Below are 57,140 nucleotides of genomic sequence, written 5' to 3'. Positions count from 1 at the left end.
GGCGAGCCGTGGTCGAGGTCGGCGCGGCGGAACGTACGGGCCGGGGCCGGGGTGACCCGGGAGAGCGGGGCGTCCCAGGCCGGACTGTTGTCCATGCCCTGCTCCCACGGGTGCACGACGGACGCCAGACCGCCGCCGCCCAGGTCGCGGCGGTGCAGCAGATAGCGGTGCCAGGCGGCCAGCCGGGGGTACATCCGGGTGAGGAAGCCGCGCGCCCGGGACAGTCCGGGGTCGGCGCAGTGCACCAGCCAGGCCGCCAGGGCGTGCACCGGTGGTTGCACGATGCCGGAGGTCTGTACGGTGCGCGGGGCGCCCGTCGCGCGGCCCGCGGTGGAGGAGCGCCAGAAGTCGGGGCTCGGGAAGTACGCGTCGAGCGGGACGGAGGGGTTGAAGACGATGTGCGGGATCCGCCCGTCCCCCCACTGGGCGCCGAGCAGCGTCTCCAGCTCGGTCTGCGCCCGTAACGGCGAGACGTGCCGCAGACCGATCGCGATGAACGCCGAGTCCCAGGACCACTGGTGGGGATACAGGCTGCGGGCGGGCACCGTGGAGCCGCCGGTCCAGTTGTCCGCCAGCACACGGGCCGCCCTGACGTGCGGCGCGTCCGCGTCGGGCGGTGGATCGTATGCGATGTCAGCTGTCGTGCGACGGGCCGTGAGTTGGGCGGTGCGATCCACTCGGGACTCCCCGAAAGACGTCCGGCCGACCGTGTTCGGTCAGGGCCACCGTAGAGTTACGCCTATTTAACACGCAAAACTCAATATGTAATGCAAACTTGAGAAACACAAGGGGGTGTGCATGAGCGCACGGGGTCAGGTCAGCGCCGGGGAGCTGCTCCAGCTGGTGCGGAGCGGACGGGCCGTCACACGCGGTGCGCTCCAGCAGGCCACCGGGTTGTCCCGGGCCACCGTCGGACAGCGCCTCGACCGGCTGTTCCGGGCGGGCTGGCTGCGCGAGGGCGCCGGGGGAACGGTGGACTCCCCGCTCGGCGGGCGCCCTTCCATCACCCTGGAGTTCGACGACTCCCACGCCGTGGTGCTCGCCGCCGACCTGGAGACGCGGCACGCGCGCGCCGCCGTCCTGTCGCTGACCGGCGAGATCCTCGCCGAGCACAGCGGCACCGTGGCCGTCGAGGACGGGCCGGACGCGGTGCTGGGCGACCTCGGCCGGTGGTTCGGCGAACTGCTGGAGAAGGCCGGGCACCGCGCCGAGGAGGTCTGCGGCATCGGGCTCGCGGTCCCCGGGCCCGTCGACACCGCCTCCGGACGGGTGGCCCAGCCGCCGATCATGCCGGGCTGGGACGGCTACGACATACGAGGACGGCTGGCCCGGGCCTTCACCGAGGCCACGGGCGCCCCGCCGGTCCCGGTCCTGGTCGACAACGACGCCAACCTCATGGCGTACGGCGAACAGCGCTCCGGCTTCCCGGACTGCTCGGCGTTCGTGCTGGTCAAGGTCTCGACCGGCATCGGCGCCGGCGTCGTCGTGGACGGTTCGCTCTTCCGGGGCGTCGACGGGGGGGCCGGCGACATCGGGCACATCCGGGTCGGCGCCGAGGCGCGGTGCCGGTGCGGTTCGTACGGCTGTCTCGCCGCCGTCGCGAGCGGGGGCGCCGTGGCCCGGCGGCTGGCCGAGGACGGGGTGCCGGCCGCCTCCGGCTCGGACGTGCGGGACCTGCTCGCGGCCGGGCACCCGGCGGCGTCCGCGCTGGCCCGGGAGGCCGGGCGGCAGGTCGGGGACGTGCTGGCGACCGTGGTCACGCTGCTGAACCCCGGGGTGCTGATGATCGCCGGGGATCTGGCCGGGACGGCGTTCCTCACGGGGGTGCGGGAGCTGCTGTACCAGCGGGCGCTGCCGCGCTCCACCGCTCATCTGCACGTGGTGACCTCGCGGCTGGGGGAGCGGGCCGGTCTGGTGGGGGCCGGGGCGCTGGTCGTGGAGCATCTGTACGCGCCGGAGCGGGTGGAGGAACGGCTGGTGGCGCTGGGTGTGTGACCCCTGGTGGCGGTGGGTGTGCGACGTCCGTGTGTCGGCCGCGTGACACGTCCGCATGGTGAAATCCCCGTCTGTGTGGCAGCGTGATTCTCGCCACCCTTGATAAGGGTGTCGCTCAGATGAGCGGATCTTGAGCGGCTGCACTTCTCCAAGGGGTGGCACTGCGTGCCACCCCATGATCGTTCATCGATCGAACTCAGACGTGCGGTAAGTCAGCTCATCTGAGCGCGACGGTCCGCCTTCGGGCGGTAGTGCGTTCAAGAAGTGAAAACATTCGCCCGTCCTGGCTTGCCAAGCTTTGACTTTCGATCCACTGGCGGACGGGTGGTTACAGGCGCATGACGCGTCGGTGGACGTACCCAGAGGCCTTCGATCTGGGTATGTTCCTCGCCGTCAGGGCAGCCACCACGTCCTCGAGGGAGTCGAGCCGTGTCGGAAAACAAAGATCCTCACGTAACGAAGTTCGTTTACGACTTCACCGAGGGAAACAAAGACCTCAAGGACCTCCTGGGTGGCAAGGGCGCCAACCTCGCCGAGATGACCAACCTGGGACTTCCCGTGCCCCCCGGCTTCACCATCACCACCGAAGCCTGCAAGGTCTACCTCGACAGCGGCGAGGAGCCGGCGGCACTGCGTGACGAGGTGAGTGCGCACCTCGACGCCCTCGAGCAGAAGATGGGCAAGCAACTCGGCCAGGCCGACGACCCGCTGCTCGTCTCGGTCCGCTCCGGCGCGAAGTTCTCGATGCCCGGCATGATGGACACCGTCCTCAACATCGGTCTCTCCGACAAGTCCGTGCAGGGCCTCGCCAAGCAGGCCGGCGACGACCGCTTCGCGTGGGACTCCTACCGCCGCCTCATCCAGATGTTCGGCAAGACCGTCCTCGGCGTCGACGGCGACCTCTTCGAGGAGGCGCTGGAGAAGGCGAAGGAGGCCAAGCAGGTCACGGTCGACACCGACCTGGAGGCCGCCGACCTCAAGAAGCTGGTCACCGCCTTCAAGAAGATCGTCAAGAAGGAGGCCGGCCGGGACTTCCCGCAGGACCCGCGCGAGCAGATGGACCTCGCCATCAAGGCGGTCTTCGACTCGTGGAACGGCGACCGCGCGAAGCTGTACCGCCGCCAGGAGCGCATCCCGCACGACCTCGGCACCGCCGTCAACGTCTGCTCGATGGTCTTCGGCAACCTCGGCCCCGACTCCGGCACCGGCGTCGCCTTCACCCGCGACCCCGCCTCCGGCCACCAGGGCGTCTACGGCGACTACCTCCAGAACGCCCAGGGCGAGGACGTCGTCGCGGGCATCCGCAACACCGTGCCGCTCGCCGAGCTGGAGACGATCGACAAGAAGTCGTACGACCAGCTGATGCAGATCATGGAGACGCTGGAGAACCACTACAAGGACCTCTGCGACATCGAGTTCACGATCGAGCGCGGTCAGCTGTGGATGCTCCAGACCCGCGTCGGCAAGCGCACCGCGGGCGCCGCGTTCCGCATCGCCACGCAGCTCGTCGACCAGGGCCTGATCGACGAGGCCGAGGCGCTCCAGCGCGTCAACGGCGCCCAGCTCGCCCAGCTGATGTTCCCCCGCTTCGACGAGACCGCGAAGGTCGAGCAGGTCGGCCGCGGCATCGCGGCGTCGCCGGGCGCGGCGGTCGGCAAGGCGGTGTTCGACTCGTACACGGCCGTGAAGTGGTCCAGGTCCGGCGAGAAGGTCATCCTGGTCCGCCGCGAGACCAACCCCGACGACCTCGACGGCATGATCGCGGCCGAGGGCATCCTCACCTCCCGCGGCGGCAAGACCTCCCACGCGGCCGTCGTCGCGCGCGGCATGGGCAAGACCTGTGTCTGCGGCGCCGAGGAGCTGGAGGTCGACACCAAGCGCCGGCGGATGACGGTGCCGGGCGGCCATGTGGTGGAGGAGGGCGACGTCATCTCCATCGACGGCTCCTCGGGCAAGGTCTACCTCGGTGAGGTCCCGGTCGTCCCGTCCCCGGTCGTGGAGTACTTCGAGGGCCGGATGCACGCCGGCGCCGACGACGCCGACGAGCTCGTCCAGGCCGTGCACCGGATCATGGCGTTCGCCGACCGCAAGCGCAGCCTGCGGGTGCGCGCCAACGCCGACAACGCCGAGGACGCGCTGCGCGCCCGCCGCTTCGGCGCGCAGGGCATCGGCCTGTGCCGCACCGAGCACATGTTCCTCGGCGACCGCCGCGAGCTGGTCGAGCGCCTGATCCTCGCCGACACGCAGGAGGACCGCGAGGCCGCCCTCGCGGAGCTGCTGCCGCTGCAGAAGAAGGACTTCGTCGAGCTGTTCTCGGCGATGGACGGGCTCCCGGTGACGATCCGTCTCCTGGACCCGCCGCTCCACGAGTTCCTGCCGGACATCACCGAGCTGTCGGTCCGCGTGGCCCTGGCGGAGTCCCGGCAGGAGCCCCACGAGAACGAACTGCGCCTGCTCCAGGCCGTGCACCGCCTGCACGAGCAGAACCCGATGCTGGGCCTGCGCGGCGTACGCCTCGGCCTGGTCATCCCCGGTCTGTTCACCATGCAGGTCCGGGCGATCGCCGAGGCGGCCGCCGAGCGCAAGAACGCCAAGGGCGACCCGCGCGCCGAGATCATGATCCCGCTCGTCGGCACGGTCCAGGAGCTGGAGATCGTCCGCGACGAGGCCGACACGGTCATCGCCGAGGTCGAGGCGGCGACCGGCACGAAGCTGAAGCTGTCGATCGGCACGATGATCGAGCTGCCGCGCGCCGCGCTGACCGCCGGTCAGATCGCCGAGGCGGCGGAGTTCTTCTCCTTCGGCACGAACGACCTCACCCAGACGGTGTGGGGCTTCAGCCGCGACGACGTGGAGGCCTCCTTCTTCACGGCGTACCTGGAGAAGGGCATCTTCGGCGTCAGCCCGTTCGAGACGATCGACAAGGACGGCGTCGGCTCCCTGGTCGCCGCCGCCGCGAAGGCCGGCCGCGCCACCCGCCCCGACCTGAAGCTCGGCGTCTGCGGCGAGCACGGCGGCGACCCGGAGTCGGTCCACTTCTTCCACGAGGTGGGTCTGGACTACGTCTCCTGCTCCCCGTTCCGCATCCCGGTGGCCCGCCTGGAGGCCGGTCGCGCGGCGACCCAGTCGGAGGGCAGCGACCACCGCTGACCCACCCCCGATCCCGGAGCCGCCGTCCGTCCCCGACCCTCAGTACCGATGGGCGGCGGCTCCGGAGCACCAAGAAGGGCGGCACCCTGTGCGGGGGTGCCGCCCTTTTGTGTATCGGCTGCGGGGGCGGTCGAGCCGCGTTGCCGGCCACTGTAGAGCGGCCTTGGAGGGCCCAGGGGCGGCCCGCTCTCTGCCCGTCGGCTTGACCCCACGACCTACGCGCCGACGGGCAAGTCCCGTGCTCGCTGGCGCGCTTGGGCCCGCAGCTCCTTTAGACGGCTGTGGAACGCGTTGTGACGGTTCTGGTCTAGGTTCAGCGGTAGGTCGAGTCGAGAGATGAGCTTCGACTCCAGGGCCCACGGCTCATCCTGCTCGATCCAGCACACTCGGGCGTTGTCCGCCATCCATTGAGTCAAGGTGGCCTCGCCGGCCTTCCCGAAGGTCATCCGCTTGCCACTTCCCACGCGGCGCAACTCGAGCCCGAGCAGGCACCCGAGGGTGAGCCGAAGCGTTGAGCCGGCCGCATTGCCTCGGTAGTGGTACCGCACCCGTTGGGAAGCGACGGCGCTTGCGGGGGTGGATAGCGTCTGAGCTGCGCGTATGCGCTCCGGCGTGACCCCCCGGGGGAGGGGGATCGTACTGCCGTTGACCGTGGCTTTCCGGTCTGATGGGCACGCCTGGGCACGGGCCGTGCCCGCGTGTCCGCGCCTTCTGGCAACAACCGCCGATTGTCGGATCGGTGTGGAATGATCCGACGCCATGTTGTCCTTACCCGCACCGGCGTGGTGGTCAAGGGCCGGTCGCCGTCTGCTCGTTGTCCCGCTCGCCTTGCTCGTGGCGGCCGGCGCCACCAGTGCCGGTGCCGGTGCCGTCACGGCACGGGCACCGGCATCCAAGGCCGCGACGCCCGATCGGCTTCGCTACGACGTGTCCCTGCGCGGCGACGCCGACGGCTCCCACTGGACGGGCCGGCAGCGCGTGTCGTTCCGCAATGCCTCCGACCAGCCCCTGCGTGAGGTGTACGTACGCCTGTGGGGCAACGGCGACGACAAGTGCGGCACGCCGGACAAGCCGTCCCCCGTCAGCGTGTCCGAGGTGCTCGGTGGCACTGCGGGTCACCTCACCGTGGACTGCACCGCGCTGCGCATCGCCCTGCTGAAGCCGCTCGCACGCGGCCAGCGGACGGCCGTCTCCTTCGACGTGTCCATCACTGTGCCCCGGCACAACGCCCGCTTCGGCCGCGAGGGCGCGTTCCGCTTCCTGGGCAACGCGCTGCCGGTGCTCGCCGTGCACGACGCGAAGGGATGGCACCTCGATCCGTATGTGTCGACGGGCGAGAGCTTCTACACCCTGGCGAGCGACTTCCGCGTGCGTATCGACCACCCGTCGGCCCTCAAGATCCCCGCAACCGGCCGTACTTGGACCCGCCGTGGCGAGCCCGGGCGCACGGTCACGCACAGCGTCGCGCTCCGGGTACGGGACTTCGCATGGGCGGCGGGCCCGTTCCGCACTGCGAGGGACACCTCGCCCGGTGGCGTGCGCGTGAAGTCGTACTGGGCGCCGAACACGCCCGCGGCGGGAGTGCGGCTCAACCGGAAGGACGGCCTCGCCGCCGTCGACCGGTTCGGCAAGGAGTTCGGCCGTTATCCGTACGGCGAGATCGACTTCGTGATGACCAAGGAGTTCGGCGGCGGTATGGAGTACCCCGGCCTGGTCATCCTCGGCACCAGTGAAGAGGGCAGCGCCGTCGTCCACGAGGTGGCCCACCAGTGGTGGTACGGCATCGTGGGCAACGACCAATACGGCGCGCCCTGGCTGGACGAGAGCTTCGCCCAATACGCCAACGCACGCTTTTACGGCTGGGACACCCGCACGTGCTGGTCGGACGTGGAGTGGCCGAACGAGGGCACCGCGCTCACCAACTCGATGGCCTACTGGGCCAAGCACCGTGGCGAGTACCACCTCGTCTACTCGGCCGGATCCTGCGCCCTGGCGAGCCTGGAACGCACCGTCGGCGCCGACGCGATGGCACGACCCCTCAAGCGGTACGCGCACGACCACTGGTACGGCGTCTCCACCACCGCCGACTTCAAGAAGGCCGCACAGTCCGTAACGGACAACGACCTGGGCCCCTTCTGGAAGAAGCACCGCATCAGGTGAAGCCGCTTGGTGCAGTCACCGAGACCGCCCTTTCAGCGGCGTCCGTGATGAGCGTGTAGCGAAACAATCGACAGGCGCTGACAACCGGTCGCGGCAACGGCGCGGCTGACGAAACGGTCGCTACCCGGCGTCGGCCGAGCCCGCCGGTGTGGACAGCAGGACGTCGTACTCCCTGGGGAGTTGGGCGGTCGCGTCGCGGAACTCCTGGTCGCCGACCGCTTCCCTCAGGGTGGCCAGGACCGCGCGGATCCCGGCCTCCGCGAGCTCGCGGGGCACTTCCGCGCGGTCCGCCACACGCCGGACGAACGAGGACACCCCGTAGCCCTTCGCGATCTCCTCGTCCGTGCGCAGCCAACTCTTCAGCGGCTCCGGCAGCGGCTCCGCGAGGTCCTGGGCCTCTCCCCCGCTGATCCGGTCGGCGAGTACCTCAAAGGTGGCGCGTGTGAGGGCCTCCGCAACGTCGAGGGAGACGCCCGCCCGCTCGGCTGCCTTCGCCAGGAATGTGTCGTACTCCATGCGACCCTGCCCCAGTCGTCGTCAGGCCGTCCGCCGGCGTGGTCACCAACAGATCCAGTCAAACCCATACCTGTCGCCTCGGCCACTGGGGCAGGGCGTGCACCGATCCCGCCGCGTCGCGGACGGGTCATGAGTTTCCGCAGGTCAGCACATACGCCCCGGGGCATACCTGCCGGTTGCCGCCGCATGTCCGGCGAGATCCACGGGGGTCGCGGTACGGCCGAGGGAACCCCGTGCACGGGCCCAGCAGCTGGGACGTGACCGGTCAGCCGGTGAGTGCCTGGGGGGCGAAGTCCGCAGCCCGGTCCGGGGCTCGGATCGCCCGGTCAAGCTCAGCGGCCGTGACACGCGGACTGCGTCGGCCGAAGCGCGCCACTTCAGCACGTACCAGACGACGCGATGCTCGTCCGGCTGGACTGACGGACCGAGGCAGCCGTGTCCTGAGGGCGTGAGGTGCGGCTGACCTCCCGGGTGGGGAAGTCAGCCGTACACCCTGTACGGGGGCGCCGCCCCTCGTCGTGCGGACGGGGTCTCGCCGCGAGCGGGTCTACGCGCGGAACGGGCCCCTCACCTCGTACGTGATCCCGCCCGAGGAGCTGCCGCTGGTGCCCCGCTGGCTGGAGAAGTACAGGCGGGTGCCGTCCGGGGAGAAGGCGGGGCCGGTGATTTCCGACGCGGACTGGCCGTCGACGCGCAGGAACGGGGCGACCACGTCGTCAGGGGTGATCACGCAGATCTCCATGGTGCCGCCGTCCTCGGCGACGAACAGGTCTCCGGAGGCGGAGCCGGTGATGTTGTCGACGCCCGTGAGCGGGGCCGTGCCGCTGACCAGGGAGTCGTCGTAGGCCAGCTCGTACGTGTTGCTGAGGAGGTTGAGCTGCCAGACGCGGTTGTCGCCCTTGGTGGTGAACCAGACCGTGTCGTCCGCGTAGTGGCAGCCCTCGCCGCCGTCGAAGGACTTGGAGCCGGAGACCTGGGAGCGGGTCGCGGTGGGGGAGCCGTCCGGGTCCGGGACGTTCGCCCAGGTGAAGGAGCCGGACGTGCCGGTGCCCGCGACCATCACCTGGAGAGTGCCGGAGGACAGGTCGCCCCATGCCGTCGGGACGAAACGGTAGAAGCGGCCGTTCGTCTCGTCCTCGGTCAGGTAGATCACCTTGCGCACCGGGTCGGCGGCGGCCGCCTCGTGCTTGAAGCGGCCCATCGCGTCTCGCCGCACCGCCGCCTTCGTCCCCCAGGGGTCGGTCTCGTACACGTACCCCGACGACACCTCCTCGCAGGACAGCCAGGTGTTCCACGGCGTCTTCCCGCCCGCGCAGTTCTGCCGGGTGGAGGAGAGGATGCGGTACGCCGCCGTGATCGAGCCCGTCGCCGAGAAGCGCACCGCGCTCGCGCCGCCGGAGGGGTTGATCTCCGAGTTGGAGACGTAGATCCAGCCGCTGCCGTCGACGTAACACGCTCCGCCGTCGGGGGCGTTGTGCCAGGTGTACGACGTTCCCGGGACCGTCTGGCCGGAGCGGGCGACGACCCGGCTGGTGAAGCCGGCAGGGAGTCTGATGCCGTTGGTGTCGGGCGCGCTCAGCGGGCCGTAGGGTCCGGGGCCGGGCTGGGCCGGGGCCGCGTGGGCGGCGCCGCGCCACAGGGATCCGCCGAAGGCGGCGGTCGAACCGCCGAGTACGGCCGCACGCAGAAGGCTACGACGTTCCACTCTCACTCCAAGAGATGCCGTACCGCCCCGCCGCCGGTCGACGACGGGGGCCGTGCGAGGGAGCGGCACCGACCGTAGGGGGCGGGGATGGACGGGTGGTGGCCGTCGCGTGGCTGCCGGGCGGCGTGCCGGGGGCTTCGGCTCCGACGCCGAGTGGTTCTGCCGGACCTCGCGGCGTCGTCCGCGGAGGGCCTCGCCCACGCGGAGAGCTACCGTCCGGTCACGTCACGTTAGGGTCACGGGTGTTTCATTTCCCCCCGCCCCCTCCGCGGCTCCTGGCTAGGTTCGTCACCTCTTGAACCACCTCTCGGATGCGTTCGAACCACGCGCACCGCCCGGGTCACTCATGTCACGCGGGTCACCGCCGACCGAGCCGACCGAGCCGTCCGAGTCACCAGGGAAGGACCCGCCGTGAACCCGCTCCGCACCCCCGGCGCCCTCGTCGCCGCGCTGGCACTGGCCGCGCTGCCCGCCACCGCCGTCGCCCATGACGGGAGCCACCCGTTCGCGAACTGCGCCGAGGCGTACGCGAGCGGGTACTCCGACATCCCCCGGGGCGACCGGCACTACGGGGCCCACCTGGACCGGGACGGCGACGGCCTGGGCTGCGACAGCCCGCCCGCCGGCTTCGTCCCGGCCGACGACAAGGGGGAGTCCGGCGACACGAGGCCGGACGGCACGAAGTCCGAGGACAAGACGTCCGACGACCAGGAGACCGGGGTCGGTGCCGCCGCGGACGACGGCGGACGGGACGGCACCGACCTCGCCGAGACCGGCGGCTCCGACAGCACCCCGTACATCGCGGCGGGCGGCCTGGTCGCCGTCCTCGCCGGGGGCACGGTGATGCTGGCGGTGCAGCGGCGGCGCGGGAACCGCTGACGCGCGGCGGGCCGGCCCGGCCGCTCGTACGCTGGGAGCGGCGCCGCGCGGAAGGAGCCCCGCATGCCCGGCTGGAGCACCCGTGACATCCCCGCCCTCGACGGCCGGACCGCCGTCGTCACCGGGGGCAACGGCGGCATCGGCCTCGCCACGGCACGCGAGCTGGCGGCCCACGGGGCGCACGTGGTGCTCGCCTGCCGCAGCGAGGCGCGGGGCGCGGCGGCGCGCGACCGGCTGGCGGGGGAGGTCCCCGGAGCGCGGGTCGAGGTGCGGCGCCTGGACCTGGCCGACCTCGCCTCGGTGCGCGCGTTCGCCGGCGCGTTCCCGTACGACCGCCTCGACCTGCTGGTGAACAACGCCGGGGTGATGGCCCTGCCGTACGGGACGACGGCCGACGGGTTCGAGACGCAGTTCGGCGTCAACCACCTGGGGCACTTCGCGCTCACCGGCCTGTTGCTGCCCGCCCTGCTGGCGGCGCCCGGCGCCCGCGTCGTGACCGTCTCCAGCCCGGCGCACCTGATGGGCAACGTCGACATCCGCGACCTCAACAGCGAGCGCCGGTACCGGCGGTGGGCCGCCTACGCCCGGTCCAAGTCGGCCAACCTGCTCTTCGTCCATGAGCTGGCGCGCAGGCTGGCGGCGCGCGGCGCGCAGGTGGTGGCCGCCGCGGCCCACCCCGGGTACGCGGACACCGGGCTGCAGGCGGCCGGGCCGCGCATGGCGGGCAACCGGACCGGTGAACGGCTCGCGCACCTCGGCAACCGCCTGTTCGCCCAGCCCGCTCCGGCGGGCGCGTTGCCGGTTCTGTACGCGGCCACCGCCCCCGGCGTGCGCCCCGACTCCTTCACGGGCCCGGCACTCCTCAACTGGCGCGGCGCCCCCGCCCCCGCGTGGCGGGCACCCTGGACGACGGACGACCGCGCGAGCGCCCTGCTGTGGGAGCACTCGGCACGTCTGACCGGGGTCGACCACGAGGCCCTGCGATCCTGACGACGCTCCGTCAGGCCGCCCGGACCTCGTACGTCGCCACCCGCACCGCCTCGTCGTCCAGGCACCGGCCCGTCTCCAGGTCGAACCGCTGCTTCAGCAGGGGGGACGCGACGAAGGGGCGGCCCCGGTGGGTGCCGGTCAGGCCGCGGGAGAGGACCGCCGCGCCGCCGAACGGGTCACGGTTGTCGATGGCGTACAGGCGGCCGCCGCGGTCCCGGAACAGGGCCACCTGGCCGCCGTCCGACAGCAGGGCCGCCACGCCCCGGCCCGGCTGCAGCCGGGCCAGGTCGCAGACCGGCAGCCAGTGGCCGCCCACCCGGACGTGGACCTTCACCTCGGTGATCTCGGGAGCCAGGGTCATCGCTGGGCGCTTCCTTCCAGGACGTCTTCGGCGCGGGGACGCATGCCGATGGACAGCAGGGGCAGGTCGGGCTTGATCTGGCCGCGCTCCGGGACGAAGCCGACGACCGGGTCGGGGGTGTCGGGCGCGTTCACGAAGGAGACGAACCGGGCGAGCCTCTCGGGGTCCTCGATGGTCTCGGCCCACTCGTCGCGGTAGTGCGAGACATGCGCCGCCATCAGGGACTCCAGCTCCTCGCAGATGCCGAGGGAGTCCTCCACGACGACCTCCCGGACGTGGTCCAGGCCGCCCGGGACGCGCTCCAGCCATACGCTGGTGCGCTCCAGGCGGTCCGCGGTGCGGATGTAGAACATCAGGAACCGGTCGATCAGCCGGATCAGCTCGGCGTCCGACAGGTCCTGCGCCAGCAGGTCCGCGTGGCGCGGGGTGGCGCCGCCGTTGCCGCCGACGTACAGGTTCCAGCCGTTGGCGGTGGCGATCACGCCGAAGTCCTTCGACCGGGCCTCCGCGCACTCGCGCTGGCAGCCCGAGACCGCCGACTTCAGCTTGTGGGGGGAGCGCAGCCCCCGGTAGCGCAGCTCCAGGTCGATGGCCATGCGGACCGAGTCCTGGACGCCGTAGCGGCACCAGGTCTGGCCGACGCAGGACTTCACCGTGCGCAGCGACTTGCCGTAGGCGTGGCCGGACTCGAAGCCGGCGTCGACCAGCCGGGCCCAGATCAGCGGCAGCTGCTCGACGCGTGCGCCGAACATGTCGATCCGCTGACCACCGGTGATCTTCGTGTAGAGGCCGAAGTCCCGGGCGATCTCGCCGATCACGATCAGGCCCTCGGGGGTGACCTCGCCGCCGGGGATGCGGGGGACGACCGAATAGGAGCCGTTGTTCTGGAGATTGGCGAGGAAGTGGTCGTTGCTGTCCTGCAGGGCCGCCTGCTCGCCGTCCAGGACGTAGCCGCTCGCGCCGATCGTCGGGGCGAGGGACGCGATGATCGACGCGACCGCCGGCTTGCAGATCTCGCAGCCGTCGCCGCCGCGGGCGCCGTCCCGGCCGTAGCGGTCGAGCAGGTCCTGGTAGGTGGTGACGCGCAGGGCGAGGACGATCTCGTACAGCTCCTCGCGGGTCTGTCCGAAGCAGCCGCACAGGCCCTTGTCGACCGCGACGCCGGACGCCTCCAGTTCGGCGGTGACCAGCTGGCCGAGGACCTTCACACAACTGCCGCAGCCGGTACCGGCCTTGGTGCACTTCTTCACCTCGGGCACGGTGGTGCAGCTGTGCTCGGTGACCGCGCCGCGGATCGTGCCCTTGGTGACGTTGTGGCAGGAGCAGACGACCGCGTCGTCGGGCAGCGCGGCGGGACCGAGCTGCGCGGGCGCCCCGGCTCCGGCCGGCAGCACCAGCGACTCGGGGGAGACCGGCGGGACGGACCCGGTGAACGCCCGCAGCGTGCCGTACGCCTCCGCGTCCCCGACCAGGATGCCGCCGAGCAGGGTGCCGTCCCGGCCGACGACCAGCTTCTTGTACAGGCCCGCGCGGGAGTCGGAGTACACGACGTCCAGGCAGTCCTCGGTGGTGCCGTGCGCGTCCCCGAAGGAGGCCACGTCCACGCCGAGCAGCTTCAGCTTGGTCGACAGGTCGGCGCCGGTGAAGGACGCCTCGTCCCCGGCGATCGTCGCGGCGGCCGTCCCGGCCTGCTCGTAGCCGGGGGCGACCAGGCCGTACACCCGGCCGTCCACGGCCAGGGCGCACTCGCCGATCGCGAACACCCGCGGGTCGGACACCGTGCGGCACCGCTCGTCGACCGCGATGCCGCCGCGCTCGCCGACCGTGAGGCCGCAGTCGCGGGCCAGCTGGTCGCGGGGGCGGACACCGGCGCTGAACACCACCATGTCGGTGGAGAGTTCGGAGCCGTCGGACAGCCTCATGCCGGTGACGGCACCCGACCCGTCGACCAGGATCTCCTGGGTGCCGACCCCCGTGTGCACGCTCAGACCCATGTCCTCGACGGTGCGCAGCAGCGCGGCGCCGCCGCCCTCGTCGACCTGCACCGGCATCAGGCGCGGCGCGAACTCCACGATGTGCGCCTCCACCCCGAGGCCCTTGAGCGCGCCCGCGGCCTCCAGGCCCAGCAGACCGCCGCCGACCACGGCACCGGTCGTGGCCCGGGACTTCGCGTACTCCTCGATCGCGAGCAGGTCCTCGATCGTGCGGTAGACGAAGCAGCCGTCGGCGTCCCTGTTCGGCACCGGGGGCACGAACGGGTACGAGCCGGTGGCGAGGACGAGCGTGTCGTAGGCGAAGACCTCACCGGAGCGGGCGGTGACCTTGCGGGCCTCCCGGTCGACGTGGACCGCCGGGTCACCGACGTACAGCTCGATGCCGTGCGTCTCGATGAACTCCGCGTCCGTCAGCGACAGGTCCTCGGCGGTGCGGCCCGAGAAGTACGAGGTGAGCGCCACGCGGTCGTACGCCGGACGCGGTTCCTCGCACAGCACGACCACGCGGTGCGTGGCGGTCAGGCCGCGCTCGGCGAGCGCTTCGAGGAAGCGCTGGCCGACCATGCCGTGGCCGACGAGCACGATCGTGGGGGTCGCCCCGGGGGTGGCCGTCATCAGGAGCCTCCATCGTTGGTGAGCAGGTGCAGCAGGGGGGCGTCACCGGGGAGCGGCTCCGCGCCCTCCCAGGCGCGGGCGAGCGCGCCGACGGTGCCGAGTTCGCCGACGAGGACCCCGCCGACCAGGCGGTCGTCGCGGACGACGACCTTGCGATAGGTGCCCCGGGTCGCGTCGGCGAGCTGGACGACGTCGTCACCGGGCCGGGCCTGCGTCTCGCCGAACGCGGCGAGGTCGAGGAAGCCCTCGCCGGCCAGCGTCAGTCGGGTCAGCGCGCGGGTGCCGGTGTAGCGGGCGGTGCCCCCGCCGGTCAGCGAGGCGGCGAGCACGTCGGCCTGCTCCAGCGCGGGCGCGGCGAGCCCGTACACGGTCCCGGCGTGCTGCGCGCAGTCGCCGACGGCCCGGATGCGCGGGTCCGAGGTGCGCAGCTCGTCGTCGACGACGACGCCTTGGGCGACGTCCAGGCCCGCCGCCGTGGCGAGTCCCACCCGGGGGTGCGCACCGCAGGCCAGCACGACGAGGTCGGCGTCGAGCGCGTAGCCGTCGGCCATCTCCACCGAGCGGACCGCCCCGCCGACACAGCGCACGTCCCGGACGCGCAGCGCGGTGTGGACCTCGACGCCGAGGCCGGTCAGGTGCCGCCGGACCAGCGCGGAGGCGGCCGGGTCGAGCTGGCGTTCCATCAGCCGCTCGGACTGCTGGGCGAGCACGACCTGGGCGCCGCGCAGCGCCAGCGCGCGGGCGGCGGAGACCCCGAGGAGCCCGCCGCCGATCACGACGGCCCGCACGCCGGGCCGGACCGCCTCGGACAGGCCGAGGCAGTCGTCCAGGGTGCGGAAGGCGTGGACGCCCTCCGGCAGCACGTCGTCGGGGGTGAACAGGCCGCGCAGCGGCGGGAGCACCGGGTTGGAGCCGGTGGCCAGGACGAGGGTGCCGTATCCGATCGCCTGCCCGTCCGCGAGGTGCACGGTGCGCGCCGCGCGGTCGACGCCGGTGACCCGGCCGCGGACCAGTCCGGGGGGCTCCGGCAGCGCGATCACGTCCGGGCTGTAGCGGCCGGCCAGCACCTCGGCGAGCAGGACCCGGTTGTACGGGCGGTGCTCCTCGTCGCCGACGAGCGTCACGTCCGTGCCGAGCTCGCCGAGCCGCCGGGCGAGCCGTACGCCCGCGAGGCCGGCGCCGATCACCACCACACGCGTATCCGAGGTCATGCCGACGAGCCTGCGGGCCCGGTGTTTCCCGGCAGCATCCCCGCTGTTTCCCGTGCGGAACGCTGCCCTCAGCGGCGGCGGGGCACGGATGTGAGGCGTCGACGGGCCAGGCCGGGGGCGTGGTGAGGGGGCCGGGTGAGGGGAGCGGAAGCTCAGAAGACCCTCATGTGCGTGGACTGTGCAGACATCGGCTGTCTAGGGTCTCGATCATGCCCGACATATCGCTGACCATGGTCGCCGTCCTGTGCCTCGCGGCCCTCGCGGCAGGATGGATCGACGCCGTGGTCGGCGGCGGGGGCCTCCTGCTGCTGCCCGCCCTGCTGCTCGGCCTGCCCGCGGGCACCCCGGCCGCGTACGCGCTCGGCACCAACAAGGCGGTGGCGATCGTCGGCACGACAGGCGCCGCCGTGACCTACGTCCGCAAGGCCCCCGTCGACGTACGGCTCGCCGTGCGCATCGGCCTCGCGGCCCTCGCCGGCTCCAGCGGCGGGGCCTTCTTCGCGGCCGGCATGAGCACCGAGGTCCTCAAGCCCGTGATCATGGTGGTGCTGCTCGCGGTGGGCGCCTTCGTCATCCTGCGCCCCGCCTTCGGCACGGCCCCGGCGCCGGGCCCGGCCTCGCGCCGCCGCGTCCTCGCCGCGATCGGCCTCGCGGGCCTCGGCATCGGCTTCTACGACGGTCTCATCGGCCCCGGCACCGGCACGTTCCTGGTGCTCGCGCTCACCGCCGTGCTGCACCTGGACCTGGTCACGGCCTCCGCCACCGCCAAGATCGTCAACTGCTGCACCAACGCCGGGGCGCTGGCCACCTTCGCCTGGCAGGGCACGGTCTGGTGGCAACTCGCGGCCGTGATGGCCCTGTTCAACCTGGCGGGCGGCACGCTCGGGGCCCGCACCGCCCTGAAGAAGGGCAGCGGCTTCGTCCGGATCGTGCTGCTGACGGTGGTGTTCGCGCTGGTGGCGAAGCTGGCGTACGAGCAGTGGCTCGCCTGACCCGCCGGACCGCTCTCAGCGGCTGCCGGTGAGATGGGCGAAGACGACCACGTTGCCCCGGTAGCCGGTCGCCCGCGAGTAGCCGCCACCACAGGTGATCACCCGCAGCTCGGGTCGGGCCGCCGGGCCGTACACCTTCTCGTCCGGGAAGTTCCTGGCGTCGTACACCTCCACGGCGTCCACGGTGAACACGGCCGTCCCGCCGTCCCGCCGGTCCACCTCGATGGTGCCGCCCCGGCGCAGGGCGCCGAGCCGGTAGAACACGGCGGGCCCGTCGGCGTTGTCGACATGGCCGGCGACGATCGCGGTGCCCTTCTCACCGGGCGTGGTCCCCGACTCGTACCAGCCGGCGAGATCCGGGCGTTCGGCGGGCGGGACGTCGAGGCTGCCCGAGGACGTGAGCGCCAGGCCGGTCAGCGGCGCGTCGACGCGGATCGCGGGGATACGGATGCGGTCGGGCGGGGAGGGGGGCAGGGCCCGCGCGGCGGTCCCGGCGGCCCGCGCCAGGGTGCCCGGTCCGTCCGTGCGCGCGGCCTGCGCCGCCGACGGCTGCGGCGGCGGGTGCGCGGAGCCGTCGGCCAGCAGCAGCACGGCACAGCCGAGGGCCAGCACACTGAACGCGGCTATCGCGGCGTCGCCCATCCTGCGGTCACTGCTCACCTGTGCCTCCTGGGCCGTGCCTCGTCCGCCCTCATCCCCCTCCGGGCCGCGAGGGGCGTCGGACCCGGAGGGGGAGAGGACGTGCGGTACCGGCGGACGGACAGCGGAGGGTGTCCGTCAGATCCCGTCGCCTCTCGCCCGGCGATGCAGGAGCCAGGTACCGCCCGCGGCGGCGACGGCGAGAGCCGTCACACCGGCCGCGGTCCGCACGGGGTCAGGGCCGAACGCGCCGCCGACCCCCGTCTTCACACTTCCCCGTGGATGCGTCTGCCCGCGCGGCGCGGTCAGCGTGACCTCCAGATCGCCGGTGAGCCGCCTGCCGCCCTCCGTGCACGTCGCGACGATCTCGTACGTGCCCGGCTGCGCGCTCGGCGGCACCCGGAACCGCCCGGCCGCCTGCTCGTCGTGGGTGCTGGGCGCCAGCGTGAACGACCCGGCGCCCACCGCGCTGGCGTCACCGGCGGCGGCGCCCCGCGGGCAGAACTCCGTGTGCACGGTGACCTCCCCGCCCGGCTCGACCGAGGACGGGAACACCTCGAGGCCGCCGCTGTCCCCGCCGTGGGCGGGGGTGACGACGAGCCCCACGACGCCGGCGGCCAGCGCGGCCCCGGTCAGCAGACGGGCGGTACGTCGCATCGATGCTCCTCCGAGCGGGAACACGGCCCGCGGCATCCCCATGTGCCGCCGTCTCGGCCGAGCCCCTGCCCTTCCGAGGAAAGTCGCAGCGGCGCGCGAGCGCTTGTCGAGACCGGGCCGGGAGCGGGGTGAACGGGTGCCGCACGGACGGCCCGCGAGACCGGCGCGGATGCCGTTTCAGCAGGTCACCGGCGATTCGCCCGGATCACCCGAGGTGAATCCGTTGTCCGGGGGGACACGCGTGTGAACGGGTGACGCCCGCGCCCGCGCGGTCGTCGCCCGGGTCGGCGTCACCGGTCCGCCAGCACCTCGGCCACCGTCCGCCGGGCCACGGCCGCCAGGACCGGGTTGGTGCCGTTGCCGCAGACGTCGCCGTAGTAGTGCTCGGCCGTGAGCCCGAACCGCAGGGCCCAGCCCCGGCCCCGCTCCCAGGTGGCGTCGTCCGCGCCGGCCGCCGCGCGGAAGACCTCGCGGGTCCCGGCGCCGAGGACGGTCCAGGCCGGCATGAGGTCGGCGGCCGGGTCGCCGGTCCCGAAGCAGCCGAAGTCGATGACGGCGGTGAGACGGCCGGCGGAGGTCAGCAGGTTGCCCGGCAGGAGGTCGCCGTGCAGCCAGGCGGGGGCGCCGCCCCAGTCGGGCACCCGGAGCACGTCCTCCCAGACCTCGGTGGCCGCCCGCGCGTCCAGGGCGCCCGCCGCCCCCAGGTCACGGAGGGCGGCCCGCACGTCCGCGTCACCGAGGGAGACCGGGCCACCGCGGTACGACGGCGGGCCGCCGGAGGCGTCCGCGGACCGCAGCGCCACGACGAAACGCCCCAGTTCCCGGGCGGCCGCGGCGAGGTCGGCGGGCGGGGCGTCGAAGGCGTCCGTGCCGTCCAGCCACGCGTACACCGCCCACGGCAGCCCGTATCCGGCACCCGGCCGGCCCAGGGCGAGCGGCGCCGGGACCGTCAGCGGGAGGTGCGGGGCCAGCCGGGGCAGCCAGTGGTGCTCCGTGCCGACCTGCCGCGCCCCGCCGGGCAGCCGCGGCAGCCGTACGACGAGGTCGGGGCCGAGCCGGAACATCGCGTTGTCGGTCCCGGCGGACGCCACGCGCCGCACGCCGAGCCCGGCCCAGCGCGGGAACTGCTCGGCCACCAGCCGCTCCACCAGCGCCTCGTCGATGTCCAGTTCGTCGGCGTGCATCCGGACCGGGGGCGACTCGGGGCTGGACGGCATGCGGCTCCTCGGGACGGGCGGACGTCGACAGCCGCCAAGGTACGGGCGCGCGCAGCCGCGCGGCCAGCCGATTTCGCACCGGCCGGCCGCGCTCACCGCCCGTGCCGTCAGGCCACGTTCACGGCCTTCCAGGCGGCGCCCACCGCCGCGTACTCCGCGCCGCCGGCCCCGTACAGGTCCTTCGCCGCGTTCAGCGTGGCCGTGCGGGCGCCCACGTAGGTCGTGGAGGACGTCATGTAGACCGTCAGCGCCCGGTACCAGATCCTGCCGAGCTTGGCCCGGCCGATCCCGGTGACCGTCGAGCCGTCGCAGGTGGGGGAGTCGTACCGGACGCCGTTGAGCGTCTTCGCGCCGCTGCCCTCGGCCAGCAGGTACGCGAAGTGGTTGCCGACGCCGGACGAGTAGTGCACGTCGAGCTGTCCGGTGGACGAGCTCCAGCAGTCCGCCGACTTCCCGTCCCGCGACGGCTTGTCCATGTACCGCAGGGCGTCCCGGCCGAGCCCGGGCCGCACGATCCGCTCGCCGATCAGGTAGTCGCCCGGCTCGGCGGCGTTGTCCGCGTGGAACTCCACCAGCGTGCCGAAGATGTCGGAGGTCGCCTCGTTCAGCCCGCCCGACTCGCCCGAGTACGTCAGCGCCGCCGTCTTGGACGTGACGCCGTGCGACATCTCGTGCCCGGCGACGTCCAGCGACACCAGCGGGCCGAGCTGGGTGCCGTCACCGTCGCCGTAGGTCATGCAGAAGCAACTGTCGTCCCAGAACGCGTTGTTGTAGCCGTTGCCGTAGTGCACCCGGTTGAACGAGCCCTTGCCGTCGCCGGCGATGCCGTTGCGGCCGTGCACGTCCCGGTAGTAGTCCCAGGTGACGTCCGTGCCGTACTGCGCGTCCACCGCGGCCGTCGAACGGTCGGCCGTGGTGCCGTCGCCCCAGTGGTCGTCCGCGTCGGTGAACACCGTGGCGGGGGCGCGGTCCAGACAGATCGTCAGGATGCACAGGTCCGTCTTGTTCGCGGCGTCCCCCGTGTACGTGTTGCCGCGCGTCGGGTCCTTGAGCTGGTACGACGGCTGCGAGCCCGAGGTGTGCAGCGGGACCGTGCCCGAGTACAGCGACCTCCCGTCGCCGGTCGCGGTCTCGATGGCGTCCCACGTGTCGATCCGGGCGCCGGTGCGGGCGTCGGTGAGCACCGTGCGGGCGACCGGGTTGCCGAGGGAGTCCTGGGCGACGGCGTCGGTCCGCCAGGCCAGCCTCGGCGTGCCGTGCAGGGCGTCGACGACCAGCTCCGGCCGGGCGGTGAGCCGCCGCAGCGTCTGTCCGGCGTTGGCGGCGCGCAGGACGCCCGCCGCGAGGTCGGCCGCCTTCGGCGCGGCGATGCGGGGGGTGACGCCGGTCAGGGAGAGGGCGCTCCGGGTGGCGCGGGAGGCGCCCCGGTAGGTGCCGTCCTTCGCGAGGTGGACGACGAAGTCGCCGCCAAGGACGGGCAGTCCGCGGTAGCTGCGGTCGTAGCGGACGTGCTGGGTGCCGTCGGCGTCGACGATCACATCCCGCACGGAGGTGTCCTGGCGGGGCGTCAGGCCCAGGGCGCCCGGGTGGTCGGTGAGGACCGCCGCCGCGTTGCGCAGCGCGGTGGCCCTGGTGGGCGTCTCGTCGGCGCCGGCGGTGGGGGACAGGACGGTGGCCATCAGGGCGGCGACGGCGACGGCGACCCCCGCCGTGGCCGGACGGGAACCCTTGAAGTACGGCCGTATTCGGCTCATCGCTCTCCTCGATCTCGGCGGTGACCAAGATTCAAGAGGGCGTGCACATGCCATGGCCAGGGTGACGCCGTGGAGATGTGTGAGGGGAGAGAATCGTTTCCGTGACCCTCTCTCCCCGACTGCCGTTCTTCGTCTACGGAACCCTGCGCCCCGGCGAGCCCCACCACGACACCCTGCTGCGCGGCCGCACCCTCGCCGAGGAGCCGGGACGCCTGAGCGGCGCGCTGCTGTACGACGGTCCGGGCTACCCGTACGCCGTGGAGGAGCGGGGCGCCGGCACCGTCGCGGGCGACCTCGTCACCGTCCGGCCCGAGCACTACCCGGAACTGCTCACCGCGCTCGACCGGCTGGAGGAGTACGCCCCGGGCGACCCGCGCAACCTCTACGAGCGGGTCGCCCGCGAAGTGCTGCGCACCGGCGACGGCACAGCCGTCCGGGCCTGGGTGTACGTCGCCGCACCCGCCGTCGCCGCCCGCCTGCGCAGCCACGGCACACCGCTGGCGAGCGGCGACTGGAAGGCACGAGGCGGGTGATCTGCTAGCGCACCACCGTCTCCAGCCGCACCGCGCACGTCTTGAACTCCGGCATCCGGGACGTCGGGTCGAGCGCCGGATTGGTCAAGGTGTTGGCGCGGCCCTCGCCCGGCCAGTGGAAGGGCATGAAGACCGTGTCGGAGCGGATGCCGGACGTGACCCGGGCGGGGGCCACCGCCCGGCCCCGGCGCGAGACCACGGCCACCGGGTCGCCCTCGGCCACCCCGAGCCGCGCCGCCAGCCGCGGATGCAGCTCCACGAACGGCCCCGGAGCCGCGCTGTTCAGCTCCTCGACCCGGCGGGTCTGCGCGCCCGACTGGTACTGGGCCACGACCCGGCCCGTCGTCAGCAGCACCGGGTACTCCGCGTCGGGTTCCTCTGCCGCCGCCCGGTGCGCCACCGGCACGAACCGGGCCCGCCCGTCGGGCGTGGCGAACCGGTCCAGGAAAAGCCGGGGCGTGCCCGGGTGCGGGACGGCCCCCGCCTCGTCGCCCGCGGCGTCGTCCTCGCGGGCCGGGTCGTCGGCCCGCTCGGTGACGCCGTCGCCGTCCGGCGGCGCGGGACACGGCCAGAACACGCCGTTCTCCTCCGCCAGCCGCGCGTAGGTGATCCCCGAGTAGTCCGCGGGTCCACCGGCGCTCGCGCGCCGCAGCTCCTCGAAGACCTCCTCCGCGTCGACGGGGAAGCCCTTCTCCAGCCCCTCGTCCGCGCCGAGCCGCGCCGCCAGCTCGTGCAGGACCTCCAGGTCGCTGCGCACCCCCGGCGGCGGGTCGATCGCCCGGCGGCGCAGCAGGACCCGGCCCTCCAGGTTCGTCGTCGTCCCCGTCTCCTCCGCCCACTGCGTCACCGGCAGCACCACGTCCGCGAGTTCGGCCGTCTCCGACAGCACGACGTCACACACGGCGAGGAAGTCCAGCGACCTGATCCGCTCCTCGACATGGGCGGCGCGCGGGGCCGACACCACCGGGTTGGAGCCCATGAGCAGCAGGGACCTGATGTCCCCGCCCAGCGCGTCCAGCAGCTCGTACGCGCTGCGGCCGGGGCCCGGCAGCCGGTCCGGGTCGACGCCCCACACACCGGCGACGTGTCGCCGGGCGGCCGGGTCGTCCAGCTTGCGGTAGCCGGGCAACTGGTCGGCCTTCTGGCCGTGTTCGCGTCCGCCCTGCCCGTTGCCCTGCCCGGTCAGACAGCCGTAGCCGGACAGCGGCCGGCCCGCGCGGCCCGTCGCCAGGCACAGGTTGATCCAGGCGCCCACCGTGTCGGTGCCCTTGGACTGCTGCTCGGGCCCGCGCGCGGTCAGCACCATGGCGTGCTCCGGCGCGCAGAACATCCGCACCGCCTCACGCAGTTCCGGAACGGACACCCCCGTGATCCGCTCCACGTACTCCGGCCAGTGCGCCATCGCCGCGGCCCGCGCGTCCTCCCAGCCGGCCGTGCGCTCGCGCACGTACTCCTCGTCGACGCGGCCCTCGGCGACGACCAGGTGCAGCAGCCCGAGGGCCAGCGCGAGGTCCGTGCCGGGGCGCGGCGCGAGATGCAGGTCGGCCTGCTCGGCGGTCCGCGTGCGGCGCGGGTCGACGACGATCAGGGTGCCGCCGTTGTCCCGCAGCTCCTGGAAGAACCGCAGCGACGGCGGCATGGTCTCCGCGAGGTTGGAGCCGACGAGGATCACACAGCCGGTGCGCGCGACGTCCTCCAGCGGGAACGGCAGCCCCCGGTCCAGGCCGAACGCCCTGATCCCGGCCGCGGCCGCCGACGACATGCAGAAGCGGCCGTTGTAGTCGATCTGCGAGGTGCCGAGCACGATCCGCGCGAACTTGCCGAGGCCGTACGCCTTCTCGTTGGTCAGCCCGCCGCCGCCGAAGACGGCGCACGCGTCCGGGCCGTGCTCGGCCCGGGTGCGCGCCAGCCCCTCGGCGATCCGGTCGAGCGCCTCCGGCCAGCTCGCCGGCACGAGCGCGCCGTCCGACCGCACCAGCGGCGTGGCCAGCCGGACCCCGGAGGCCAGCACCGCGGGCGCCGTACGGCCCTTGCCGCACAGCGCGCCCCGGTTGACCGGGAAGTCCGGGCGCTCGACCACCGCGACGCCCCCGTCCCGCGTGGGCGTGAGGTTCATACCGCACTGCAGGGCGCAGTACGGGCAGTGCGTGGGCGTCGCGATGTTCGGCATGCCGTTCAGCGTGCGTCGGGCGTGTTACGGGTGCGCGGGCTCCCCGGTTACACGGGCGGCACGGCGACCTCCCCGCGCGCCCGTGGTCACCGTGAGGCCCGGCCCTGACGCCCGGTGGCCAGCGCGTCGGCGACCCCGGTCTCGCGCCGGCCGAGGAAGCGCGGGTCCGGTTCGACGACGGCGTCCAGCGCCGCCTTGCCGGCCGCGAACAGCTCCCGCACCCCGCCGTAGAACCAGGTGACGTCGTGCCGGGCGGCCACCCCGACGCCGTGGCTCGCGACCCCGGCCTCCTCGCAGAGCGCCACCACCCGCCGGATGTGGAAGTCCTGGCTGATCAGCACCGCCTCGTCGACACCGAAGATCTGCTTGGCCCGGACGCAGGAGTCCCAGGTGTCGAAGCCCGCGTAGTCGCTGACGATCCGCGCGTCGGGCACCCCGTGCCGGACCAGGTACGCGCGCATCGCGTCGGGCTCGTCGTAGTCCTCGCGGCTGTTGTCCCCGGTGACGAGGACGACCTCGATCCGTCCCGCCCGGTACAGACGGGCCGCCGTGTCCAGCCGGTGCGCGAGGTACGGCGACGGCTCGCCGTCCCACAGCCCGGCCCCGAAGACGACGGCGACGTCGGTGCGCGGCACGTCGGCCGCGGTGCGCAGCCGGCCGTCGGAGGCCAGCCGCGTCCAGGTGGCCGGCAGCAGCGCCAGCACGCTCGCGGCCATCACGGCCTGCGCGAGCCTCCGCCGCCCGGCGCGGGTGCGCGGCAGACGCGGCCTCCGCGGACGCATACCCGGCCCCCTCCCAGTACGGCTCCCCGTGAGCCCCCGGTTCCCAGGACGTCCGCACGGCGGGCGCGGTTCACCCGCCCCCACGTGACGGTCTTCACCCCGCTTCGGCGGAACCGCAGGTCAGGCCGCCTCACAGCAGCCCGGGACCGGACCGTGAACCGGGCGTAAGAACCCGTCATTCCCGTGAAACGGGACAGCAACCTCACCCCGCCACCATCGGTCCATGACGGCGTCGAACCCCTCGCACGACGAGTCCCCTACGGCCCACCTCGACAGTACGGCGCACCTCATGAACCGGATCAGCAGCCAGCTCGCCCGCCAGCTCAGCCTGGTCGGCCCCGACGGCCGGCGCCGCCCCGAGCCTCCCCCCGTGCCCGAACGGCCCGGGCGGCACCCCCGTGCGCTCGTGGTCGTCGCCCACGGCAGCCGCGATCCGCGCGCCCTGCGGACGGTGACCGCGCTGCTCGACGAGGTCCGCGCCCTGCGCCCCGGACTGCCGGTCCACCTCGGGCACATCGAACTGAACGAGCCCCTGCTCACCGACACCCTCGCCGCCCTCGGCGACCGTGAGGCGATCCTCGTCCCCCTGCTCCTCGGGCGCGGCTACCACATCAAGCGGGACATCCCCGGGACGGCCGCCGCCTCCCGGGTCCGCGCCCGGGTGGCCGGCGCGCTCGGCCCGCACCCGCTCCTCGCGGAGGCGCTGCACGCCCGCCTGACGGAGGCCGGCTGGCGCACCCCCGAGGACGACGCCACCCGCCGCAGGACCGCCGTCGTCCTGGCGGCGGCCGGCTCCCGCGACCCCGACTCCAAGGTGGACACCGCCCGCACGGCCCGCCTCCTCGCGGCCCGCCTGGGCGTCCCCGTCGTCCCGGCCTACGCCACGACGGCGTCCCCGTCCGTCCCCGACGCGCTCACGGCACTGGCCGCGCGGGGCCGCACCAGGGTGGCGGTGGCGTCGTACTTCACCGCCCCCGGCCGCTTCGCGACCCAGTGCGCCGAGCAGGCCCCATGGATCGCCTCGGCCCCCCTCGGCACCCACCCCGCGACGGCCCGCCTCCTCCTCCACCGCTACGACCGCGCGGCCGCCCCGGCGTCGGCCCCCGCCCTGGCCTCGGCCTGACCGTCCGGCGCACGGCCACGAGCCACCGCACCCACCCGCCGCTCCACCGCCACGACCGGACGCCGGCCCCGGCCCGAACCCCCCGGGACCGCGCCGCGCCCACCCGGCCACGGGCCACCCGCACCGCACCCGCCCGCCGCTCCACCGCCACGACCGGACGCCGGCCCCGGCCCGAACCCCCCGGGACCGCGCCGCGCGCACCCGTCGCGGGCCACCCGCACCCACGCGACGGCGGCTCGTCCGCGCCGCACCGCCACGACCACACGGCGGGGCCGGCCCCGCCCCTGGCCTCGGCGGAACTCCCGCGCCGGACCGCGAGGCCACCCGCCCCGCCCGTCTGGCCGTACTGTCGGTGCATGTACTACGACGAGTCGGCAGTCGAACGCTGGGCGTCGGAACCCGACAAGCGCCCCGGCCGTACGGCCTTCCAACGCGACCGCGCCCGCGTCCTGCACTCGGGCGCGCTGCGCAGGCTCGCCGGCAAGACCCAGGTCGTGACCCCCGGCACACACAGCAACGCCTGGGACCCCAGCCCCCGCACCCGCCTCACCCACTCCCTGGAGTGCGCCCAGGTCGGCCGGGAGCTCGGCGAGGCCCTCGGCTGCGACCCCGACCTGGTCGAGGCCGCCTGCCTCTCCCACGACCTCGGCCATCCCCCCTTCGGCCACAACGGCGAGGCCGCCCTCAACGAGTTCGCCGAGGACTGCGGCGGCTTCGAGGGCAACGCCCAGTCGCTGCGCCTGCTCACCCGGATCGAGCCCAAGCGGTTCACCCCGGAGGGCTCCGTGGGCCTCAACCTCACCCGGGCCACCCTCGACGCCGCCACCAAGTACCCGTGGCCCCGCGGCGCCCACCCCACCGACCCGCCCTCGCGGAAGTTCGGCGTCTACGAGGACGACCGGCCCGTCTTCGACTGGATCCGCAAGGAGGCCCCCGGCACCCGCACCACCTTCGAGGCCCAGGTGATGGACTGGGCCGACGACGTGGCGTACTCCGTGCACGACGTCGAGGACGGTCTGCACGCAGGCCACATCGACCCCAACTGCCTGCACGCCGAGCCGGAGCGCCGAGCGGTCTACGCCGTCGCCGTCGGCCGCTACGTGCCCGCGGACACCGACCCGGAGGAGCTGGCCGCCGCCCTCGACCGGCTCCAGGACCAACCCTGGTGGCCGCACGGCTACGACGGCTCGGCCGTCGCCCAGGCCCGCCTGAAGGACGCCACCAGCCAGCTCATCGGCCGGTTCTGCCTGGCCGCCGAGGGCGCGACCCGCGCCGCGTACGGCGGCGGGCGGCTCACCCGCTACGCCGCCGAACTCGTCGTGCCGCGCGCGACCCGCATGGAGTGCGCGGTCCTGAAGGCCGTCGCCGACCGGTACGTCATGCAGCGCGCCGAGCAGGAACGGCTGCGGGCCGACCAACGGGTCGTCGTCGCCGAACTGGCCGAGGCGCTGACCGCCCGCGCGCCCGACGGACTGGACCCGCAGTTCCGCGCGCTGTTCGACGCGGCCGGTGACGACCGCGCCCGCAAGCGCGTCGTCGTCGACCAGATCGCCAACCTGACGGACGCCTCGGCCGGCGCCCTGCACGCCCGGCTCAGGGGCCGGGCCTGACCCGCCCCGCCCGGGCACCCGAAAGTGACCCTGCGTGGCCTGATCGGGTCACCCCCCCTTCCCGCATCACGCTGCGTGCGGGAGGCTCGTGGGGCGGCACCTTACGAGGAGGCATGAAGTGGTCGACGCGGATCAGACATTCGTCATCGTCGGCGGCGGGCTGGCCGGCGCCAAGGCGGCCGAGACGCTCCGCGCGGAGGGCTTCACCGGGCGGGTGATACTGATCTGCGACGAACGCGACCACCCCTACGAGCGGCCGCCCCTGTCCAAGGGCTACGTCCTCGGCAAGGAGGAGCGCGAGACCGTCTTCGTGCACGAGCCCGCCTGGTACGCGCGCAACGACATCGAACTGCACCTCGGGCAGACCGTCGACGCCGTCGACCGCACCGCGAAGACGATCCGGTTCGGCGAGGACGGCACCGTCGTCCACTACGACAAGCTGCTGCTCGCGACCGGTGCCGAACCCCGCCGCCTGGACATCCCGGGCACCGACCTGGCCGGCGTGCACCACCTGCGGCGGCTCGCGCACGCCGAGCGGCTCAAGGGCGTGCTCACCTCCCTCGGCCGGGACAACGGGCACCTGGTGATCGCCGGCGCCGGCTGGATCGGCCTGGAGATCGCGGCGGCGGCCCGCGAGTACGGCGCCGAGGTCACCGTGGTCGAGCCCGGTCCGACCCCGCTGCACGGCGTGCTCGGCCCCGAGATCGGCGCCCTCTTCGCCGAGCTGCACCGCGAGCGCGGCGTGCGGTTCCACTTCGGGCGGCGGCTGACGGAGATCGTCGGGCAGGACGGCATGGTGCTCGCCGCCCGCACCGACGACGGCGAGGAGCACCCGGCGCACGACGTCCTCGCGGCCATCGGCGCCGCCCCGCGAACCGGCCTCGCCGAGGCCGCCGGACTGGAGATCGCGGACGCCGCGCACGGCCGCGGCGTCGTGGTCGACGAACGGCTGCGCACCTCCGACCCGGACATCTACGCGGCCGGTGACGTGGCCTCCTTCCCGCACGCCCTGTTCGACACCCGGCTGCGGGTGGAGCACTGGGCGAACGCGCTCAACGGCGGCCCGGCCGCGGCCCGCGCGATGCTCGGCCAGGACGTCGTCTACGACCGCGTGCCCTACTTCTTCTCCGACCAGTACGACCTGGGCATGGAGTACAGCGGTTGGGCGCCCGCGGGGTCGTACGACGAGGTCGTGATCCGCGGCGACGCCGGCAAGCGCGAGTTCATCGCCTTCTGGGTGAAGGAGGGCCGGGTGCTCGCCGGGATGAACGTCAACGTGTGGGACGTGACCGAACCGATCCAGAAACTGATCCGCTCCAGGGCCCAGGTGGACACCGAGAACCTCGCGAACCCCCACATTCCACTCGAAGACCTCATCCCATGAGTGTCCGTCCCGCCCCGTAGAATTCACGCGTGGCAGGACGGATCAACGACGAGGACGTGAAGGCGGTACGGGACGCGGTCCCGATCGACGCCGTCGTCTCCGAGTACCTCCAGCTGCGCAACGCCGGCGGCGGGAACCTGAAGGGGCTGTGCCCCTTCCACGACGAGAAGTCGCCGTCCTTCCAGGTCAGCCCCGCCAAGGGCCTCTTCCACTGCTTCGGCTGCCAGGAGGGCGGCGACACCATCACCTTCGTGATGAAGGTGGACCACCTCTCCTTCTCCGAGGCCGTCGAGCGCCTCGCCGCCCAGGCCGGCATCACCCTGCGCTACGAGGAGGGCGGCTACAACCCCTCCCACCAGCGCGGCGAGCGCATCCGCCTGGTCGAGGCCCACAAGATCGCCGCCGACTGGTACATGGAGCAGCTGGCGACCAGCCCGGAGGCCGACACCGGCCGCCAGTTCCTCGCCGAGCGCGGCTTCGACCAGGCCGCCGCCCAGCGCTTCTCCGTCGGCTACAGCCCGCAGGGCTGGGACCACCTCACCCGCTTCCTGCGCGGCAAGGGCTTCACCGACAAGGAGCTCGTCCTCTCCGGCCTGTCCCAGGAGGGCCGCCGCGGTCCCATCGACCGCTTCCGGGGCCGCCTGATGTGGCCCATCCGTGACATCGGCGGCGACGTCGTCGGCTTCGGCGCCCGCAAGCTCTACGAGGCGGACAACGGCCCGAAGTACCTCAACACCCCCGACACGGCGATCTACCGCAAGTCCCAGGTGCTGTACGGCATCGACCTCGCCAAGAAGGACATCGCCAAGGCGTCCCGCGCGGTCGTCGTCGAGGGCTACACCGACGTCATGGCCTGCCACCTCGCCGGGGTCACGACCGCGATCGCGACCTGCGGAACCGCCTTCGGCGGTGACCACATCAAGATCCTGCGCCGGCTGCTGATGGACAACGGCTCGGCCCGCGTGATCTTCACCTTCGACGGCGACGCCGCCGGCCAGAAGGCGGCCCTGCGCGCCTTCGAGGACGACCAGAAGTTCGCCGCCGAGACCTACATCGCGATCGCCCCGGACGGCATGGACCCCTGCGAGCTGCGGCTCGCCAAGGGCGACGACGCCGTCGCCGACCTGGTCGAACCCCGCACCCCGCTCTTCGAGTTCGCGCTGCGCCAGATCGTCGTCCGCTACGACCTGGACACCCCGGCGGGCCGCGCCGCCGCGCTGGACGAGGCCGCCCCGATCGTCGCCCGGATCAAGAACAGCGGCGCCCAGCACGAGGTCGCCGTCCAGCTCGCCGGCATGCTCGGCATCCTGGACACCCAGTTCGTGGTCAAGCGCGTCGCCCAGCTCGCCCGGTGGGCCCGCGAGCGCGGCGGCCGCGGCCCGGCCCCGGCGTCCCGCGGCCCGCAGCAGCCGTACGACGCCGCGCCCCGGCCCCGCGCCACCGGCCCGGCCCTCACCCTGCGCAACCCCGTCTACGCCACCGAACGCGAACTGCTCAAGCTCGCCCTGCAGCGCCCCGAGCTGGTCTCCCCGGCCTTCGACGCGTACGGCGTGGACGAGTTCACCGCCGCGCCCTACGCCGCCGTACGCCAGGCGATCATGGACGCGGGCGGCGCGGAGCACGGCATCCAGGACCCGCAGGAGTACCTGGTCCGCGTCCGGGACGCCGCCCCCGACGACCAGGTCCGCGCGATGGTCACCGAGCTCGCCGTCGAGGCGATCATGCGCAGGACCGTCGACGAGAACTACGCGGGCGATCAGCTCGTCACCGTCCGCCGCCGCGCCGTCGAGCGCCGGGTCCGCGACGTCCAGAGCCAGTTGACCCGCCTCGGCGCGGGCGGCGACCCGGCCCAGCTCGCCGCCGTGCAGAACGAGCTGTGGGTGCTCCAGCAGTACGACCAGGCGCTACGCGCCCACGGCGCCGCCGCCCTCTGACCGGCCCGCGAAGGTCGGCTCCACCGCCCGGACCAGCCGTTCCACGAACGCCTGCTCGTCGTCCGCGTACTGCGGGTACTCGGTGACGAAGTGCCGCCACTCGACGTACCGCAGCGCCTCCACCACGTTGTCGAAGGTCACGTACTCCTGGTACGGGTAGGGCCACTCGCCCGAGAGCCGGAAGACCTCGTGCAGCAGCTCGTACGGCAGCGGCTGCCGCTCGGCGAGCAGCACGGCGTCGTACAGGTCCTTGCCCTGCGCGTACGCGTCGTTGATCAGCCACATCATCTTCCAGGCCAGCGACAGCGCGGGCGAGGCCGCCCGCAGCACCGCTCCGCCCGGCAGCTCCACGGGCTCCGGCGGCTCGGGCAGCCGCTCCTCGAAGACGAAGTCGAGCTGGACGTGGCCCTCGGGCAGGCCCGGCGCGCTCCACGGCAGCACCATGCGGCGGCCGGGTACCCGCTCATAGGTCCAGATGTCCTCCACGGCGGCGCCCTCGGCCGAGACCCGCACGCCGTCCCCCGACGTCTCCTGCGCCGCCCGCGCGATCCCGTCGAGCATCCGCGCGGTGCGCGCCTCCTCCATCCGCCAGGTCTCCGGCACGACGACGAAGTCCAGGTCGCCGGGCTCCCGGGCGGCCTCCCCGAACCAGGCGGCCATCAGCACGCTGCCGCGCAGCACCAGCGCGTCGGCCCACTCCGACCCGGCGATCGCGGTGAGGACCAGGTCCAGCGCCCGGCGCCGGGCCGCCCGCCAGGCGTCCGTGCGGGCGGGGTCGGCGAACGCCGGGTCGGTGGCGCGGTAGGCGTTCGGGTACTGCTTCATGGCCGGGTCGAAGACCAGACGCTGCGAGACGTCCCCGCCGGGCACCGTGCGCAGGGTCCGCGGCAGCTGCCGGTCCAGCCGCGCGGCGTCGTCCAGCTCCTCCCGGGGCATCTCACGCCACAGGTTCCACTCCCGCCAGGACCCGCTCATCGCCCCACCTCCCGCGTCATGACGCCCCCGGACCGTCCGCCGGAGCCCTTCTCGATCCACCCGTCGATCCACCCGTCGTCCACCGACAGATCACTGTCGTACAGCACGAACTCCCGCTCCACGCCCACCACGTCGAGCCCCGCCAGTTCGGCCAGCAGCCCCTCCAGGGCGCGTCCGGCCCCCGCGGCGTCCACCCCGCGGCACCGCTGCGTCACGAACCGCTCGTGGAGGGCGCCGACGACCCGCCGCGCGTTCCACGACAGATGCGCGCCGTACGGCACCACCCGGGCGGCCAGGGCCCCGAGGTCCGTGTCCGCGGGCAGCCGCAGCTTCACATGGTGTTCGAAGTACTGCCCGCCGCCGCACGGCCCGGCCGGCACCTCCGGCGCCCAGGGCGCCGACTCGATCTTGACGCGTACCGGGCTGAACCCGCCCGCCCGCAGCCGCGCCGCCACCTCCTCGGCGCACGCCGCCGCCGCGGCCCGCGAGGGCGCGCCGGCCAGCGTCAGCATGGGCTGCGACGGCACACGGCCGCGGGCCAGTTCGATACAGGTGAGCTTCAGACCCGCGGCGGCCGCCCAGCGGCGCAGCCGCCCGGACTCGGACGCGTCGGCGCAGCGCACCGTCACATGGGTCTCGTACAAGGATCCGGACACCGCCGCATCGTGCCAGACCCCGCCCGGCACGGGCATCCGGGTTTCCCGTCCCACATCACCTCGTGGTCACGGCCCGAACGCAAAAAGTCACCGCACGCCCCTCGTGGCGACGATGTGTCGTACCCCACACTGGGGGGCGGTGCCTGAGTCCTCGGAGCGCGGCCGGTCCGTCCCCCACGGATCCCACACCCCCGCGGTTCCGCTCATCGCGTACGGGACGGACAGCGGCGAGGCCGCCGACTCCGCCCTCGAAGCAGCGCTGCCGTACGCCTCGGCAGCGATCACCCTGGAGGTCGCCCCCGTGCAGACCCAGACCCTCGTCGAGACCGACACCCGTCCGGACGGCGCGGCGCCGGACGCGGACGACGACGTGCTCGCCGCGGTCCCCCCGCAGAGCCGTGCCCCGCACCACCCGGAGTCGGAGCCGCAGGCCCCGCCCGAGCCGCCGGACCCGCCCGCCGAGGCGCTGGACGACGCCACCGAGCCGGTCGAGGCGCCCCTCCCGGCCCGGGTCCGCCCCGACACCGCGGGCCCCACCTCCGACCTCTTCCGCCAGTACCTGCGGGAGATCGGGCGTATCCCGCTGCTCACCGCGGCCGAGGAGGTCGAGCTCGCCCGCCGGGTCGAGGCCGGCCTGTTCGCGGAGGAGAAGCTCGCCCGCACCCCCGACCTGGAGAGCCGGCTCGCCCAGGACCTGGACCGGCTGGTCGTCATGGGCCGGATGGCCAAACGGCGGCTCATCGAGGCCAACCTGCGGCTCGTCGTGTCCGTCGCCAAACGGTACGTCGGACGCGGCCTGACCATGCTCGACCTCGTCCAGGAGGGCAACCTCGGACTGATCCGCGCCGTCGAGAAGTTCGACTACGCGCGCGGCTACAAGTTCTCCACGTACGCCACCTGGTGGATACGGCAGGCCATGTCCCGGGCCCTCGCCGACCAGGCCCGCACCATCCGCGTGCCCGTGCACGTGGTCGAACTGATCAACCGGGTCGTCCGCGTCCAGCGCCGCATGCTCCAGGAACGCGGCTACGAGCCGACGCCGGAGGAGGTCGCCGCCCACCTCGACCTGCCGCCCGAGCGGATCAGCGAGGTGCTGCGCCTCGCGCAGGAGCCCGTCTCGCTGCACGCCCCGGTGGGCGAGGAGGAGGACGTCGCCCTCGGCGACCTCATCGAGGACGGCGACGCCACCTCGCCGGTGGAGTCGGCGGCGTTCCTGCTGCTGCGCGAACACCTCGAGGCGGTGCTGTCGACCCTGGGGGAGCGCGAACGCAAGGTCGTCCAGCTGCGGTACGGGCTCGCGGACGGCCGCCCGCGCACCCTGGAGGAGATAGGCCGCATCTTCGGCGTGACCCGCGAACGCATCCGCCAGATCGAGTCCAAGACCCTCAACAAGCTGCGGGACCACGCGTTCGCGGATCAGCTCCGGGGCTACCTCGACTGACCCCGGCCACGGGCGCTCGGGGGGCCGGCCGCGCGGTTACCCGCGCCCTTCGGGCCGGCCGGCCCCCGCAGCGATCGATCAGTCGACCTCCGCGACCGCCTGCGCGAACTGCGCCTTGTACAGCCGCGCGTAGGCCCCGTCCGCCGCCAGCAGCTCGGCGTGCGCGCCCTGTTCGACGATCGCGCCGTTCTCCATGACGAGGATGGTGTCCGCGTCCCGGATCGTCGACAGCCGGTGCGCGATGACGAACGACGTCCGCCCGTGCGCCAGTTTGGCCATCGCCTTCTGGATCAGCACCTCGGTCCGGGTGTCGACGGACGACGTCGCCTCGTCCAGCACCAGGATGACCGGGTCCGACAGGAACGCCCGCGCGATGGTGATCAGCTGCTTCTCACCCGCGCTGACCCCCGACCCCTCGTCGTCGATCACCGTGTCGTACCCGTCGGGCAGCGTACGGATGAACCGGTCGGCGTGCGCGGCCCGCGCCGCCTCCTCGATCGCCCCCCGGGTGACGTCCCGGGCCGCCCCGTACGCGATGTTCTCCGCGATGGTGCCGCCGAACAGCCAGGTGTCCTGCAGCACCATGCCGATCCCGGCCCGCAGTTCGTCCCGGGACATCCGCGCGATGTCGACGCCGTCGAGCGTGATGCGCCCCGACGACACGTCGTAGAACCGCATCAGCAGGTTGACCAGCGTCGTCTTGCCGGCGCCGGTCGGGCCGACGATGGCGACCGTGTGCCCGGGCTCCACCGTCAGCGACAGGTCCTCGATCAGCGGCTTGTCCGGCTCGTACCGGAAGGACACCTTCTCCAGCGCCACCCGGCCGCGCAGCTCCTCCGGCCGCACCCCCGGCACCGGGTCCGCCGACTGCTCCTCGGCGTCCAGCAGTTCGAAGATCCGCTCGGCGGACGCCACACCGGACTGCACCAGGTTCGCCATCGACGCGACCTGCGTCAGCGGCATCGAGAACTGCCGCGAGTACTGGATGAACGCCTGCACGTCACCGATGGACAGCGCACCCGACGCGACCCGCAGCCCGCCGACCACCGCGACCAGCACATAGTTGAGGTTCGACACGAACAGCATCAGCGGCTGCATGATCCCGCTGTTGAACTGCGCCTTGAACCCGGCCTCGTACAGCGCCTCGTTCTGCTCGGCGAACTGCCGCGCCGACTCCTCCTGACGGCCGAACACCTTGACCAGGGTGTGCCCGGTGTACATCTCCTCGACGTGCGCGTTCAGCTTGCCGGTCGTGCGCCACTGCTGCACGAAGTGCGGCTGCGAGCGCTTGCCCACCCGGGTGGCCACGACGAACGACAGCGGCACGGTCACCAGCGCGACCAGCGCCAGCAGCCACGACACCCAGAACATCACGGCCAGCACCCCGATGATGGTGAGCACCGAGTTGATCAGCTGGCCCATCGACTGCTGCAGCGTCTGCCCGATGTTGTCGATGTCGTTGGTCGCCCGCGACAGCACCTCACCGCGCTGCCGCTTGTCGAAGTACGACAGCGGCAGCCGCGACAGCTTCGTCTGCACGTCCTCGCGCATCCGGTACATCGTCCGGTTCACGGCCCGGTTCACCAGCCGTGTCGCCACCGCCATCAGCAGACCCGCGGCGCCGAACACCGCGAGCGCGACCAGCAGGACGTCCCCCACGGCCGTGAAGTCGATGCCCTGACCCGGCGTGAAGTCGGTGCTGCGCAGCATGTCGGCGATCCTGCCGTCGCCGCGCTCCCGCATCGCCGCGAGGACCTGCTCCTTGGACATCCCGGGCGCGAACTGCCGCCCGACGATGCCCGCGAAGACCAGGTCGGTGGCGCGGCCGAGGATCTTCGGCCCGGCGACCGACAGACCCACGCTCACCACGACGCACACCAGCAGCGTCCAGATGGTCAGGCGCTCCGGCTTGAACCGCGCGACGAGCCTGCGGCCCGACACCTTGAAGTCCAGCGAACGCTGGTCGGGACCGCCGCCGGCCATCATCCGTCCCATGGGCCCGGCCATCAGGCGGCCTCCGCTTCCGTCAGCTGGGAGAGCACGATCTCCCGGTAGGTCTCGTTGTCGGCCATCAGCTCGTGGTGCCGGCCGGTGCCGACGACCCGCCCCTCGTCGAGCACGACGATCCGGTCCGCGTCCCGGATCGTCGCCACCCGCTGGGCGACGATGACGACGGTCGCCTCGGCGGTCTCCCGCGACAGCGCCGAGCGCAGCGCGGCGTCCGTGGCGTAGTCGAGGGCGGAGAAGGAGTCGTCGAACAGGTAGATCTCCGGGCGCTGCACCAGCGTCCGCGCGATCGCCAGCCGCTGCCGCTGCCCGCCCGAGACGTTGGTGCCGCCCTGGGCGATCGGCGCGTCGAGTCCGCCCTCCAGCCGCTCCACGAACTCCTTGGCCTGCGCCACCTCCAGCGCGTGCCACAGCTCGTCGTCCGTGGCGTCCGGATTGCCGTAGCGCAGGTTCGTGGCGACCGTGCCCGCGAACAGATACGGCTTCTGCGGGACCAGGCCGACGGTGCGGGCGAGCAGCCGCGGGTCGACGCCGCTCACGTCCTCGCCGTCGACGAGGATCCGGCCCTCGGTCGCGTCGAACAGGCGGGGCACCAGGCCCAGCAGGGTCGACTTGCCGCTGCCGGTCGAGCCGATCACCGCGGTCACCTCACCGGGCCGGGCGACCAGGTCGATCGACTTCAGCACCGGCTCCTCGGCACCGGGGTAGCGGAAACCCGCGCCCCGGATCTCCAGATGGCCGTGCCGGCGCAGCTCGGTCACCGGCGCGGTCGGCGGGACCACGCTGGAGGAGGTGTCCAGGACCTCCTGGATACGCTCGGCGCACACCTCGGCGCGCGGCACCATCATGAACATGAAGGTGGCCATCATCACGGACATCACGATCTGCATCAGATAGGCGAGGAACGCCGTCAGATCGCCGATCTGCATCCCGCCGCTGTCGATGCGGTGGGCGCCGAACCAGACGACCGCGATGGACGACAGGTTCACCACCGTCATGACGATCGGGAACATCAGCGCGAGCAGCCGGCCCGTGGCCAGGGCCATGTCGGTGAGCTCGGTGTTGGCCTTCCGGAACCGCTGCTGCTCGTACTCGTCGCGGACGAACGCGCGGATCACCCGGTTGCCGGTGATCTGCTCGCGCAGCACCCGGTTCACCGTGTCCAGCCGCACCTGCATGGCCCGGAACAGCGGCCGCAGCCGGCGCACGATCAGCGTCACGCAGATGCCGAGGACCGGCACCACCGCGACCAGCACCGCCGACAGCGGCACGTCCAGACCGAGCGCGAGGACGATCCCGCCGACGCACATGATGGGCGCCGAGACCATCAGCGTGAACGTCATCAGCGCCAGCATCTGCACCTGCTGGACGTCGTTGGTGGTCCGCGTGATCAGCGAGGGCGCCCCGAACTGGCCCACCTCGCGCGCCGAGAACGACTGCACCCGGTCGAAGACGGCGGCTCGCACGTCCCGCCCGAGTGCCGAGGCGGTGCGGGCGCCGTAGTACACGGCACCGACGTTGCACACGACCTGCGCCAGCGAGATGCCGATCATCAGAGCGCCGTAGGACATGATGTAGCCGGTGTCGCCGGTCACGACGCCCTTGTCGATGATGTCGGCGTTCAGGGTGGGCAGGTAGAGCGTGGCGCAGGTCTGCAGGAACTGCAGCAGCACCAGCCAGCCGATGGGTTTTCGGTAGGGCCTGAGATAGGTCCGCAGGAGTCGTATGAGCACGAGGCTTCTCTCGGAGTGATCGGGTCGGCGACGGGGCGGTGGCTTGGTTGCCCCTGGCCCCTATCGTGCGACACTCCCGCGGCGTTACCTCAACCGATTAAGCCGTCAGCGGCGCTCCGTACGGCCTTCCGGGTGCCGCTTCCTACCGGTCTCTTACCTTCCGCTCCCGCCCGGCCCTCCCCGGCGCCCTACCGGAACGCCCCGGGGTGCGTCTGCTCCCGCACCGACACGAACTGCTGCCGCACCGCCTGGCCCACCGCCAGCTCGTCGCCGGGCTCCAGCACCTGCGCCGCCGGGCCCTGCCAGAGCGGCGGGGTCCGCGGGTCGAGGGTGCCCTGCGTGGCACCCAGCGCCCACGCCGCCTGCCGGGCCGCGCCGATCGCCGCGTAGTCGGCGGGCTGCGGGACGACGACCTGCGCCCCGAACAGCGACGGGGCCGCCGCCTGCACGGCCGGCAGCTCGGCGGCCGCCCCCAGCAGGAAGACCCGCCGCACCTCCACGCCCCGGCCGCGCAGCACGTCCAGCGCGTCCGCGAGCCCGCACAGCATGCCCTCGAAGGCCGCCCGCGCCAGGTGCTCCGGCTTCATCGACTCCCGGCGCAGCCCCGACAGCGTGCCCGCGGTGTGCGGCAGGTTCGGCGTCCGCTCACCCTCCAGATAGGGCAGCAGCACCAGCCCGTGGGCGCCCGGCGTCGACTTCATCGCGAGGTCGGACAGGCTCTCCAGGTCGGGCAGCGAGAGGAGTTCGGCGGTGCCGCGCAGCGTGCGCACCGCGTTGAGCGTGGTGACGACGGGCAGATGCATACCGGTCGCGTCGGCCAGGGAGGTGATGATCCCGGAGCCGTCCACGAGCGCCTCGGGGTGCACGGCCATCACGGACCCGGACGCGCCGAGCGAGACGACCGCGTCGCCCAGCCCGATGCCGAGCCCGAACGCGGCGGCCATGGTCTCGCCCGTCCCCGCGGAGATCAGCAGTCCCTCCGGGGTCGTACCGGCCGCCTGGGAGGGGCCGATCACTTCGGGCAGCATGGCCGGGTGGCCCAGCGCCAACTCCACCAGGTCGGAACGGTAGGCGCCGCCCGCCGCCGACCAGTAGCCGGTGCTGGACGCCCCGCCCCGGTCCGTGGTCCGCCGCACCGGCCGGCCGAGCAGTTGCCACACCAGCCAGTCGTGCGCCTGCAGCAGGACGGCGGTGCGCGCCGCGTGCTCCGGCTCGGTCTTGGCGAGCCAGCGCAGCTTGGTGACCGGCTGCGCCGCCTGCGGCACGCACCCCACCGCCTGCGCCCAGGCCTCGCGCCCGCCGAGCGCGTCGATCAGATCGGCCGCCGCGACCTGGGCCCGTTTGTCGCCGCCGACCATCGCGGGGCGCACGGTGTTGCCCTGCGCGTCCACGGGCACCAGGGCGTTCTGCTGCGCGGACACGCCGATGGCCTGCACGCCCTCCAGCAGTCCGCCGCCGGCGGCCTCACCGAGGGAGAGCAGCCACGCCTGCGGGTCGACGTCGGAGGGGCGCCCACCGTCCGGCGACTCCACCGGGTGCGGGGCATACCCCTGCCTGAGCACGGCACCCGAGTCCGTGTCACAGACGACGATGCGAGTGAAATCGGGCGAACTGTCCAGCCCGGCGACTATCCCCATGGCCCAGATTGTGCCGCAGTACCGCGCCTGTCCGGGCCACGGGCCGCTCAGGTGTTGCTGGTACCCCAGTCGTCCCCGGCGCCTCCGTTGTGCGCACTGCGGTCGCGGAGGCCGCGGACGCGATCGGCGACGGCCGCGGGAACGCGGTCCCCGACCTTGTCGCTGACCGTGTGGTACGCCTTGCCCGCGAAGACACGGCCCTGCTGGGCCGCCGTCTCGGCGGTGTTGCGCACCGCGGGGTTGTGGGAGATCTCCCGGGCCGTCTTCTTCAACTGCTCGTAACGCTCGCGTCCGGCGCGAGTGCCGAGCACGTAACCGACGGCGAGTCCGATGACGAACGTGAGCCGGTATCGCATGGCGGCCACCCTTCCCTTGCGTAGGTCCCTGATGCGGCGTCGGCGCCCCGGGGGGAACCGATTGGCGGAGCACCCCCCTGCTTGCGCTAATGTATGTGTCGCAGCGAGCGCACGCCCCCTGGCGAATACCCAGGTAGGCACGTTCGATGCAACGAGGCATTCCTCCGTAGCTCAATTGGCAGAGCAGCCGGCTGTTAACCGGCAGGTTACTGGTTCGAGTCCAGTCGGGGGAGCTCGGTCCTCCGTAGCTCAATTGGCAGAGCAGCCGGCTGTTAACCGGCAGGTTACTGGTTCGAGTCCAGTCGGGGGAGCATGCTGAACGAGGACCCCCGAAGGGGTCCTTTTTCATGCCTTCCCACCTGCGGCGGGAACCGTGCAGGTCGCGGCGGTGTCCTTCAGGGCATGCGAAGTCGACCATACGAAGCAGGAGATCGTATGAGCGGCTATGCTGCGGCAGACGGCGCGCACACATGTACGCGACACGCCGCTATGGGGCGGTAGCTCAGCCGGTTAGAGCAGCGGACTCATAATCCGTCGGCCGTGGGTTCGAGTCCCACCCGCCCCACCAGGCGCCACCCGTGCAGAAACGATGCGACCAGGCCGTTGCCGGGGAATCACTCGCAGATGATCTCGTCCCGCGGGTCGTAGTGCGTACGGAACGGCTCCCGCTTCACCACCCGCCCGTCCTGGACGAAGACCCGCTGCACGGTGACGTCGAATCCCTCCAGTGGAGTCTGCGGGACGCACCGCTCGCCGCTCAGGACCTTCCGCTCCGGCTGCTTCACGTTGGTGCGCGGGCCCTTCACCGAGCCGATCTCGTCGTACTTGCGGGTGCCGAGGAACGACACCGTCACCGAGTGGTCGGTGGACTCGGCCCGGATGTAGAGGGCGTGGCCGGAGTCGTTGGTGAAGCGCAGGTCCAGGCTGCCCCAGGCGACCGTGGCCTCCCGGCCCTCCGGGTAGCGCTCGATGTAGAACGAGTGGGCGCCGTGCTCGACCGGCTTGACGCCCGCGAACCACAGCGCGTTGAAGACGGTCGTGGCGACGGCGGAGACACCGCCGCCGGGCGCCTTCCTGAACTCGTCGTCGAAGATCATGATGCCGTCGACGAACCCGTTCTCCGGGGTGCGTTCGCCGACCCTGCGGTTGAAGCTCCACGTCTCGCCGGGCATCACGACGGAGCCGTTGATCAGCTCCACCGCGCGGCCGATGTTCCGGGTGCGGTAGGGCGCCGGCTCGAAGTCGACCGTGAACGACGACATCCGCTCGCGCAGGCCCAGCCGCTCCACGTTGGCCCGGCTCACCTGAGGCTCGCTCACCCGTGTGGCGATCTCGCCGCTGCGCGCGGCGCCCCGCCTCGTCAGCAGCGGCAGCACGGCCTTGCCCAGCGCCTTGTCGGTGACCACATGGCCCGCGTGGCCGTCCTCGGCGACCCCGACCCGGTCGCCGACCAGGCGCAGCTCGGCGTTGGCGGCCCGGGTGGGCAGGGCGGACAGCGGCCTCGCCACCGCCGGGTCGGCGCGCAGCCCCGCCGCGTCCAGCTTCGGCGTGAGCCGGCCCGCGGCGTCCGGGCGCATCGTCAGGTACCGGCCGAGGACGGGCTGCTCGACGGTGAAGCGGTGCCCGGCGGCGGTGAGCGTGACGGGCGCCGACATGGCGGGACGGGCGAACTCGCGCACCGCCCGGTCGAGCTCGCGTCCGGTCACCTTCGGTGCGACCGCGCGGGCCGGCAGCGTGGTGACGGCACGGGCGTCGCCGCGCTGGAAGGCGTCGCGCAGCGGGGCGACCGCCGCGTCCGTGTCCAGGGCGTACCCCGGGTGCGGGGCGACCGTGCGGACCTCGCCGTCCCCGAACACGACGGCGCCCTCGCGGACCTTCTGGTCGGCGTCCCGCGCGACCTTCTTCAGTTCGGCGCGGGCCTTGTCCTCGTCGACGCTCACCGAGGGCTCGACGGGGCCGCCCGAGCGGAACAGGCCGCCGATCACGGTGAACGGGTCGAGGGCGCCGCTGCGGCTGGCCCGGTCGACGGTCCGCTCGTGGTCGAAGGCGATGCCCAGCCGGCGGGGGTCGACGGTGCCCTCGCGGTCGCCGACCGTCACACGGAACTTGCGGGCGGCGGCCGGCGCGAGGCGGTCGTCCAGCCTGTGCACGGCGTCGGCGCGGCTCAGCCCGCCGATGTCCACGCCCCGCACGGTCGTCCCGTCCTCTATGTCCCCGCCCGCCGCGAGGAGCCCCGCGAGATACAGGCCGCCGAGGCCCACGGCCAGGGTGCCGCCGGCCAGGACGTACGGACGGACGGAGGCCACGCGGGACGACGGGCCCTTTCGCGGCGATGAGGGGGCGCGCAGACGCATGGGTCTCCCGGGCGGACGAGTGCTGGACGGAGCGCAGCGCGATGCGGCGCTGCGCTCGAAGGCAAACACATCCAGCTAGCCACAAGGGGATGAAAACGCCTATGCCGAACACCACGTATGGTCCGGATCACGCCTGCGCCGTAGCCGCCCGGACGCCGGACGGCCCCGGGGACACGCCCCGGGGCCGTCCACACCCCACTCGGTGCGTGAGGGTTCTCACCTGTCCGTCCGGGCCTCCTCGCCTCCGGCCGCCGCGAGCGCCCTGTTGCGGCGGACGGACGCCAGGAAGGACGAGACGATCAGCACCACGCCGACCAGGCCGGTGATGATCTCGCTGATCTGGTACTGGATGGTGACCAGCAGGATCACGGCGAGGGCGCCGATGGCGTAGTGGGCGCCGTGCTCCAGGTACACGTAGTCGTCGAGGGTGCCCTGGCGGACCAGGTAGACCGTGAGCGACCGGACGTAGAGGGCGCCGATGCCCAGGCCGAGCGCCATCCAGAAGATGTGGTTGGTGATGGCGAAGGCGCCGATCACGCCGTCGAAGGAGAACGACGCGTCCAGCACCTCCAGATAGAGGAAGAGGAAGAACGCCGCCTTGCCGGCGAGCGCGGCCACCGGCCGTCCGCCCTCGGCCCGGGCCCGCCGCTCCTCCTCGTGCTCGCGTTCCTCCTCCGCCTCCAGGCGGTGCTCGAAGTACGAGGACAGACCGCCCACGGCGAGATAGGTGATCAGTCCCGCGACCCCGGCGAGCAGGACCGTGGCCGCCTTGTCCGCGTGGCCCCCGCTGACGTGCGCGTGCCCGGCGACCGTCATGGCCGCGACCAGCAGCACGATCAGCGCCGCACAGGGCGCCAGCCGGTCGATCCGCCCGAGCCGCGCCAGGGGGCGCTCCAGCCGGGTCAGCCAGGTGATCTCCCGCTCCTCCAGGACGAAGTCCAGGAAGATCATCAGCAGGAACATGCCGCCGAACGCGGCGATCGCCGGGTGCGCGTCGGTGACGAGGGCCTCGTAGCGGTCCGGATCGTCCACCGCCAGCCGCACGGCCTCGGCGGGCCCGACCCGGGCACTGATGGCGACGATCACGACCGGGAACACCAGCCGCATGCCGAACACGGCGATCAGCACGCCGACGGTCAGGAAGATCCGCTGCCAGAAGGCGTTCATCCGCTTCAGGATCCCGGCGTTGACGACCGCGTTGTCGAAGGACAGCGAGATCTCCAGCACGGACAGGATCAGCACGACCCCGAGCGCCTCCCAGCCCCACAGCCACGCCGCGAGGACGAGGCCGACCACGGTGACGCCCATCGACCAGCCGAAGGTCCTCAGCAGCATCGGCGGACCGCCGCGTTCGCTGCGGGGGCGAGCGGGGCGCGTGCCGCGCCGGGGGAGGGCGGGCGAGGGCCGGCCACGAGGGGCATCACGGTCTCCAGGGGGTCGGGCGGCGCTGGGCGCGCGCGGCGGACGGACGACGAGCCGGACTGCCGACGGCCCCACCAGTACCAGGCGGATCACGGTGTAAACCGGGTGCGACACGGGACCGCCCCGGCCCGGCGGCCCTCACCCGTGAGGCCCGTCGCCGGTTCAGGGACGTTCCCAGGCGCCTCCCGTCGTGCGTTCGGCCGGGCCGACCAGCGCGACGATGTCGTCGGAGGCCACGTCGTGCAGCCGGAGCGCCAGGTCCTTCAGGGCGCGGCAGGCGGCCAGCTCGTCGCCGATCTCGGGGATGCTGCGGTCGTCGGGGTTGCGGTGGGCCGTGCCCCGGCCGGTGACGGTCGACGTGTCCGGGGTGGTCAGCAGGGCTTCGGCGAGGGTGTCGTCACCGTCCTCGGTGATGTGGATACGGACGGTCCAGTTCTTGTCGTCCATCGCGATCACTTCCGTGGGAGGAGGTCCCTACGCACGAGCGTGCGCCTGTTCCCCCGGCCGGGTCCACCCCACCCCCTCTCGGGGGGCCGTCTCCTCCCACGGGAGCACGTCCGCTCCCAACCGCTCCCACCGCGCAGGCATGACAACTGCCTGCGTGGGCACGATGTGCCGAAAGGTTGCGAAGAGAAGGCTGGTCGCAACGGACCCGACGGACCAGGAGGGCGCCATGAAGGGCCAGACGTACGTACGCGTTCGGGTCACCCGCCGGCCGGCCGCTCCCCGTGACACCCGGGGCGAGATCGACCGGCGCACTCCCTCGGGCCGGATCCTTCCGTACTGACCGGCTCAGGTCGCCGGGTCCAGCTCCAGCGGCTCGATCATGCCCTCCAGCATGGTGCCGAGGCCCTGCACGGCGCAGATGTCGGGCCGTTCGGCGATGTGCACCGGCATGCTGGTGGCCTGCCGCAGCATCTCGTCGAAGCCGGGGAGCAGGGCGCTGCCGCCGACCATCATGATCCCGCGGTCGGCGAGGTCGGCGACCAGGTCCGGCGGGCAGTCCCGCAGCACCTTGCCGATGCTGTCCAGGACGGCGGTGAGCGGAGTCTGGATGGCGTCCCGCACGGCCGCGGTGTCGACCTTCACGGACCGGGCGAGCCCGGTGCAGACGTCCCGGCCGTGGATCTCCGTGGAGGTGGGGCCCTGCGAGGTGAGCCCGTTGCCGGACAGCGCGAGCTGGAGCGGCCGCACGTTCTGGCTGGGCAGCATCAGTTCGTGCTCGTGCCGCAGGTGCTGCACGATCGCGTGGTCCACGGCCTCGCCGCCGACCCGGATCCGCTCGGCCGTCACGATGTTGCCCAGCGACAGCACGGCCACCTCGGTCGCGGCGGCCCCGCACACCATGATCATGCTGGCCTCGGGCTGCTCCACGGGCAGTCCGCAGCCGACGGCGGCGGCGATCAGGGTGTCCACCAGCTCCACCCGGCGGGCGCCGAGGCCGACCAGCGTCTCGATGGCGGCGCGCTGGGCGAGCGGATCGGCGTCGTGCGGGGTGCAGACGGCGGCCCGCAGGAAGGGCCTGCGGCGCAGACTGCGGCGCATCTTGTCGCCCAGCAGATGCCGCAGCATGCGCTGCGCCATCTCGATGTCGACGACGGTGCCCCCGGAGACGGGCCGCACGACGCGGATGTAGTCCGGGGTGCGGCCGGTCATCCGCTCCGCGAACTCGCCGACCGCGATGAGCGCGCCGGTGCGGGTGTTGACGGCGGCGGCGGAGGGCTGGTCGACGACGAGCCCGGCGCCCTTCACATAGACGCGGGTCCTGGCCGCCCCCAGGTCGACGGCGAAGTGGCAGCGTCGCAGCTGCTCCAGCGTGGCGGTCATGGCGGTCCTCCCGAGAGCGCAGACCATGGGTCCGCCGGGTGGGTGGCGGGCCTCGCGTGGGGTGCGTGGTCGTGGTGTCGCAAGGCCGTACGTGTGGCGGCCTCCCTCGCATCGTGCGTGCCGCCGGGTGCCGGGCGCACTCCGGAGGGGGCCGGGCGGGGTGCCGCTGAATGGGGGGTTCTGTCCCTGAGGGAGCGTCAGGAGGCGTGTCGGAGCGCGGGGAGCGGGACCGGTTCGGGTACGGCCGCCCCGTCCCCCTGGGGTGCTCCCAGGGGGAGTCCGCCTACCCTTCGACGACGCCCCGGACCAGCCCCGCCTCGACGAGGTCCTGCGGCCGCAGGCGGAGCTGGTCCGCCGTCGCGTCCACCTCGTCCGGGCCGCGCTTGAGGATGGCCGCCGCGAGCTCCGGCGCGATCACCGAGAAGTAGCTGTCCGGTGTGGCCCAGGTGTTGCCCGGGGCCGCGAGGGCGAGCGCGCCCCCGGAGCCGCCCTCGCCGATCAGCAGGGTCGTCACCGGGGTGCGGACCGACGCCAGCACCGTGAAGAGGTCCGCGACGGCCGCGCCGACGCCCTCGCGCTCCGCCTCCGCGTCGTTCGCGGCGCCCGGCGTGTCGACCAGGGTGAGCACCGGGATGCCGAGCCGGTCGGCGAGCCGGATCAGCCGGGCGGCGGTGCGGTATCCGGCGGGCCGGGTGGCCGTCCCGGTCTGCGCGGCGTACGCGACCGTCCGGCCCTCGTGTTCGCCGAAGCCGCACAGCACGCCCTCGGGATCCGCGCCGCCGCAGCGGTCGCCGGTGAGGGGGACGCGGTGCGTGAAGTAGGCGTCCAGATAGCGTGCCGCACGCGGGCGTTCGGGGGCACGGGCGCGCCGCACGGCGTCCCGGCCCGAGCCCGGCGCCCCGGTGTCGCCGCCGAGCGCGCGCGGCGGGGGAGCCGCCTCGCCGGAGGGCGCCGTCAGCAGCCGCAGCCAGCGGCCCAGTTCATGGCGCAGCCGGCCCGGCCGGACCAGCGCGTCCACCGCGCCGGACGCCAGCTGGGCCTCGGCCGTGTACGCGGCCGGGTCCGCGTCCGGCGGGCGGACCCGGGAGCCCGCGAAGCCGATCTGGGCGCCGGGCAGCGCGAGCGTCACGTCGGCGCCCGCGCCGAGCGTCGCCCAGCCGCCGCCGGTCGTCGGGTCCCGCAGCACCGCGATCTGCGCCAGCCCGGCCTCCCGGGTGAGCGCCGACTGCCGTGCCACCCGCTGGAGTTGGGTGAGGGCGGCCATGCCCTCCTGCATCCGGCTGCCGCCCGTCGCCACCAGCGGCACCACCGGGAGCCGGTGGGCGCGGGCGTGCCGGTACGCCGCCTCCAGCCGGTCGCCGGTGCGTACGCCGAGCGAGCCGCCGAGATAGCCGAACTCGAAGGCGATCAGCATCGCGCGGGTGCCTTCGACGACGCCGGTGCCGCACACCACGGACTCCTGCTCGCCGGTGCGGGCGGCGGCGCGGGCGCGGGCCTCGCCGTAGCCCTCCCAGTCCAGTGGGCCGTCGGGGCGGTCGCCGGGGGGCGGGCCGCCGTCCTCGGGGCGCAGTTCGGTGAAGTCCTCGGCCACCAGGGCGATGACCTGGCGTGCCGTCAGGCGTTCCGTCATGCGCCCAGCGCCCGCTTCATGATCTTCCCCATGTCGTTGCGGGGCAGGACGTCGAGGTGGTGCACGCGGCGCGGGCGCTTGTGCGGGGCGAGCCGCCCGGCGACGTGGTCCGCCAGTTCCTCGGCCGACGGGGGCGCCTCGGGGTCCGCCGGGACCACCCAGGCCACGATCCGCTCGCCGAGGTCCGGGTCCGGCTCCCCGGTGACGGCCGCCTCCCGCACCCCGGGGTGCTCCAGCAGGGCGTTCTCGATCTCCCCGGCGCCGATCTTGTACCCGCCGCTCTTGATCAGGTCGGTGGCCTTGCGGCCGACGATGCGGACGTAGCCGTCGGGGTCGCGCACCGCCATGTCACCGGTGCGGAACCAGCCGTCCGCCGTGAAGGCGTCCCGCGTGGCGTCGGGCCGGTTCAGGTACCCGGTGAACAGGTTGGGGCCGCGCACCTGGATCTCGCCGACGCTCTCGCCGTCGTACGACGTCAGGGGGGTGCCGTCCTCCTCGACCAGCCGCAGCTCCACCCCGGGCAGCGGCACACCGACCGTGCCGGCACGGCGTTCGCCGTCGGCGCGGACGCTGGTGTTCATCAGCGTCTCCGTCATGCCGTACCGCTCGACGACCCGCTGCCCGGTCGCGGCGGTGATCCGCTCGTGGTCGTGGACGGGGAGCGCCGCGGAGCCCGAGACGAGCAGCCTGGCCCTGCCCAGCGCCTGTGCCAGGCCGGGCTCACCCGGCAGCGCCTGCGCGATCCGGTGGTACATCGTCGGCACGCCGAACAGCATGGTCGCGCCGTCGTCCAGTTCCCGGGCCACCCCCTCGGTGCCGAACCGGCCGAGGTGGCGCAGCGATCCGCCGCGGCGCAGCGGGCCGAGCACGCCGAGGACGAGACCGTGCACATGGAACAGCGGCAGGCCGTGAACGAGGACGTCCTCGCCGGTCCACCCCCAGGCGTCCGCGAGCGCGTCCAGGGTGTGCGCGACGGCCCGGCGCGGGATCACGGCGCCCTTGGGCGGGCCGGTGGTGCCGGAGGTGTAGACGACCAGCGCAGCCTCCCCGTCGGGCACCTCGGTGCCGGGCAGTACGCCCGAGGCGCGCACGTCGACGTCGACGCGTTCCAGACCGGCCAGCGGGGCGGGCAGTTCGTCGCCCGGGGCGGCGAGCACCGCCGAGGGCGCGCTGTCGGACAGGATGTGCCCGAGCTCCCGGTCGCCGGAGCTCGGGTTGAGCGGGACGGCGGCGACCCCCGCCTCCAGCGCCGCCACCACCGCCACGGCGGTCTCCAGCGCGGGCGTCGCCCACACCGCGACGCGGCCCGCGCCGCCGATCCGCGCGGCGAGGGCACCGGCGGCGGCGCCGAGCTCGCCGTAGGCCAGGGCGCGGTCGCCGAACCGCAGGGCGGCCCGCCCCGCCGGGGCGTCCACGAGGGCCGGGAAGAGAGAGGACACGCGTCGTACTCCTTGACTGCTCGACGGGGACGGCCGGCTGACCGCCCGACGGACACCGTGCACCGGGACGCCGGGCTACGCCCAGCCCGGTACGACCATCGCCAGCCACACCACCGCGGGCACCACGGCCACCACGATCCCTCCGTACACCATCAACTGCCGGAAGAAACGCTCCCGGTCCCCGATCCGCCGCCAGTCGCCGTGCAGGATCTCCACCTCCGGACGGCCGGCGAAGACCTCGGCGGCGAGGCGGGCCCGCTCCGCGTCGCGCTCCGCACTGACCAGCCGCACCCCCGGCCGGGCGCCCTCCGCGAGCCAGGCCAGGCCCACCCCGCAGCCCGTGCCCGTCTCACCGATGAGCCGCTCGGCGCCGCCCGCGAGGGCGTACAGCAGCCGGCCCTGCTCCGGGCGGCAGGAGTGGGCGAACCCGTGGGCGCGGGCCGCGGCGAGGGCGCGCGCGACCAGCGGCGGGAGCTCGACTTCCGTGCCGTAGGCGTCCGTTCCGGCGAGCGACATGGCACCGATCCTGCCGTACGGGACGCCCGCCCGGGGCGCGGTCAGGCCGCGCGGTCCACCACGTCCGCCACCACACAGCTGACGTTGTCCGGGCCGCCGGCATCGTTCGCCGCCCCGATGAGGGCCCGTACGGCGTCGTCGGGGCCGTCGGCGGAGGCGAGCAGCCCGCGCGGCCGCAGCAGCCGCAGTTCGTCGTAGAGCCGCAGGGCCTTCGGCGACAGCCGGCAGGCCCGGGCGAAGGCCCCGATCGTCAGCTCGTCCTCGCGCATCCGGTTCCCCCTCGGTCGTTCGCACCGATGCTGCGGCTTCCCCGAAGGGGAAGGTCAAGCAGCCCGCCCCGGTTCCCTCCCGCGCGCTTGTTAGCCTGCGCAGCGCCCCGTCCGCCCCCCCGCCCGGAGGAGCCCGCCGTGCCCCGCATAGCCCTGGTCACCTGCCGTCCCCGGCCCGACGTCAGCGAGGACCGGGACCTGCCGGTGCTGGTGCGCGCCCTGCACGAGGCGGGCGCCGGCGCCGACGCCGTGTTCTGGGACGACGACGGCGTCGACTGGGGCGCGTACGACCTCGCGGTGATCCGCTCCACGTGGGACTACAGCTGGCGGGCCGCCGAGTTCCTCGACTGGGCCGCGCGGTGCGGCGCCGCGACCCGGCTCGCCAACCCGGCGGCCGTGGTGCGCTGGAACGCCGACAAGCGCTACCTCGGCGACCTCGCGGCGGCCGGCCTCCCCGTCGTACCCACCCGCTACGTCGCCCCCGGCGACAGCCCCGGCCTGCCCGACGGGCACGAGTTCGTCGTGAAGCCCACGTCCGGCGCGGGCGCCCGGTTCGCCGCCCGCTACGCGCCGCACGAGCACGGCACCGCGCTGCGGCAGCTGGCCCGGATGCACGCCGACGGCCTCACCGCGATGGTCCAGCCCTATGCGCGGGCCATCGACACCGGCGGCGAGCGGGCGCTGCAGTACTACGGCGGGCGCCTGCTGCACGCCAGCCGCAAAGGCGCCGTCCTCACCGCCGGCACGCCCTACGACCAGCGCAAGGTGGCCCATCCGGGCCTGGAGCCCTGGGCGCCCACCCCGGCCGAACGGGACGTCGCCGACCGTGCCCTGGCAGCCGTACCGGACGCGGCCGGGCTGCTCTACGCGCGCGTGGACCTCGTCGACGGGGACGACGGGCGGCCGCAGGTGATGGAACTCGAACTCGTCGAGCCGAACCTGTTCCTGTCCGTGCACCCGGGCTCGGTGCCCCGCGTCACCGAGGCGATCCTGGCCGCCGCACGCTAGTCGGCGACCGCCACCCGCTGCAGCAGGCCCCAGGTGAACTCGGCGGTCACCTCCCGCGGCACCCCCGAACCGTCCGGTGCCGTGAACGCCAGACCCCAGCGGGTCGGGGCGCTGCCCTCCAGCGGGCGGGCCGGCGGGAAGGCGCGGGCCACCTCGTCGACCGTGCACGACCAGGGCGTGAGGTCGTCCAGGGTGCGCAGCACCGGCGCCGGGGCGTCCGGGGCGCGCACCAGCCACTCGTTCCACACCGCCCCGCCCGGCGCCAGCAGCACCTCGAACCGCAGCGTCGGCCACAGCGGCACCGGCCACCGCCACGCCTCGCAGTCCAGATCGCCGACCCTGCGGGACAGCACCGACTCGGGCGCGCCCAGCACCGAGCGGTAGCGGGCGGCGGAGCCGCGCGCCCGGGGCGAGCGGACCATCGCCTGCCAGCGCTTGTTCGCCTCTCGCATCTCGGCCAACGACACCCCCAGCTCACGGCGTGCGTCCTCGACCGGACCGGGGTTGTAGTCGGCCATCCGGCGCAGCAGGACGAGCTGGAAGTGCAGCGGGGTGAACGGACCGGCGGCATGCGGTCCGCCGGCGGGGCGCTTCGCTGAGGACATGGGACCCATGCTCGCGCACCGGCCCGCCAGGACGGCGGCCGTCGGGCAGGAACAGCACCGAGTTGACGTAGCGGGGCCCGCGGAACGGCAGCACCCGGCGCAGCAGGCCCAGCGCGACGACGTGCGACGTCGCCGCCTGGTGCGCCTCCAGCGGGAACGACGCCAGCGGCACCCAGGAACGGCCCGGCAGCACCCAGCCCTCGTAGCCGAGCATCGACAGATAGGTCAGGACCGGGCCGGTCGGCTGGATACGCGACTCCAGCTCCACGAACACGGCGGGCCGGTCCCGGGCGAGGATGCCGGTCGCGCCGCGCAGGACGGCCAGTTCGGCGCCGTCCACGTCGATCTTGACGAAGCCGACGTCCCGCAGCCCCAGATCGTCCAGGGCGACACAGGGCACCCACAGCGCCTGCCCGTGGATGTCCCGGCGCACCAGCGACGACACGCCCCGGTCGCCCTGGTCGTCCGGCGGCAGCCACAGCCGTGCCGTGCCGGGGCGGTCGGCCGCGGCGGCCCGCACCACGCGCAGGTTCGCCGGGGCGCCCGCGGCGAGCAGCCGCGCCAGCCGGGGGACCGGTTCGACGGCCACCACCTGCCGGGCCCGGCCGCACAGCCGGCGGGTCCAGGGGCCGTACCAGCCGCCGACGTCCACCGCCGTGCCGCAGTCCGGCGGGCACAGCTCGCCCAGCCGGGCCAGCTCCGGTTCGAAGCGCGGGTAGACGGCCCGCGCTGTCGCGGCGACCAGCCGCGCGGGCAGCAACGGCGCCAGCCGGGCCGTGAGGGTGGGGGTCATGGGTCCGTCCGGGTCGTCGTCGGGGCGGTCAGGGGGCGAGCCGTCTCAGCAGGGCCTCGTGCTCGTCGTCGGTGACCTGCTCACCGGAGTCCGGCAGCAGCTGCGGGACGCCGTCCACGATCGGATAGCGCCGCCGCAGCCGCGGGTTGTAGAGGGCCTCGTCCGGCGGTACGAGACGCAAGGGGCCTTTGTCCAGCGGGCAGGCCAGGATCTGGAGCAGCGGGTCGTCGGGTCTCATGGGGGTGTCAACTCCTTGGCACCGATGGGGGGTTGAGGAGCCGGGTCGTGCCTGGGCATGGCCAGCAGTACGGCGACGGCGAGCACCGTGCCCGCGAGACGCAGCGCGAGCCGCGCCGGGTCGTGGGGCAGGGACTCGCCGAACGAGAGCGTGCCGAGCACCGCCGTGTACAGGCAGGTCACCGTCGTGCACACCGGCACGATCAGCGAGGCCCGGCAGCGCTGCAACGCCGCCTGTGACATGACCAGCCCGAACGCCCCGGTGAACAGCAGCAGATACGGGTACGGGGAGCGCAGCAGGTCGAGCAGCGCGGCGCCGGGACCGCTCCAGGACAGCCGGCTCGACACGCCCTTGATGGCCAGCGAGCTGACCCCGTACAGCAGCCCCACCGCCACGCCGTACTCGACACCGGTCGTCGGCATGCGGTGCCGGTGCCGGCTGCGCCGCTCGGCGGAGCCGTACAGCCACACGCCCGCCGCCAGGGAGGGCACGCACACCAGCAGGATGAGCGGGTACGGGGCATCCCGGCCGACCCGGTCCGAGCCCTCCTTCAGGGACAGCACGACCATGAGCAGGGCGAGCAGGATCGCGGCCAGCGCGTACCGCTCCCGCGCGGTCGTCTCCTCGCCCAGCAGCCGCGCCGACAGCAGGACCAGCAGCACCAGACCGGAGACGAAGATGCCCTGCGCGGCCGCGACCGGAAGCGTCCGGTACACCGCGAGCTGCGCTCCGAACCCGGCGGCCAGCGAGAGCGACCCGCCGACCCATAGCGGACTGCGCAGCACCAGCCCCAGCAGTCTGGCCGGCTGCCGGATCGTCACCTCCGGCAGGGAGCCCAGCGCCCGCTTCTCCAGCACGAACCCGACGCTGTACAGGGTGTTCGCCAACAGGGCCGCCGCCACTCCCCACCACATGGTCCACGCCCCTACGTCCGGCGCGCGTGCAGCAGCAGGATCGACGCGAGGGACGGTCGGGCACAGGCCAGCCGGTCCAGCGCCCGCAGCGGACGCGGCACCCCGTGGAAGGGCGCGCCCGCGAGCCGTACGACCTCGAAGCCGGACGCGGCCACGAACTCCCTGAGCGCACGCGCCGTGTACAGCCGCAGATGCCCCACGACCTCGCGCCCCGGCCGCCCGTGGATCGCCCGCAGACTCACCTCGGAGAACACCGGCTGGACCCCGGCGAGCAGCAGTCCGCGGTTGTACCAGGCGGCCAGGTTCGGTGTGGACAGCATGAGATGGCCTCCGGGGCGCAGGACGCGGCGGATCTCGTCCAGTGCCGAGTCCGGGTCGACGAGATGCTCGACGACCTCGCTGAACAGCACGGCGTCCACGGACCCGTCCCGGAACGGCAGCCCGGCACCGGTCAGTTCACCCCGGACCGCGTACGGCAGCCGGGCGCGGGCCCGCTTGAGGGCGTCCTGGGACCAGTCGACGCCGACGATCCGGTGACCGGTCAGGAGCGGGGCGGCGGTGGCGGCCGCGGTGCCGTCGCCGCAGCCGAGGTCGAGGATGGTGCGCGGTGCCGTACCGGCCGTTCCGAGGGCCGTGGCCAGCATGCGGGCCTGGCGCAGGGAGCGGGGAGCGCCGGAGGCGACCGGGACGGCGGGGTCCTCGTAGAAGTCCCGGAGGCCGCCGTGGCGCGGGGGCGCGCTGGTGTTCACGGGGCCACCTCCGTGGTGTGCAGATAGTGCTCGAAGAGGTCCCGCAGGTGGGCGCCGTCGCCGTGGCCGAGCAGGGCCCGGGACCAGCGCAGGGCGAGATGGAGCCGGCCCGCGGTGGAGGCGGTGGTGACGGTGAGGCCGCGCGGCATCCGGGCGGGCGCCGAGAACCACACGGCGTGCGCGCGTCCCGCCTCCTCGCCGAAGTCCAGGGCGTACGGGATCCGGCCGATGTTGCTGAGCAGCGTCGTCGACGTCCAGGGCGCGGCGGCCCGGCGCAGCCCCCGGGTGAGGGCGGCCCGCCAGGCGACCGGCGTCACCGGGGCGGTCAGCAGGGCCGCCCCGCGCCCGAGCTGGGGCCGGGGCCGGGCCTTGAGGGCCCGGGTCCGGGCGGCCGTGCGCTGCAGCAGGGCGGGCATCCGGTCCGGGTTCGCCGTCAACTCCTCGTGCGCGAAGGCGACGTCGACCAGACGGGTGCCGTTGCCGATGGGCATGCCGGCGTCGCGGGGGCGGTCGTCCACCGGCATGGTGATGCGCAGATGGCGGGGGCGGGCGCCGTGCTCGCGGTTCCAGTGGGCGAGGGTCAGGGCCGTGGTGACCATGAGCTGGTCGTTGACGGTGTAGGGGGCGCCCCGGGGGCGGCGGGGCAGCCGCAGTTCGGTGACGAGCAGACCGTTGCCGGGGGAGGGCTCGGGGGTGCCGGGGGCGACCCGGGCGGGACGCCGCCAGGAGGACGGGGCGGCGTCGGCGGGCGGAGGTGTCCCGGGTCCGCCGCGCACGGGGGGCGCGGCGGGGGAGTTGTCCCGGCCGCCGTACAGCTCGGCGGCGGTGGCCAGCACCCGCAGACAGGCCGGGCCGTCGAGGGCGGTGTGGTTGATGGTCAGGAACAGTACGGAGCCGGCCCCCGCGTCCGGCGCGGGACGGCCCGCGCCCCGCGGCGGCACCCCGACCGCGTCACCCGCCTCGCTGCCCTCGACCGGCCCCGTCGCCCGGACCACCTCCAGCCTGACCGGCGGTGACGACGACAGCGCGGGCGCCTCGGCCAGCGCCCGGGTCCGCGCGTCCCGCAGGTCGTTCCGCCCCGGCGCCGGGAAGCGCACCACCTCCACGTCCGGCTCCGCCGTCAGCTCCCACGCGTAGCGGAGCCGGTACCACCGCCCCGGCGCCTCGCGCATCAGGACGCGCGGATGCCGGCGCAGCGCCTCGGCGAAGGCGGTGCGCAGCCGTGCCTCGTCCAGCCGGCCCGGCAGATGCACCTCGATGTGCACGGTCTCAGGCTCCTCCTCCTGGAGGCAGTGCCGGGCCACCTCGTCGACGACGGGGAACGGCACCCGTACCGGTGCGGCGGCCCGCGCGGGGCGCTGGAGTGCGGTCATGTGCCCTGGCCCTTCGCGGAGTCGTCCGTCGCCGTGCGCGGGGCCGGAAGGTCCGGGCCGGGGGCGCCGGGGCCGCGCGCGGACAGGGTCGGGCCCGCGGCGGGGCGCGGCGGCGCACCCAGTGGGCTTTGTCCCCGCTCCCGGTGGGGCAGGTCCGGCAGCGGGCCGTCCGGTGGCGCACCGGCCGGTGTCCGGGTCTCCTCCGGCCGCTCGCGGACGCTCACGAGCGCCGCGAACAGCCCTACGAGTGCCAGCAGTTGGGCCGTGTGCCCGAACGCGCCCCGCCCGGCCGCCACCGGCTCCCCGCCGCCCACGGCGGCGACGACCCCCGCCCCCGCGAGGGCCACGAACGCGAGCGGCACGAGCAGCGTGTGCCGGCGCCACGCGAGCAGCGCCAGCGCGGGGACCAGCAGCGCGAGCCACCCGGCGACGAGCACGGCCACCACCGTCAGCGCCACGGTGCCCGGCCACAGCCCCGGCAGCGGCGGCGCGGGCCGCGGCCCGTCCGGGTCCGGCTCCCGGCGCCGCCACAGCACCAGCCCCACGAGCAGCGCGAGCCCGACCGCGCTGCCGATCAGCCCGGCCTCGTACGTCACCGCCGGCTCGTACGACAGCCGGACCGTGCCCCCGGCGCCCGCCGGGATCCGCCAGCCCTGCTGCCACCCGTCCAGCCGGACCGGCGTCAGCTCCTCGCCGTCCAGTGTGGCGCGCCAGCCGTCGTTGAAGTTCTCGTACATGGTCAGATAGCTCGCCGCCCCGGAGCCCACCGACAGGGTGCGCCGGTCGCCCAGCCAGTCCCGGACCGCCAGCTCCCGCGCGGACGCGGGGGCCCCGGCGACCGTGCCGCGGGTCAGCGTCACCCCGGTGAGCGCGAGCGGACCGGCGTCACCGCCCTCGACCCGGTGCTCCCCGGCGGACAGCCGCACCCCGGCCTCGCCCCGGCCCCCCTGGCACAGCGTCACCTCGATCCGCCGGCGCTCCACGAGATCCCGTACGGTTCCGCGCGCGCCCGTCTCGTACAGCTCACCGTCCACCGCGACCACCGGGCCCTTGCCGCACGGAAGGGTGAACGGCCGGCCGGTGTCCGGCCGCGGGGTCCGGTATGCGTCGAGCGCCGGGACGTACGCCTCCGTCAGGCCCACCGGGAGCCGCAGGTCCTCGTCGACGACCGGGTTGTGCAGGGTCAGCGGCGCCGTCCCGGTGATCGTGACGTCCAGCCGGTCGGTGGTGATCGGAGGGAAGCGGACCACGCCGTTCTTGTCGACGCCCGCGATCGCCGCCCCGTCGGGCGAGGAGAGGTGCACCTCGGTGGCCCGGGTGGACAGGCCGCCGGCCGGGGCCAGCACGATCTCGCCGACCGCCTGCTTCCCCGGCCAGGTCAGATGGATCGTGGGCCGGTCGCCCGCGATCCACGCCGTCGTCAGGTCGCCGTCGGTGAGGTTGCGCGCGGACAGTCCCGCCCCGAGCCGGGCCGTGGAGTCGGCGGTGGCGACGATCCGCTCCCGCTGCTCGGGCGCCACCGAGTACAGCAGCCGGTCCAGGGCCTCGCCGGGCACCGGCACCGCCTGCGCCCGCAGCTCGTAGGTCCCGGCCGCGGTGGTCGTGAAGCGCCGGTGCAGGCCCGCCTCGGTGCCCGTCGCGGACAGGCCGGTGGGGTCGGCGGCCCGGGACAGGGAGACGATCTCCGCGTCGGCGGAGGAGTCCCCGGCGTCGGTGGGCAGCCGCAGCATCCGGGTCACCCGCACGTCCGGCAGGGCGATCTCCGAGAACCCCGCGCCGGTCAGTCCGGCCCGCCGGGACACGGAGTCCGTGACCGTCAGCTTCATCCAGCGGGTCGCGCCCGCGGCCGCCTTCACCGCCTGCACGGACCCGTCGGGGCGCAGGACGCTGCTGCGCTCCCCCTTCTCCGTCTCCACCCGCACCCGCGTCGGCGCGGCCCGCACCCCGTCCTGCGGCAGCGGCGCCACCTCGAACGACGACGGCATGTCGTACGGCCCGGCCGCGAAGCCGATCCGCAGCCATTCGCCGTCCGGGGAGCCCGCCGAGCCCTCGGCCCAGGCCGTCGCCGGATCGCCGTCGAAGGCGTTCACCGGGTCGAACTGCGGCAGATGGAACAGCCAGTTGCCGTACGAGGACGCCGTCACCGACCGGGCGCCGCGCAGCTGGGCCACGGTCTGGTGGGCGAGCCCGGTCACCGGCAGGATCTGGTGCGGCTCCTCGCCCGCGTCCTGCGCGGCGCCCGGCGCGTTGTGCTCCCCGGCGGTGTACGTGTAGGACGTGTTCGCGTTGACCAGCCCGAACCGGGTGTCCGCGCGCCGCATCCCGTCACCGGTCACCCGCACCTGCGGCGCACCGAGACCGGGATGACGGTCGCCGGCCAGCACCGCGGCACGGCCCCGCAACTCCGGTGCCAGGGGCAGCAGCGCCTCCGGCCCGCCGGAGACCACGGCCGTGCCGGCCACCGGCAGCAGCCCGGCCTGGTGCGGGCGCGTCACGTCCGCGCCGGTGGGACGGTAGATCTCCACCGCGCGCTGCCGCGGATACAGCCCCTCCACCTGGAGCGGGGTGTCCGGGGCGATCCGCCCGCCGGTCATGACCGGCCCGAAGCCCGTCACCCGCTCGTACCCGGACTGCTCCAGGGTCCGCTTCACCGTGGTGGTGGGGACGGCACCGATCTGGTCGGGGTCGAGGTCGTTGCGGACGACGACGTAGTGGATGCCCGCCCGGCCCAGGAAGCCGGCCAGCCCCGGCACCTGGCTCCCGGTCATCAGGGCCTGCTCGACCGCGTCCATCGCGCGCCGGTTGCCGGGTGTGCCGAAGGGCACGT

General features: G+C 73.7%; 47 protein-coding genes and 3 tRNA genes (2 of these 50 only partly in view). 16 read left to right on the top strand and 34 right to left on the bottom strand.

Annotated elements, in window-relative coordinates; translation table 11 throughout:
• Positions 1-677: the start of a hypothetical protein gene (locus tag ABZ899_RS12270; RefSeq protein WP_361344594.1), read on the bottom strand. It extends 769 nt beyond the left edge of the window; 677 of the gene's 1,446 nt are visible here — the first part of the coding sequence; it begins with the start codon at positions 675-677; the stop codon falls past the left edge of the window.
• 121 nt (positions 678-798) lie between these two features.
• Here ABZ899_RS12270 and ABZ899_RS12265 point away from each other — a divergent pair, with 121 nt between their 5' ends.
• Complete coding sequence (locus tag ABZ899_RS12265) at positions 799-1,995, top strand: ROK family protein (protein WP_361344592.1); 1,197 nt, start codon at positions 799-801, stop codon at positions 1,993-1,995.
• 429 nt (positions 1,996-2,424) lie between these two features.
• Positions 2,425-5,145 (top strand): pyruvate, phosphate dikinase, encoded by a 2,721-nt coding sequence (gene ppdK, locus ABZ899_RS12260; protein ID WP_361344590.1) that lies wholly within the window; start codon positions 2,425-2,427, stop codon positions 5,143-5,145.
• Positions 5,146-5,360: 215 nt separating this feature from the next.
• Here the strand turns inward: ppdK and ABZ899_RS12255 are convergent, their stop codons facing one another.
• The gene (locus ABZ899_RS12255) at positions 5,361-5,906 is read right to left on the bottom strand and encodes a GIY-YIG nuclease family protein (protein WP_361344588.1); all 546 of its coding nucleotides are present in this window, start codon (positions 5,904-5,906) and stop codon (positions 5,361-5,363) included.
• On the opposite strand from ABZ899_RS12255, the gene ABZ899_RS12250 reads away from it, so the two are divergent.
• Positions 5,905-7,305 (top strand): M1 family metallopeptidase, encoded by a 1,401-nt coding sequence (locus tag ABZ899_RS12250; protein WP_361344586.1) that lies wholly within the window; start codon positions 5,905-5,907, stop codon positions 7,303-7,305. The genes ABZ899_RS12255 and ABZ899_RS12250 overlap by 2 nt on opposite strands.
• A gap of 120 nt (positions 7,306-7,425) precedes the next feature.
• On the opposite strand, the gene ABZ899_RS12245 is transcribed toward ABZ899_RS12250, so the two are convergent.
• On the bottom strand, positions 7,426-7,821 hold the full coding sequence (locus tag ABZ899_RS12245) for a DUF2267 domain-containing protein (RefSeq protein WP_361344584.1): 396 nt from the start codon (positions 7,819-7,821) through the stop codon (positions 7,426-7,428).
• A gap of 547 nt (positions 7,822-8,368) precedes the next feature.
• Positions 8,369-9,526, bottom strand: a complete 1,158-nt coding sequence (locus ABZ899_RS12240) for an alkaline phosphatase PhoX (protein ID WP_361344582.1) — start codon at positions 9,524-9,526, stop codon at positions 8,369-8,371.
• Between the two features lie 411 nt (positions 9,527-9,937).
• On the opposite strand from ABZ899_RS12240, the gene ABZ899_RS12235 reads away from it, so the two are divergent.
• Both ABZ899_RS12235 and ABZ899_RS12230 read left to right on the top strand, forming a co-directional pair.
• The gene (locus ABZ899_RS12235; protein WP_361344580.1) at positions 9,938-10,405 is read left to right on the top strand and encodes an excalibur calcium-binding domain-containing protein; all 468 of its coding nucleotides are present in this window, start codon (positions 9,938-9,940) and stop codon (positions 10,403-10,405) included.
• 63 nt (positions 10,406-10,468) lie between these two features.
• A complete protein-coding gene (locus tag ABZ899_RS12230; RefSeq protein WP_361344578.1) occupies positions 10,469-11,395 on the top strand; it encodes an oxidoreductase in 927 nt (308 codons plus the stop codon).
• A gap of 10 nt (positions 11,396-11,405) precedes the next feature.
• Here the strand turns inward: ABZ899_RS12230 and nirD are convergent, their stop codons facing one another.
• The 3 genes from nirD to ABZ899_RS12215 are packed head-to-tail and all read right to left on the bottom strand — an operon-like array spanning position 11,406 to position 15,576.
• Positions 11,406-11,756 (bottom strand): nitrite reductase small subunit NirD, encoded by a 351-nt coding sequence (gene nirD / locus ABZ899_RS12225; protein WP_361344576.1) that lies wholly within the window; start codon positions 11,754-11,756, stop codon positions 11,406-11,408.
• Positions 11,753-14,365 (bottom strand): nitrite reductase large subunit NirB, encoded by a 2,613-nt coding sequence (gene nirB / locus ABZ899_RS12220; protein WP_361344574.1) that lies wholly within the window; start codon positions 14,363-14,365, stop codon positions 11,753-11,755. Before nirB ends, nirD begins: the two co-directional genes overlap by 4 nt.
• Complete coding sequence (locus tag ABZ899_RS12215; protein ID WP_361344572.1) at positions 14,365-15,576, bottom strand: FAD-dependent oxidoreductase; 1,212 nt, start codon at positions 15,574-15,576, stop codon at positions 14,365-14,367. The genes nirB and ABZ899_RS12215 overlap by 1 nt, the downstream gene beginning before the upstream one ends.
• 209 nt (positions 15,577-15,785) lie before the next feature.
• Here ABZ899_RS12215 and ABZ899_RS12210 point away from each other — a divergent pair, with 209 nt between their 5' ends.
• Entirely contained in the window at positions 15,786-16,568 is a 783-nt protein-coding gene (locus ABZ899_RS12210) for a TSUP family transporter (protein ID WP_361344570.1), read from the top strand.
• A gap of 15 nt (positions 16,569-16,583) precedes the next feature.
• Here the strand turns inward: ABZ899_RS12210 and ABZ899_RS12205 are convergent, their stop codons facing one another.
• The 4 genes from ABZ899_RS12205 to ABZ899_RS12190 all read right to left on the bottom strand — a co-directional run bounded on the left by ABZ899_RS12205 (position 16,584) and on the right by ABZ899_RS12190 (position 20,835).
• Positions 16,584-17,210, bottom strand: a complete 627-nt coding sequence (locus ABZ899_RS12205) for a class F sortase (protein ID WP_361344635.1) — start codon at positions 17,208-17,210, stop codon at positions 16,584-16,586.
• 135 nt (positions 17,211-17,345) lie between these two features.
• The gene (locus ABZ899_RS12200) at positions 17,346-17,864 is read right to left on the bottom strand and encodes a hypothetical protein (RefSeq protein ID WP_361344568.1); all 519 of its coding nucleotides are present in this window, start codon (positions 17,862-17,864) and stop codon (positions 17,346-17,348) included.
• A 290-nt stretch (positions 17,865-18,154) separates the two neighbouring features.
• Positions 18,155-19,081, bottom strand: coding sequence for an aminoglycoside phosphotransferase family protein (locus ABZ899_RS12195; RefSeq protein ID WP_361344566.1), 927 nt, complete (start codon positions 19,079-19,081; stop codon positions 18,155-18,157).
• Positions 19,082-19,188: 107 nt separating this feature from the next.
• Positions 19,189-20,835, bottom strand: a complete 1,647-nt coding sequence (locus tag ABZ899_RS12190) for a M4 family metallopeptidase (RefSeq protein WP_361344564.1) — start codon at positions 20,833-20,835, stop codon at positions 19,189-19,191.
• Positions 20,836-20,936: 101 nt separating this feature from the next.
• Here ABZ899_RS12190 and ABZ899_RS12185 point away from each other — a divergent pair, with 101 nt between their 5' ends.
• Positions 20,937-21,368: a gamma-glutamylcyclotransferase family protein gene (locus ABZ899_RS12185; protein WP_361344562.1), complete on the top strand. Its 432-nt coding sequence runs from the start codon at positions 20,937-20,939 to the stop codon at positions 21,366-21,368.
• A 4-nt stretch (positions 21,369-21,372) separates the two neighbouring features.
• Here ABZ899_RS12185 and ABZ899_RS12180 read toward each other — a convergent pair whose 3' ends face one another.
• A complete protein-coding gene (locus ABZ899_RS12180; protein WP_361344560.1) occupies positions 21,373-23,538 on the bottom strand; it encodes a molybdopterin oxidoreductase family protein in 2,166 nt (721 codons plus the stop codon).
• Between the two features lie 86 nt (positions 23,539-23,624).
• On the bottom strand, positions 23,625-24,320 hold the full coding sequence (locus ABZ899_RS12175) for an ElyC/SanA/YdcF family protein (RefSeq protein ID WP_361344558.1): 696 nt from the start codon (positions 24,318-24,320) through the stop codon (positions 23,625-23,627).
• Between the two features lie 223 nt (positions 24,321-24,543).
• Between ABZ899_RS12175 and ABZ899_RS12170 the strand changes: the two genes are divergently transcribed.
• From ABZ899_RS12170 to dnaG, 4 genes are all read left to right on the top strand, one after another.
• Positions 24,544-25,443: a sirohydrochlorin chelatase gene (locus tag ABZ899_RS12170; RefSeq protein WP_361344555.1), complete on the top strand. Its 900-nt coding sequence runs from the start codon at positions 24,544-24,546 to the stop codon at positions 25,441-25,443.
• 356 nt (positions 25,444-25,799) lie between these two features.
• Positions 25,800-27,053 (top strand): deoxyguanosinetriphosphate triphosphohydrolase, encoded by a 1,254-nt coding sequence (locus tag ABZ899_RS12165; protein WP_361344552.1) that lies wholly within the window; start codon positions 25,800-25,802, stop codon positions 27,051-27,053.
• Between the two features lie 118 nt (positions 27,054-27,171).
• Entirely contained in the window at positions 27,172-28,437 is a 1,266-nt protein-coding gene (locus ABZ899_RS12160; RefSeq protein WP_361344549.1) for an FAD-dependent oxidoreductase, read from the top strand.
• 29 nt (positions 28,438-28,466) lie between these two features.
• On the top strand, positions 28,467-30,371 hold the full coding sequence (gene dnaG, locus ABZ899_RS12155) for a DNA primase (RefSeq protein WP_361344546.1): 1,905 nt from the start codon (positions 28,467-28,469) through the stop codon (positions 30,369-30,371).
• On the opposite strand, the gene ABZ899_RS12150 is transcribed toward dnaG, so the two are convergent.
• Together ABZ899_RS12150 and ABZ899_RS12145 are read right to left on the bottom strand one after the other, a co-directional pair.
• Entirely contained in the window at positions 30,342-31,346 is a 1,005-nt protein-coding gene (locus ABZ899_RS12150; protein WP_361344543.1) for a nucleotidyl transferase AbiEii/AbiGii toxin family protein, read from the bottom strand. The genes dnaG and ABZ899_RS12150 overlap by 30 nt on opposite strands.
• Positions 31,343-32,038 (bottom strand): hypothetical protein, encoded by a 696-nt coding sequence (locus ABZ899_RS12145; protein ID WP_361344540.1) that lies wholly within the window; start codon positions 32,036-32,038, stop codon positions 31,343-31,345. The genes ABZ899_RS12150 and ABZ899_RS12145 overlap by 4 nt, the downstream gene beginning before the upstream one ends.
• Positions 32,039-32,141: 103 nt before the next feature.
• On the opposite strand from ABZ899_RS12145, the gene ABZ899_RS12140 reads away from it, so the two are divergent.
• The gene (locus ABZ899_RS12140; protein WP_361344537.1) at positions 32,142-33,443 is read left to right on the top strand and encodes an RNA polymerase sigma factor; all 1,302 of its coding nucleotides are present in this window, start codon (positions 32,142-32,144) and stop codon (positions 33,441-33,443) included.
• Between the two features lie 78 nt (positions 33,444-33,521).
• On the opposite strand, the gene ABZ899_RS12135 is transcribed toward ABZ899_RS12140, so the two are convergent.
• The 4 genes from ABZ899_RS12135 to ABZ899_RS12120 form a co-directional block, all read right to left on the bottom strand.
• The gene (locus ABZ899_RS12135; protein ID WP_361344534.1) at positions 33,522-35,450 is read right to left on the bottom strand and encodes an ABC transporter ATP-binding protein; all 1,929 of its coding nucleotides are present in this window, start codon (positions 35,448-35,450) and stop codon (positions 33,522-33,524) included.
• A complete protein-coding gene (locus ABZ899_RS12130; protein ID WP_361344531.1) occupies positions 35,450-37,183 on the bottom strand; it encodes an ABC transporter ATP-binding protein in 1,734 nt (577 codons plus the stop codon). The genes ABZ899_RS12135 and ABZ899_RS12130 overlap by 1 nt, the downstream gene beginning before the upstream one ends.
• A 188-nt stretch (positions 37,184-37,371) precedes the next feature.
• Positions 37,372-38,820: an FGGY family carbohydrate kinase gene (locus ABZ899_RS12125; RefSeq protein ID WP_361344528.1), complete on the bottom strand. Its 1,449-nt coding sequence runs from the start codon at positions 38,818-38,820 to the stop codon at positions 37,372-37,374.
• Between the two features lie 47 nt (positions 38,821-38,867).
• Positions 38,868-39,176 carry a YtxH domain-containing protein gene (locus ABZ899_RS12120; RefSeq protein WP_361344525.1) on the bottom strand — a complete coding sequence of 103 codons (309 nt, stop codon included), beginning with the start codon at positions 39,174-39,176 and terminating at the stop codon, positions 38,868-38,870.
• Between the two features lie 160 nt (positions 39,177-39,336).
• Between ABZ899_RS12120 and ABZ899_RS12115 the strand changes: the two genes are divergently transcribed.
• The 3 genes from ABZ899_RS12115 to ABZ899_RS12105 all read left to right on the top strand — a co-directional run bounded on the left by ABZ899_RS12115 (position 39,337) and on the right by ABZ899_RS12105 (position 39,744).
• Positions 39,337-39,409: transfer RNA gene (locus ABZ899_RS12115), tRNA-Asn, on the top strand.
• A gap of 5 nt (positions 39,410-39,414) precedes the next feature.
• Positions 39,415-39,487 (top strand) — tRNA-Asn (locus ABZ899_RS12110).
• A 180-nt stretch (positions 39,488-39,667) separates the two neighbouring features.
• Positions 39,668-39,744 (top strand) — tRNA-Ile (locus tag ABZ899_RS12105).
• A 46-nt stretch (positions 39,745-39,790) separates the two neighbouring features.
• On the opposite strand, the gene ABZ899_RS12100 is transcribed toward ABZ899_RS12105, so the two are convergent.
• The 8 genes from ABZ899_RS12100 to ABZ899_RS12065 all read right to left on the bottom strand — a co-directional run bounded on the left by ABZ899_RS12100 (position 39,791) and on the right by ABZ899_RS12065 (position 48,633).
• On the bottom strand, positions 39,791-41,530 hold the full coding sequence (locus ABZ899_RS12100; RefSeq protein WP_361344522.1) for a VanW family protein: 1,740 nt from the start codon (positions 41,528-41,530) through the stop codon (positions 39,791-39,793).
• Between the two features lie 216 nt (positions 41,531-41,746).
• Positions 41,747-42,865: a DUF475 domain-containing protein gene (locus ABZ899_RS12095; RefSeq protein ID WP_361344519.1), complete on the bottom strand. Its 1,119-nt coding sequence runs from the start codon at positions 42,863-42,865 to the stop codon at positions 41,747-41,749.
• Positions 42,866-43,114: 249 nt separating this feature from the next.
• Positions 43,115-43,399 (bottom strand): DUF1876 domain-containing protein, encoded by a 285-nt coding sequence (locus ABZ899_RS12090; protein WP_361344516.1) that lies wholly within the window; start codon positions 43,397-43,399, stop codon positions 43,115-43,117.
• Between the two features lie 345 nt (positions 43,400-43,744).
• Positions 43,745-44,779: a rod shape-determining protein gene (locus ABZ899_RS12085; protein WP_361344513.1), complete on the bottom strand. Its 1,035-nt coding sequence runs from the start codon at positions 44,777-44,779 to the stop codon at positions 43,745-43,747.
• 283 nt (positions 44,780-45,062) lie between these two features.
• Positions 45,063-46,409, bottom strand: a complete 1,347-nt coding sequence (locus tag ABZ899_RS12080; protein WP_361344510.1) for a carboxyl transferase domain-containing protein — start codon at positions 46,407-46,409, stop codon at positions 45,063-45,065.
• Complete coding sequence (locus ABZ899_RS12075; protein ID WP_361344507.1) at positions 46,406-47,848, bottom strand: acyl-CoA synthetase; 1,443 nt, start codon at positions 47,846-47,848, stop codon at positions 46,406-46,408. Before ABZ899_RS12075 ends, ABZ899_RS12080 begins: the two co-directional genes overlap by 4 nt.
• 75 nt (positions 47,849-47,923) lie before the next feature.
• Positions 47,924-48,364, bottom strand: coding sequence for a hypothetical protein (locus ABZ899_RS12070; RefSeq protein ID WP_361344505.1), 441 nt, complete (start codon positions 48,362-48,364; stop codon positions 47,924-47,926).
• 41 nt (positions 48,365-48,405) lie between these two features.
• Entirely contained in the window at positions 48,406-48,633 is a 228-nt protein-coding gene (locus ABZ899_RS12065) for a hypothetical protein (protein WP_361344639.1), read from the bottom strand.
• A gap of 138 nt (positions 48,634-48,771) precedes the next feature.
• Here ABZ899_RS12065 and ABZ899_RS12060 point away from each other — a divergent pair, with 138 nt between their 5' ends.
• A complete protein-coding gene (locus ABZ899_RS12060; RefSeq protein ID WP_361344502.1) occupies positions 48,772-49,641 on the top strand; it encodes a hypothetical protein in 870 nt (289 codons plus the stop codon).
• Here the strand turns inward: ABZ899_RS12060 and ABZ899_RS12055 are convergent.
• The 7 genes in view from ABZ899_RS12055 to ABZ899_RS12025 are tightly spaced (at most 28 nt apart) and all read right to left on the bottom strand, a layout consistent with a single transcriptional unit that may run on beyond the window.
• The gene (locus tag ABZ899_RS12055) at positions 49,638-50,159 is read right to left on the bottom strand and encodes a hypothetical protein (protein ID WP_361344499.1); all 522 of its coding nucleotides are present in this window, start codon (positions 50,157-50,159) and stop codon (positions 49,638-49,640) included. The genes ABZ899_RS12060 and ABZ899_RS12055 overlap by 4 nt on opposite strands.
• Positions 50,116-51,039 (bottom strand): FkbM family methyltransferase, encoded by a 924-nt coding sequence (locus ABZ899_RS12050; protein WP_361344496.1) that lies wholly within the window; start codon positions 51,037-51,039, stop codon positions 50,116-50,118. The genes ABZ899_RS12055 and ABZ899_RS12050 overlap by 44 nt, the downstream gene beginning before the upstream one ends.
• A 28-nt stretch (positions 51,040-51,067) precedes the next feature.
• The gene (locus ABZ899_RS12045; protein ID WP_361344493.1) at positions 51,068-51,277 is read right to left on the bottom strand and encodes a Trm112 family protein; all 210 of its coding nucleotides are present in this window, start codon (positions 51,275-51,277) and stop codon (positions 51,068-51,070) included.
• Positions 51,274-52,179: a hypothetical protein gene (locus ABZ899_RS12040; protein WP_361344633.1), complete on the bottom strand. Its 906-nt coding sequence runs from the start codon at positions 52,177-52,179 to the stop codon at positions 51,274-51,276. The genes ABZ899_RS12045 and ABZ899_RS12040 overlap by 4 nt, the downstream gene beginning before the upstream one ends.
• 23 nt (positions 52,180-52,202) lie before the next feature.
• Positions 52,203-52,940, bottom strand: a complete 738-nt coding sequence (locus ABZ899_RS12035) for a class I SAM-dependent methyltransferase (RefSeq protein ID WP_361344490.1) — start codon at positions 52,938-52,940, stop codon at positions 52,203-52,205.
• A complete protein-coding gene (locus ABZ899_RS12030) occupies positions 52,937-54,313 on the bottom strand; it encodes a condensation protein (protein WP_361344487.1) in 1,377 nt (458 codons plus the stop codon). Before ABZ899_RS12030 ends, ABZ899_RS12035 begins: the two co-directional genes overlap by 4 nt.
• Positions 54,310-57,140 carry the 3' portion of an alpha-(1->3)-arabinofuranosyltransferase family protein gene (locus ABZ899_RS12025; RefSeq protein WP_361344484.1) on the bottom strand. 1,492 nt of this gene lie beyond the right edge of the window, so only the last 2,831 of its 4,323 coding nucleotides appear in the window; its start codon lies beyond the right edge, outside the window; it ends in the stop codon at positions 54,310-54,312. The genes ABZ899_RS12030 and ABZ899_RS12025 overlap by 4 nt, the downstream gene beginning before the upstream one ends.

Source organism: Streptomyces sp. NPDC046859, assembly GCF_040645135.1.
GTDB lineage: Bacteria > Actinomycetota > Actinomycetes > Streptomycetales > Streptomycetaceae > Streptomyces.
This window is presented reverse-complemented; position numbering and strand designations above follow the sequence as displayed.

Excerpts from the sequence above, each read along its gene's own strand:
- ABZ899_RS12265 (WP_361344592.1), top strand. The coding sequence starts at position 799 with ATGAGCGCACGGGGTCAGGTCAGCGCCGGGGAGCTGCTCCAGCTGGTG.
- ABZ899_RS12250 (WP_361344586.1), top strand. The coding sequence starts at position 5,905 with ATGTTGTCCTTACCCGCACCGGCGTGGTGGTCAAGGGCCGGTCGCCGT.
- ABZ899_RS12255 (WP_361344588.1), bottom strand. The coding sequence starts at position 5,906 with ATGGCGTCGGATCATTCCACACCGATCCGACAATCGGCGGTTGTTGCC.
- ABZ899_RS12245 (WP_361344584.1), bottom strand. The coding sequence starts at position 7,821 with ATGGAGTACGACACATTCCTGGCGAAGGCAGCCGAGCGGGCGGGCGTC.
- ABZ899_RS12230 (WP_361344578.1), top strand. The coding sequence starts at position 10,469 with ATGCCCGGCTGGAGCACCCGTGACATCCCCGCCCTCGACGGCCGGACC.
- nirD (WP_361344576.1), bottom strand. The coding sequence starts at position 11,756 with ATGACCCTGGCTCCCGAGATCACCGAGGTGAAGGTCCACGTCCGGGTG.
- nirB (WP_361344574.1), bottom strand. The coding sequence starts at position 14,365 with ATGACGGCCACCCCCGGGGCGACCCCCACGATCGTGCTCGTCGGCCAC.
- ABZ899_RS12215 (WP_361344572.1), bottom strand. The coding sequence starts at position 15,576 with ATGACCTCGGATACGCGTGTGGTGGTGATCGGCGCCGGCCTCGCGGGC.
- ABZ899_RS12210 (WP_361344570.1), top strand. The coding sequence starts at position 15,786 with ATGCCCGACATATCGCTGACCATGGTCGCCGTCCTGTGCCTCGCGGCC.
- ABZ899_RS12205 (WP_361344635.1), bottom strand. The coding sequence starts at position 17,210 with ATGGGCGACGCCGCGATAGCCGCGTTCAGTGTGCTGGCCCTCGGCTGT.
- ABZ899_RS12200 (WP_361344568.1), bottom strand. The coding sequence starts at position 17,864 with ATGCGACGTACCGCCCGTCTGCTGACCGGGGCCGCGCTGGCCGCCGGC.
- ABZ899_RS12195 (WP_361344566.1), bottom strand. The coding sequence starts at position 19,081 with ATGCCGTCCAGCCCCGAGTCGCCCCCGGTCCGGATGCACGCCGACGAA.
- ABZ899_RS12190 (WP_361344564.1), bottom strand. The coding sequence starts at position 20,835 with ATGAGCCGAATACGGCCGTACTTCAAGGGTTCCCGTCCGGCCACGGCG.
- ABZ899_RS12180 (WP_361344560.1), bottom strand. The coding sequence starts at position 23,538 with ATGCCGAACATCGCGACGCCCACGCACTGCCCGTACTGCGCCCTGCAG.
- ABZ899_RS12175 (WP_361344558.1), bottom strand. The coding sequence starts at position 24,320 with ATGCGTCCGCGGAGGCCGCGTCTGCCGCGCACCCGCGCCGGGCGGCGG.
- ABZ899_RS12170 (WP_361344555.1), top strand. The coding sequence starts at position 24,544 with ATGACGGCGTCGAACCCCTCGCACGACGAGTCCCCTACGGCCCACCTC.
- ABZ899_RS12165 (WP_361344552.1), top strand. The coding sequence starts at position 25,800 with ATGTACTACGACGAGTCGGCAGTCGAACGCTGGGCGTCGGAACCCGAC.
- ABZ899_RS12150 (WP_361344543.1), bottom strand. The coding sequence starts at position 31,346 with ATGAGCGGGTCCTGGCGGGAGTGGAACCTGTGGCGTGAGATGCCCCGG.
- ABZ899_RS12145 (WP_361344540.1), bottom strand. The coding sequence starts at position 32,038 with ATGCCCGTGCCGGGCGGGGTCTGGCACGATGCGGCGGTGTCCGGATCC.
- ABZ899_RS12135 (WP_361344534.1), bottom strand. The coding sequence starts at position 35,450 with ATGGCCGGGCCCATGGGACGGATGATGGCCGGCGGCGGTCCCGACCAG.
- ABZ899_RS12125 (WP_361344528.1), bottom strand. The coding sequence starts at position 38,820 with ATGGGGATAGTCGCCGGGCTGGACAGTTCGCCCGATTTCACTCGCATC.
- ABZ899_RS12120 (WP_361344525.1), bottom strand. The coding sequence starts at position 39,176 with ATGCGATACCGGCTCACGTTCGTCATCGGACTCGCCGTCGGTTACGTG.
- ABZ899_RS12100 (WP_361344522.1), bottom strand. The coding sequence starts at position 41,530 with ATGCGTCTGCGCGCCCCCTCATCGCCGCGAAAGGGCCCGTCGTCCCGC.
- ABZ899_RS12095 (WP_361344519.1), bottom strand. The coding sequence starts at position 42,865 with ATGCTGCTGAGGACCTTCGGCTGGTCGATGGGCGTCACCGTGGTCGGC.
- ABZ899_RS12090 (WP_361344516.1), bottom strand. The coding sequence starts at position 43,399 with ATGGACGACAAGAACTGGACCGTCCGTATCCACATCACCGAGGACGGT.
- ABZ899_RS12085 (WP_361344513.1), bottom strand. The coding sequence starts at position 44,779 with ATGACCGCCACGCTGGAGCAGCTGCGACGCTGCCACTTCGCCGTCGAC.
- ABZ899_RS12080 (WP_361344510.1), bottom strand. The coding sequence starts at position 46,409 with ATGACGGAACGCCTGACGGCACGCCAGGTCATCGCCCTGGTGGCCGAG.
- ABZ899_RS12070 (WP_361344505.1), bottom strand. The coding sequence starts at position 48,364 with ATGTCGCTCGCCGGAACGGACGCCTACGGCACGGAAGTCGAGCTCCCG.
- ABZ899_RS12065 (WP_361344639.1), bottom strand. The coding sequence starts at position 48,633 with ATGCGCGAGGACGAGCTGACGATCGGGGCCTTCGCCCGGGCCTGCCGG.
- ABZ899_RS12055 (WP_361344499.1), bottom strand. The coding sequence starts at position 50,159 with ATGGCCGACTACAACCCCGGTCCGGTCGAGGACGCACGCCGTGAGCTG.
- ABZ899_RS12050 (WP_361344496.1), bottom strand. The coding sequence starts at position 51,039 with ATGACCCCCACCCTCACGGCCCGGCTGGCGCCGTTGCTGCCCGCGCGG.
- ABZ899_RS12045 (WP_361344493.1), bottom strand. The coding sequence starts at position 51,277 with ATGAGACCCGACGACCCGCTGCTCCAGATCCTGGCCTGCCCGCTGGAC.
- ABZ899_RS12030 (WP_361344487.1), bottom strand. The coding sequence starts at position 54,313 with ATGACCGCACTCCAGCGCCCCGCGCGGGCCGCCGCACCGGTACGGGTG.